We start from the raw sequence: 56114 nt of genomic DNA, 5'->3' as shown, positions 1-56114 counted from the left end.
GTCACTGAAAAGAAGTTCGAAGAGATCGAGAAAGTGGAACTGAGTAGAGCGGCTGTGGCCAGAAAACCATGAGCTCCAGGATAATTCATTTTGCATGATGCGGTTGGCGCACTGCTGCATAACTTCAGGTTGTTCTGAATTCTGTAACAATTTCTGACAGTCTTTCTCGGATGCAGTTAACGTCGACTGACCCACATCAGTAAAGAGTACGGCACCCAGCATCAGGCTAGCGACAACAAAGCCACTGGCAACCCGTTTACGCTGGCGCTGTAATTGCAGACGTAACTGCATTTGGAAACTCCTGACTTGCGGACGTCGTCGTTGTTTGCATGAATATCGTACAATCTACCAGCTTTAAGCCTGCCTTGCCAAGCGATTTGGCTCATTTTTTTAACTGGCAAGCGCGGGTCTCTCTGGTACACTAGTGCACTTTCTAAGCATGCATACACGCAACTTTAAAGCTAACGGGAATCAGCATGACAGACTTTCTTATTGCCCCATCAATCTTATCGGCTAATTTTGCCCGGCTGGGCGATGAAGTGGACGCAGTTTTGAAGGCTGGCGCAGATGTCGTTCACTTTGATGTGATGGATAATCATTTTGTGCCGAATCTGACCATTGGTCCTATGGTTTGTAAGGCTTTGCGTGAGCATGGCGTCACTGCGCCAATCGACGTGCATCTGATGGTGCAGCCGGTTGAACGTATGATTGACGAGTTCGCTGCCGCCGGCGCTTCAATTATTAGCTTTCATCCCGAGGCCGCAACCCATGTTGATCGCTGCCTGCAACAGATTCGTGACCATGGCTGCCAGGCGGGGTTGGTATTTAACCCGGCGACGCCATTGCATTATCTTGACTATGTCATGGACAAGGTCGACGTGATTTTGTTGATGTCGGTGAACCCCGGCTTTGGTGGCCAGAAGTTTATCCCGGCAACCCTGGATAAGCTGCGCGAAGCACGGCAACGCATCGATGCCAGTGGCTTGCCGATCCGCCTGGAAATCGACGGTGGCGTGAAAACAGAGAATATCGCAGAGATCGCAGCTGCGGGCGCCGATATGTTCGTCGCCGGTTCTGCGATTTTTAATCAGCCAGATTACGCGCAAGTGATCAGTGCGATGCGGGCCGAGCTCGCGACAGTCGCAAAGTAGTCACGGGTTCAGTATTGCAAGGAAGGTAACGGACGTATTTATGAGCAAACCTATTGTATTAAGTGGCTGTCAGCCATCAGGACAACTTTCGATTGGTAACTACATTGGCGCGTTGCGGCAGTGGGTGAAAATGCAGGCGACCCACGACTGCCGGTTTATGCTGGTTGACTTGCACGCCATAACGGTGCGACAAGAGCCGCAAGAGCTGCGCGAGGCGACCCTGGATGGCCTGGCGTTGTACATGGCCTGTGGTCTTGACCCTGAGCAGAGCACGATTTTCGTGCAGTCTCACGTCCCGCAGCATGCCCAGCTGGCCTGGATTCTGAATTGCTACACGCAAATGGGCGAGCTGAATCGCATGACCCAGTTCAAGGATAAATCCGACCGTCACGCGCACAATATTAATGCCGGTTTGTTTACCTATCCGGCGTTGATGGCCGCTGATATTTTACTGTATCAGGCCAACGAAGTACCGGTAGGGAACGACCAGAAGCAGCACCTGGAACTGGCGCGCGATGTTGCGACCCGTTTCAACAACATCTATGGCGATGTCTTTACCATTCCGGATCCTTTTATTCCGGAAGTCGGCGCGCGGGTCATGAGCCTGCAAGACCCGACCAAAAAAATGTCAAAGTCAGATGATAATCCGAATAATTTCATCGGTTTGCTGGAAGAGCCTAAGAAAATTAGTAAGAAACTGAAACGCGCGGTCACTGATTCTGACGAACAAGCGCGCATTTTCTTTGACCCGGAAGAGAAACCTGGCGTCTCCAATTTACTTTCTATTTTGTCAGCAGCAACGGGACGCACCATTGCTGAGCTGGTTCCCGACTACGAAGGTAAAATGTACGGTCATCTGAAAACCGATACTGCGGACGCTGTGGTGGCAATGCTTGAGCCTATTCAACAGCGCTATCATGAGTACCGTACAGATATGGACTTCCTGAATCAGGTCATGGCGAAAGGTGCTGACAAAGCAAGCAGCTACGCTGACGAGACCTTGCGTAAGGTTTATGATGTTATCGGTTTTGTGCCCCGTCCTTGAGGGCTAAGAGCGACGTACCATGCTGTTGATGATCGACAATTATGATTCGTTCACCCACAACGTGGTGCGTTACTTTCGCGAACTCGGCGCTGAAGTCAAGGTTGTGCGCAATGATGCCATCACCTTGGCCGACATCGCTGCACTGCCTGTCACTGGCATCGTACTCTCTCCCGGGCCTTGTACGCCCAACGAAGCGGGTGTCTGCCTGCAGGTTATCGAGCAATTGGCAGGTAAAGTGCCCATTCTCGGTGTCTGCCTTGGTCATCAGGCCATCGGTCAGGTCTTTGGGGGCCAGGTCGTAAGAGCCGCGCAGGTGATGCATGGCAAAACCTCACAGCTTGAGCATGGTGGCGAAGGGCTGATGAAAGGGCTACCCGCGACCTTTAGAGTGGCTCGTTATCACTCACTGCTACTGGCCCCAGAAACGATACCTGACTGTCTTGTAATTGACGCCTGGACCACCGGAGCGGCAGGCGAGCGCGAAATCATGGCGCTACATCATCGACAATTGCCAGTTTGGGGGGTGCAATACCATCCGGAAGCAGTCGAAACTGAATACGGACATGCGGTATTACAGAATTTCCTTGATGCCTGCGCATCTTTTCGGCGTTAACTATTCAGCATAAACCACTCCAGTCCGAATACTTATGCAAGCTTCCCGCACGCTTAACCTGATTCGCTGAACGCACTGTTTTTTCTGCTCTTCCGCCACGACAATACAGCTATTTTCTGCAATAATACTGCCACTCAAACTATCCGTAAGAGAATCCGAAAGAGAGGAATTTATGGCAGATCAGATGAAGGTTACCCGCGCGACGTTTAACGACGTGATGGTTCCAAACTACAACCCGGCAAAAATGGTTCCGGTAAAAGGCGAAGGTTCACGCGTCTGGGATCAGGACGGCACTGAGTATGTAGATTTTGCTGGCGGTATTGCGGTGAACTGTCTGGGTCATTGTCATCCGGCTATGGTGAACGCACTGACCGAGCAAGGCAACAAGCTTTGGCACCTCAGTAATGTATTCACCAATGAGCCGGCCATGCGGTTGGCGAAAAAGCTGACCGATGCAACTTTTGCGGAGCGTGTCTATTTTGCGAACTCTGGCGCGGAAGCGAACGAAGCCGCGTTAAAGCTGGCGCGTCGCTGGGCGTTGGATAACCATGGCGCTGGCAAAGACCAGATTGTCGCCTTCGCCAAAGGCTTCCACGGCCGGACATTTTTCACCGTAACCGTCGGTGGACAACCTGCGTACTCTGAAGGATTCGGACCAAAACCAGGTGGCATCGAGCACGTTGAATACAATGACCTGGCGGCACTCGAAGCGCAAATGTCAGAGAAAACCTGTGCCGTGATGATGGAGCCTCTGCAAGGTGAAGGCGGCGTGATCAGCCCTGACCTTGAGTTTGTCAAAGGCGTGCGCGCTTTATGTGATAAGTACAATGCCTTATTGATTTTTGATGAAGTTCAGACCGGCTTTGGCCGCACTGGCAGCCTATATGCCTACCAGCAACTGGGTGTGACACCAGACATTCTGGCTTCAGCAAAATCTCTTGGTGGCGGCTTCCCCATTGGCGCGATGCTGACAACTGCAGCTATTGCTGAGCATCTTAAACCTGGCACGCATGGCAGTACTTACGGCGGTAACCCGCTCGCTTGTGCGGTTGCTGAAGCCGTGTTTGACGTCGTCAACACTGATGAAGTGCTGGCAGGTGTCAAAGCACGCGAAGAGTTATTCAAAACTAAGCTGGCTGAAATCAACGAACGTTACGGCATCTTTAAAGATATCCGTGGCAAAGGCCTGTTAATCGGTGCTGAGCTGAGCGACAAGTACGAAGGTAAAGCGCGTGACTTCCTGAATGCAGGCGCGGATGAGGGTGTGATGGTGCTGGTTGCTGGGCCTAGTGTGATTCGCTTCACACCATCCTTGATCATTCCTGAAGCAGATGTGCTAGAAGGTTTGGCACGTTTTGAAAAAGCCATAGCAAAACTCGTCGGATAAGACGGCGGAGCCTTTATGTTAGTGGTACGTCCAATTACGCCGCAGGATTATGCGGCGCTTTACACTTGCGCGGTTGAGTCCGGCTATGGCTTTACGTCATTGCCGGTCGATGAGAGCTTGCTGCGCCGACGCATTGCCCGCGCGCAGGAAGCCTTTGCCCGTGAGCACGTCAGTGAACCTGGCGAAGAAGGCTATCTGTTCGTGATGGAAGACACAGAAACCGGTGAAATAGCTGGCTGCAGCGGCATTGAAGCTGCGGTCGGATTAACCGATGCCTTTTATCATTATCGCCTGGGAAAGGTCGTCCATCATTCTAAAGAGCTCGATGTCTACAATGCTTTGGAAACGCTGACCCTGTGTAATGACTACACAGGCGTGAGTGAGTTGTGCACGCTCTTTTTGCGCGAACCCTTTCGAAAAAATCAAAACGGGCGCGTGCTGTCACGTTTTCGGATGCTGTTCATGGCTGAGTTCGCCGAGCGTTTTAGTCAGTTCGCCATTGCCGAAATGCGAGGAATTTCTGATGAAAACGGCGCGTCGCCTTTTTGGGGATGGTTGGAGAAGCATTTCTTCAACATGGACTTCAATCAGGCTGACTACCTCACCGGAATAGGTGAGAAAGCCTTTGTCGCTGAATTGATGCCGCAGTTTCCACTCTATGTGAAGATGCTTGAGCCTGAAGCTCAGGCGGTCATCGGCAAGGTCCATGACAATACCCGGCCTGCCCTACGTATGCTTGAAAATGAAGGTTTCCGCTTCCGCGGCTACATTGATATTTTTGATGCCGGACCGACGGTTGAAGTGGAAGTGGCCAATATTAAAAGCGTTCGCGCCAGTCAACGGAAACCGGTCCGCATTGCTGACGTTCCGTCTGACAACACAGCTGACGTGATTTTGTGTAGCACGCGCGTGGCAGATTTCCGCGCCGGACGTGCCACCATACAAGAACATCCCGATCATATTGTTATCTCCCCCGAAACGGCTGACCAGTTGCGCCTGCAAGACGGGGATCATGCGCGCTTTGTCGCGTTGTAAGTGGACTCAAACTACGAGGAACACACTATGTCAGAACAAAATTTATTTATCGACGGCGAATGGCTCGTTGGCGAAGGTGACGAATTTAAGTCAATTAACCCAGCGCGCGATGAAGTCGTATGGGCCGGCCGCTGTGCTTCAGCAGAGCAAGTTGACGCTGCGGTCATGGCCGCGCGGGAAGCGTTCATCGACTGGACCGATCGTGAATTCGACGAGCGCCTGGCGATTTGCAAAAAGTTCTCTGAATTATTAGCAGAGAACAAACAGGAATTTGCTGAAATTATTGCCGAAGAGACTGGCAAACCAGTCTGGGAAACCTTGACCGAAGTCGCTGCCATGATCGGCAAAGTTGCGATTTCTGAGCGCGCTTACCATGAGCGTACAGGTACCGTTGAAAACCCAATGCCAGCTGGCAAAGCCTTTATTCGCCATAAAGCGCACGGTGTCGTTGCTGTTTATGGACCTTATAACTTCCCAGGCCATCTACCAAACGGTCACATTGTGCCGTCACTTCTGGCCGGGAATACCGTTGTATTTAAGCCCAGCGAGATGACACCTAAGGTTGCAGAATATACGGTGAAGTTATGGCAACAAGCGGGGTTACCGAAAGGTGTTCTTAACTTGGTGCAAGGATTGGTCGAGACCGGTAAGGCCCTCTCTGCGCATCCGCAGATCGATGGCTTGTTCTTTACGGGTTCTTCAGGCACCGGCCACGTGCTGCACAAGCAATTTGCCGGACGCCCGGACAAAATTCTAGCGTTAGAGATGGGGGGCAACAACCCACTTATCGTGAAAGATGTTGAAGATATCGATGGCGCTGTGCACGACATCGTCCAGTCTGCGTTTATCACTTCAGGCCAGCGTTGCACCTGTGCTCGCCGCTTGTTTATTGAGCGCAGCGATAATGGTGATGCCATTCTTGAACGCTTACTCGAAGTGACTAAGCAAATTGAAGTCGGTGACTATGCCGCAGAGCCGCAGCCGTTTATGGGGGCGATGATTTCTGCCAAAGCCGCCAATGAGATGGTCAAAGCGCAAAACGATCTAGCCGCTGCTGGCGGTAGCGTTTTGGTGCGTATGCAGCAAGAAGATCATCAACTGGGTTTTGTCACTCCGGGTATTATCGACGTGACTAACGTCGAAGACATGCCAGATATTGAGCATTTTGGTCCGTTGTTGAAAGTGTACCGCTACACGGATTTTGACGAGGCGATTAAAGAAGCGAACAACACCAGCTTTGGCTTATCTGCCGGTATTTTATGTGATGAAGAAGACACCTATCGCTACTTCTTTAAGCGCATCCGTGCAGGCATCGTCAACTGGAACAAACCCATCACCGGCGCAAGCAGTGCTGCACCATTTGGTGGTATTGGTGCCAGTGGTAATCACCGCGCAAGTGCTTATTATGCGGCAGATTATTGTGCGTACCCGGTTGCGTCTGTCGAAGCCGAGAAGGTCAACATGCCAGAGAAATTACTGCCTGGTCTGCATTTCGATAAGCAAGAGGGTTAAGTCATGGCAGCAGCAATGAAATCAACTGTTGAATGGCAACAGGGCATGGTCTTTAAGGCCACCTCAGGCACCGGTCACGACGTCCTCCTCGATGGCGATAAAGCCGTGGCTGGTTCTCCCATGGAGTTGGTGCTTGCTGCGGCCGGAGCCTGTTCATCCGTAGACGTGGTGAGTATTCTGGAAAAAGCACGGCAGCAGGTCACTGGCTGTCGCTGCGAAGTCAACGGTGAACGCGCTGATGCAGTGCCGGCCGTGTTTACGAAGATCCACCTGCATTTTGTGGTGACGGGTAAAGATGTTGCAGAAAAGCACGTCGAGCGCGCCGTTCAACTGTCGGCCGAAAAGTATTGTTCGGTAGCGAAGATGCTGGAAGCCGCTGTCGAAATGTCACACAGTTACAGTATCGAGCAGGCCGACTAAGTGAACTATCGCCATAGTTATCATGCCGGTAATTTTGCTGATGTAATGAAACACGCTCTGCAATGGGCGTGTTTGTCGTATCTGCAGCAAAAGGAAAAGCCGTTCTGGTTATTGGACACCCATGCCGGAATTGGTATGTACGATTTGCAGGGCGAGCAGGCGCAGAAAACCGCGGAATGGGAACTCGGCATCAAACGCCTGTTGCAGGCGGCGGACGTACCTGAAGCTCTTAGCGGTTATGTGCAGGCGGTGCGTGACCTGAATCTGCCCGAGGACAGCTGCCGCTGGTATCCGGGCTCGCCCTATCTGGCGGCGTTGCAGCTACGTGAGCAGGACCAGCTGACCTTGTGCGAACTTCACCCTGAAGACGCACAGCTTCTGGCCGAAAATGTTGTACAGGATTTTCCCCGGAGCCAACGCATAACCGTTGCTGGCGGTCGGAATGGCTTTGCTGCATTAAAAGCGCTGACCCCGCCACCTATCAAGCGGGGCATGGTCTTGATCGACCCACCGTTTGAACAACCGGACGAGTTTGCGCAGGTGCTTAATGCGCTGGCTGACGGCACCAAACGCTGGGCGAACGGAACTTATGTGGTGTGGTATCCGATTAAGGATCCCGTGGTGGCCAGTGAGTTTCAACAGGCGGTTGCTGACTTGCCGCAGGTCAGCAAAGCTATGGCTGTTGATTTATTGATTCGCGGCGCGCAAGACTCGAGCCGCTTAAACGGTTGCGGCATGCTGTTTATTAATCCGCCTTATGGCGTGGTGCAACAGTTACCGACCATCATGAACTTTCTGACCCCTTTACTCAAACAAGAGCGCGGTGCCGAATGGCAAAGTCACTGGCTGGTGGGTGAAGAAGACTAGTTCTTCAAAGTTAACTCTTCAACCAGCCTGGCTTGCCGCCGTGTAATTTGGCGAACATCATTTCTTCAATCAGCGGTGCCAGTATCAACTCCATCGCAAATACCATCTTGCCGCCCGGTACCACCAGGGTATTCATGCGCGACATAAATGAACCATCGATCATTTGCAGATAGTAGGGGAAATTGACGTTACGCATGCCGCGAAAACGGATCACGACGAAGCTCTCGTCTAGCGACGGAATGTCTTTGGCGCTGAACGGGTTCGAGGTATCTACGGTCGGCACCCGTTGGAAGTTAATATGGGTACGCGAAAATTGCGGCACGATGTGATGGATGTAATCTTCCATGCTGCGCACTATGCTTTGCGTTACCGCTTCGCGACTATGGCCTCGCTCGGCAGTGTCGCGGAGCAGCTTCTGGATCCATTCCAAGTTGACGATGGGAACCATGCCGATCAGCAAATCTACGTACTTAGCGACGTCATGGTCGGCCGTTTTTACGCCACCATGAAGGCCTTCGTAAAACAGCAGGTCGGTATCATCCTGCACCGGCTCCCAGGGCGTGAAGGTGCCTGGCATCTGGTGATAAGGCACGGCGTCATCAAAATTGTGTAGATACCGCCGCACTTCGCCTTTGCCACTTTCGCCATATTCGCGAAATAACGCCTCTAACCGGTTAAAATCATTCGCTTCTGGCCCGAAGTAACTGATATGACGGCCTTGTTCCTGTGCTTTACGGATGGCAACGTCCATTTCCGGGCGCGAGTACAGGTGGAAGCTGTCACCCTCAACACAGGCCGCAGTGAGATCCTGCGAACGGAAAATATGCCGCAATGCCTGACTGGTGGTGGTGGTGCCTGCTCCTGATGAGCCGGTAACCGCAATAATTGGATGTTTGACCGACATGCTGACTCCGTTAAAGTTGAATGAATGTTATACGGGGTCAGCTAACAGCGGTCAAGTTAAGCTCGAATTGCTGGCTCCACCGGGCCATTAATAATGCGGTGGCACATCGGCCGCAGGGTCGTTGTTGTCGTTATCGTCACTGCGCTCCTGCAGCTGTTGCAGGCGCTGCCCAAGCAGTTGCAATTTATGCTGCATAAGTTGCAGTTGTTCAGATTGTACGGTGACCAATTGATTGAGAGTTTCAATCGTGTCATCTTGAAACGCTAACCGACTTTCTAAATCGGCAACGCGCGTTTGCAGTTCACTCTCATGCTGTTCAGCCATAGGCAAATGCACCTGTTTATGTGTAGTATAGTGATCGCGACAAATTAGACCTTGTTAGACGCAAGAATTCAATCATGGAGTAAGTGAATGAGCTATTTAAAAAAGACTTTAGCGCTTAGCCTTGTTGCTATCGCGATTAGCGGTTGTACTCAGCAAAAGCAGGAAGCCTATCCTGTTTCTGAAAAAGCACCAACTGAAGAGCAGGCAAAAATGGCTTATGCTCTGGGTGCCTCAGTGGGTACTTTTGTGAACAGCAACCTGGATGAGCAAGAGAAAATGGAGTTCGTGCTTGACCGTAACCAGGTTATTGCCGGGTTTGTTGATTCACTGAAAGCTGAATCGAAGTTAACCGAAGAAGAACAACAGCAATTACTCACGGACATGCAAAAGCAATTCACCGAGAAAAAAGCAGCCAATTTGGGTGCTGAAGCGCAAGCAACGGGTGAAGCTTACCGAGCTGAAAATGCCGAGAAAGAAGGCGTTATGGTGACCGAATCAGGCCTGCAGTACGAAGTGCTGACCGAAGGCGCTGAGGGTGGTAAGCAGCCTGCAGCTGACGATATCGTTGAAGTTCACTACGAGGGAACCCTTGTTGACGGAACCGTCTTTGACAGCTCTGTCGAGCGCGGTGAACCAGCAGTATTCCCACTCAACCGAGTGATCCCAGGCTGGACCGAAGGTGTGCAGTTAATGAGCGTAGGTGACAAGTACCGCTTCGTTATCCCACCTGAATTAGCTTACGGTGATCGTGAAGTCGGTGGCGGCACAATTCCACCGAAATCAACGCTCATCTTCGAAGTTGAGCTGCTTGACGTAAAAGACAAGCCAGCAACGGAAGCAGCGCCTGAAGCAGCTGCAGACGTTGAAGCGCAGGGCTAAGCCTTAAGCTTCCTTAATCTCCCTTAAGAAAGCATAGAAAAGCGCCGTTCACCGGCGCTTTTTTTTGGAAGGCAAGGCAGAGGTCAAAACAACTACTCAACAAATTGTTGAGGGCGCTAGAAGTACCGTAAGGATTCTCGCAGGGGATGATTGATGTTTAAAAGAGTATATTTGGCTTTTAAAGGCTCAAGGTTATGGTTGGCAGCAATAGATTCAGCCAAGCGAAGAGATTACGATGAGTCGAAAAAGGGGTAGAGTTTTGTGGAGCTGGATTCCAAATACGTCTGTGGGCAATATAGCACTTGATGAACCTTTAGAAAGTGTTAAAAGTAAGCAGGAGTTATTAGCTGGCGATGAGGATTCCATAACTGGATGGGCGTCATACTTTATTCCAGAGCAAGATATCTATATAGATGTTGAAGATGGAAAAGTCGTTTCTATTACTTCATATAAAAAATTCTATTACAAGGGTAAGAATTGTATAGGTTTAAATATCTTAGAGCTGGGAGAACTTCTTGGGGTGCTACCAGATGAAATTGGTATTCCATTAGAATTTGAAGATGGAGAAATAAAAACTCCGAGGGAATATTCTGAACTGGGTTTACAACTCTGGACTACTAATAATCACGTAATTTCAATCACTTGTTTAACTTACAAAGATAACTAGCCTTTGTATCCAAAGCCTTTCTCGTGAGGGGCTTGGTAGCCTTCATAATTCTGTATCAGCTAAGAAGGACTGCCGGAGTACGTGAACTACACCAGTGGGGCAATCTTGCTGGCGGATGAGCGCGGAAGCATCATCGCCGAGATGACAAGCTCCGGTGCCCTGCTGCAAGCGCATCAGTACGATGCCTACGGCAACCCAAAGAACAGCAGCGATGCACGCTTTCGTTTTACCGGGCAAATCCTCATCCCCGGCACCGAGCTGTACTACTACAAAGCACGGGTTTACCATCCGCGGCTGGGCCGGTAATCCCCCATAAAAACATGTTAGTAAGCACTTTCTTTGTGAAGCTGGTTGTATATGGCGCACCCGACTAAAGTCGAACCTGTGGCCTCCGCCTCAGGACGAAAAGTTCTCGGTCAGAATAGAAACCTGATTTTTGAGGTGGAAGAAAAACCACCTGCGGCGCTCGTTTAGACTCTGCAATAGAGTTCATGCTGGGAAGCTGATTTGCCTTACTCTTGTTCAAAGGAATCCCACAATGTTGTAATGTTGTTTATATGATGCTAGGTTCAAGTTTCTTATTTTTAGCATTACATGGAAGTTGCTCTATGAAACTACTTGTTGGAAATCTTTTAGCCTTAAGCCTTTTCTTTATTCCTTTACCTTCATATGCGCAAACCTCTCAGGAAATCTGTTGGACCACATATACAGAGGTATCGAGGCCGAACGGAACACTCCCAGATGGCACGCCAAGATACGAAACTGTTCTTGTTGAAGGGCGGACATGTTATGACATGGCAAATCTCGATGGTGGTTGGCCAGGGGTAGGCGGCAACGAGCAGGATTATGAGTTTGGTGGAGGTGGTGCAGGCGCTGGAGGATTTCAATTGGGAGCGCTAGGTTACTGTAATGTAACATGCGCAATGAAATAATGAGTTTGATCATACGTGTTCTTGGAAGTGCTGTTGGTCTGGTTATGCTTCTGATGGGAGGCTGGCTTATTTATAGGCCTCTTTTCGGTAATATGCTTGAAAGCCTCAATGCAGTCGCTTTTATTTTACTGGGCTGTTTATTTATTTATTACGGTATTACCGGGAGAGGTAATATATTTCGAAAGTAATAGGGGTAACTATAAACCCGTGGCAGTGGATGCTTAGTTGCGACAGAGTCAAGTTCCAGATTTTCACTGGGTGCGACCATCGCTCCGACGCCTTAACATGCCTGGCTCTAGACCTTCGAGCATACTGACATTTTAAAAAGGCAATCGCACGCGGTTTAATAATGAGTACTATAGAGTCGATGCAGACAGCAACCAATTGACCGGGCACCGTGTCGGTGCCAGTGGTAGCTATGCATCGATATGGAGTTATGACAATGCAGGTAATCAGCTGCAAAAAGAGACCCACACTTGGACCTATGGCGGTGATAATCGCGTACGCCGGCTGACACGCTCATCAGGGTTTTACTACGAAAACTGGTATGACACTAACGGGCAGCGGGTTGCCAAGAGCTCGACGACGACTGATTGGCACTTTTTGTATGGCCAAAGCGGTGAACTGCTGAGTGAAACCAAGAACGGGCCACATGTGAAAAGTTATATTTGGCTTGAAGGCGAGCTGGTTGCGCTTGTTTATAATGATGACTTGTACTTTGTCCACAACGACCATTTAGGTCGCCCGCATAAGGTAACCGATGATGCGAAAGTGGTGGTTTGGGAGGCCGATTTGCAAAGCTTTGACCGCAGTGTTGTGAGCTCTAGCATAGGTACGCTGAATATCGGCTTCCCAGGTCAAATCAGGCCTTTGGTAATTTCAACGACGGTTCTAGAGCTGAGGCTTTAGGTATTCCATCTGATGTTGCGGATAAGGCTGCGGGTGTAATGTTAATGAATAACATCATAGAAGACGAAATCAGGTGCAAATGCACGAAACGGATTGCTGAGATATTTCGAGTTGATAAAGGAAGCTTAGGCGACGATACAGATTTAACAAAACTGTGTGAGGCCCAATCGGCAAGGTTTTGGAAACGTAACGTGGCTGATAAGGTGCTAGATGATATAAGAGATGCTGCGGGTAAAGAGTCGCTCAAACTGCTAAATAGTGGTGAATTCGAGGTGAGAACTTTTGCTGACTATGTCCGGTTTATGCAGATATGTTACGAAGAAAATCCGAGACTTGTTCAAATAGTGATAGGTGAGGTTTGACGTGCCTGCAGAAGCCGTTTCGATGACATCTCCCGGAAATTATTCTTTGTTCTTGGGAGACAACAACTGCCAAGATTATGTAGATAGAGTGATCGATAACTATAAGAAGCTGAGTGACTAAAAATGAAAATCGCGGTTGTTCTTGTTCTTGTTCTTGTTCTTGTTCTTGTGGCTATTGTATCCGTCATGGGGCTCCCATATATCTATCGATTACTTGATCTGTATACGGCAAATCAAGAGAAGTTTCTGCCAATTGCTCAAGCCAACCTCACTGAAGATTTATATAAACTTGATTTTTCACCCCCGCGCTCGGGGTATTTTGAGGTTGGATTGCTATCCAAGGATGGGGTTTCGGTCGAAACTTTGCAGACACTATCGATGAATGGTCATTTAAAAATAGAGCGTGGTCGAGATGTATTATGGGAGATGGATATAGATAAACCTCTTCATTTTCGGTCTCCTAATAATCCCGAAATAGTTAATAAGGCAATTCTATTTCAGTTTCCCGTTAACACGCTGATCAATAGTACACCGTTGAAGATAAGCTACCAGCCTGAAAGTGACGAACCTAACACAAAGTTCCCTATAATTTATGTTTCGATTAGCGCAGCGTACTAGTATAGGGGCTGAATATCGGCTTTACTCCAGGCATCTTGCCTTCCACCCTTCGGGTCATCGCAAGCGATGTTCAAACATGTTCCGGACATGTTTGTCCAGGCCAGTACTGGGGCAGCGAGAGCGCCACATGGCAGAACTGGCATCGAGATTATGATCCGAGCCACGGGGCGCTATATCCAGTCAGACCCGATTGGGTTGAGCGGTGGGATGAATACGTATGCCTACGCATCGTCAAACCCGATTATAAGAACTGACTATTATGGATTGGCTGACTGTAATCAGCAAAAAGATTGTATGCAAGAAGCACTAAATACGTACTCTATGGAAAAGTCTGTAAATGCGATAGTCGGATTCGGAGTAGGTTCATCGATGTTTGGTTCTTCGGCTCAAGCTTTGAATAAGACAGCTAAAAAACCAAGAGGTGGAATTGCTGGAGGTGGTCCTAGCGGTCGTTATACGAGCTATTCCCGGCGGTTTTTTGAAAATGGCTGGGGTCGTACGCTAGGAAGAACAGCGATAAGCTCAGTAGCCAAGCTAACTGGAATTGTTGGCGCTGGGGTAGGTGCATGGTTCCAGCATTACAATGCATTTCAAGCTTATATGGAGTGCGTCGATGGCAATTGATTTTGACGCACGCAAAGCCGCGTTAGATATTCTAACGAAATTGGACATGGGTAGTATCAAGCTCCAAGAGCTGGAGAATGAGTGGCCTCGCTCTCAAGACCCAGCGTTGAATGGGATTAAGCGCTGGCTTTGGACACTTTATAGTGATGAAGATGACGTACTTACAGTACGGCAATTGTCTGATTGCGATCAAAGGACCTTAGCCAACTGTAAGTTGTTTCTAGCATCAAACTACGAGTTTCCGATGAAAGAATTAACTGCTATCTCCAAAGCAAAGGAAAAGCTACGATGGGGCGTGGAGTGGAACGTAGAGTGTACTCTTCCCGACTACGACAGTTGGCCTTTCCCTAGAGAAATAAAAGACAACTAGGCTGGGTCGAGCACTTTATGAAAACTGGTCTTACAATAGCGGGTACCTAGGAACTCAATGACCACTTAGGTCGCCCGCATAAAGTAACCGATGACACGAAAGCAGTCGTTTGGGAGGCAGACTTGCAAAGCTTTGACCGTAGTGTTGTGAACTTTAGCATTCCAACGAGTATGTTCAACCAGTATGGGAATCCCGTAACGCCAAATGAGCTTGCGGACATGATGGAAAAGCAAGATTACGATGGTAAACAACCTGTAAAGCTTCACTCTTGCGAGACGGGTTCAAAAGGGACGAGCACATTTTCACAAAAGTTAGCAGACCTGTTAAATCAACCTGTTACGGCTCCCGCAGTTCCTTATCTGGTAAATACAAATGGATGGCAAGGACTGCAAAGTGATGGTGAGTGGGTGACATTTAGGCCTCAGAATGGAGGAAATTAATTGAAACTATTATTGCTTGTTTTGGCGCTATGCTTGGTCTCTATGTCACACGCCTTGCCAGCGCAGACTCATCTTGAAGGTGTGGAGGTGCGCGTCGAAGCTTTGGGTGAAGGCTATCGAGCGATGTGCTCAATTGTGGAAATTGAAACACCAACTTTTAAGCGAGACGGAAAGTTGCTAAGCAATGTAATTTCAAGCGTTTCCATATACTCGACGGTCCAAGATAGCCTTGTTTCGGTATCTAAGTTAAGCGTTGAATTGTGGGAGCAGCGCTATCTTTCCGTCGGTTGTTTACCGTTAAATCAGGATTATCGTGTTGAGATCGATATCGCCTACCACCCTGAGGGACAGCTTGAGCTCTGTCCTAAGCGTTTACAAATAAGTGATTTGAGGAGTTTTATAAATGCCAAGGATGAAAAGGAGATGTAACGGGCTTTTCAAAAAGAGACCAACACTTGGACCTATGGCGGTGACAACCGTGTGCACCGACTGGCACTTTTTGTATGGTCAAAGTGGCGAACGGCTCTGACGATACGGTAGCGCTTAGCTACGATGCTGCGGGGAGTTACAGCATCGTGTTTGCTAAAAGTTGCAGAAAGGGAACCAAAAAAGCTTGGCGGTCACGCTCTTGCCGCTAGAGTAAACGGTGCTGTTCCAGGGCGTGCAAGAGGCGATCTTCAAACTCCATCCGCAATTCCAGTGCTTCTGCGAGGCCAGATAAGTGACGGTCAAAGTCGTCGAAGTGCGTATCATCGACACTGTTGCCATATTGGTCGTGGAAGGCGAGGGCGACTTCTGTAGTTTCGCTGATCAGAGGGAAAAGCTCAGCGGCAAGCTCTTCCGTTTCAGCGGGCTTATCGCCACAGTTTGCGATGATCTGGTCGTAAATCTCGAAGTGACCCGCGGAAACGTAATCCACCAGCAGTCCGCAAAAGTTACGCACATCTTCCGCCGCCGGGAGCGCTGACGTTTCTTTGTCATAGGGTGGCAAGCCAGCAAGCTTGAAATATTCGATGAGCAGAAGTTGGCGTTCCTGTAGCCAGGTATCGATCGCCTGGTGGGCTCCGCCCCAACGTTGTTTGGCTTGTTCTTGTCGCTTCAGCATGCTTACCTCTCCTTCTATGCGTAGTGTCAATCTTCCGATGATGCTAAGCTTAGGTCAATAGTTTTTACCATATAGATAAAATGCCATTATGACAAAACCTTATCAACGTCCTTCTGCTGACGAGCCGGCCTGGTGGTTTATTTGTGCCGGTGGTGAGATTGTTCTTGATGACGATCACCAGCCTCCTCATGGCCGCGCTGAAGAGTTACCGCTGCCTACCCTGGATGAGTACCAAATTATCTGGTTGGGAGAAGTGCGCGAGCGTAGTTGCTACCTGGTGTTGGCCGACTATGGCGATGATGCCTTTGCCGCCCTTGGCGAGTTCCAGTCGCTGCGGCCCTTGATCGAAAAGCACGATGAAGAAATGTTTTCGATGGCGTCACGGGCAAAGCAGATTACGGAGTTTGTTTCCACGCACCGGTTTTGTGGTCGCTGTGGCGCCCGCATGCAAGCGGTTGACTGGGAACTGGCAATGCAATGCCACACCTGTAAGCATCGCTGCTACCCGCGTATTTCGCCGTGCATTATCGTCGCCATTCGCAATGGTAAGAAAATTCTTCTGGCTCGCGGTGAACGGCACCGACCCGGACTCTATTCGGTCCTGGCGGGCTTTGTTGAGTCAGGCGAAACCCTTGAACAGACGCTGGCTCGGGAGGTCATGGAAGAGGCAGGCATCAAAGTCAAAAACGTTCAGTATGTCTGTAGTCAGCCATGGCCATTCCCTAATTCTCTCATGATGGGCTTTACCGCAGAGTGGGAAAGTGGCGACCTGCACTTTGATCCTTTTGAGCTGGAAGACGGTGCCTGGTATGGATTTGATGAATTACCGGATATCCCCCTGCCAGGTACCATCGCGAATCGCTTGATCGAAACCGTAAAAGCGCAAATAGAGCAAGAATCTGAGACCTGAGACTGATAGAATAGCGTCGCAATTTTTGACCGGCCAATCTTTAAAGTTAAACATGGGTAGTACAAGCGAATGAGTACTTTGCAGAATGATCTCTATTTACGTGCATTGTTGCGAGAGCCGACAGAGCGCACCCCGATTTGGATGATGCGCCAGGCAGGCAGGTATTTGCCTGAGTATCGCGAGATCCGTAAAGAAGCTGGCGATTTTATGACGCTATGCAAGAATCCGGAGCTGGCATGTGAGGTCACTATGCAGCCGCTGCGTCGATTCCCACTGGATGCCGCCATTTTGTTTTCAGACATTCTGACCATCCCAGATGCGATGGGGCTGGGCCTCTATTTTGAAACCGGCGAAGGTCCAAAATTTGAGCGTCCCGTTCGCGATTTAGCCGCGATCAATAAATTAGCGGTGCCGGATCCTGAGCAAGAGCTCGGTTATGTAATGAATGCCGTGCGTACAATTCGTCGCGAGCTGAAAGGTTCAGTGCCACTGATTGGTTTTTCTGGCAGCCCGTGGACGCTGGCGACCTACATGGTCGAAGGTGGCAGCACCAAGAACTTCAGTGAAGTAAAAAAGTTGATGTTTGCTGAGCCACAGGCAATGCATAAGTTGCTGGATACGTTGGCGCAGTCGGTCACAAGTTATTTGAATGCGCAGATTGCTGCGGGTGCGCAAGCCGTTATGGTTTTCGATACCTGGGGCGGGGTACTCAGCCCACGCGATTACCGCGAATTCTCGCTGCGTTACATGCAACAGATTGTGGATGGGCTGACACGGGAAAACGAAGGGCGTCGTGTACCTGTCACCTTGTTTACCAAAAATGCTGGCCCCTGGTTGGACGAAATGGCCAAAACCGGTGCAGATGCTTTGGGCGTCGATTGGACCACAGATCTTGCCGATGCGCGCAAATTAGTGCAGGACAAAGTCGCCTTACAGGGCAATATGGACCCTAGCATGCTATACGCGTCGCCAGCACGAATTGAAGAAGAAGTGGCAAGCATTCTGGCAAGTTATGGCCACGGCCACGGTCATGTATTTAACCTTGGCCACGGCATTCACCCGCAAGTCGATCCAGACCACGCAAAAGCGTTTATTGAAGCCGTGCATAAGCTCAGCCCTGCCTATCACCGCTAATTTGCGGTAAACCTCAACGAATCGGCGGTAAGCGGGGCTGCCGCCGGGTCGTGTCACTGTACAATACCGCCATAGTGTTAGAATTCCTTCACAGCACGTCGGGGAGTAGATGGCGGTGGCAAAATTTTTTAATCCGGTTTCCTTAATCGTCGCACTGTTAGCATTAGCGGCGGCTTATTTCATTTTCATTCATGAACCAGTCATTGAAGAGCAGCGAGCGCAAGACGCCGTTCCTGTTAAAGTGACTGCGGCTGAGATTAAACCTTTTCGCGATATCATTGCAGCTATTGGTACCGCTCAGGCGAATGAGTCGGTAGTGATCACTGCGCAAACCCAGGAAAAAGTGGTCGCGGTTCATTTCAGCGATGGCCAGACCGTATCAGCGGGTGATTTACTGGTTGAACTTGATGCGCGCGAAGAACAAGCCCGCGTGCAGGAGCTGAAGTTCCGCCTGGCAGAAGCGAAACGCCAATACCAACGGTTACAGGACCTGGCCCGCCAGAACGCCGCCTCACAGCAGCAGCTTGAAACTCAGGATGTTGTGGTTAAAGAAATTGTGGCATTACTTGAAGTTGCTGAAACCCAGCTGGCGCAAAAACGCATCGTCGCGCCATTTGACGGCCGTTTAGGTATTCGTCAGATTAGCGTGGGCTCGCTGGTGGCACCAGGACAAGAAATCACCACCCTTGATGACATTACCCCGATCAAACTGGATTTCAGTGTACCAGAACTGGTGTTCGCCAGCCTGGCAATTGACCAGACGATTACTGCGCTAAGCGGTGCTTACCCGGGACGCGAGTTTCAGGGCATCATCCGCAGTATTGATTCGCGGGTAGATCCGCTCACGCGCTCAATTTTAGTGCGCGCCGAAGTTCCTAATGAGAACCTTTTGTTGCGTCCGGGGATGTTGCTGCGGGTCGAATTATTGCGCAGTGTTGATAGCGTTATGCTGCTGCCTGAGCGCGCCGTGGTACCCATGGATACCCGGCATTTTGTGTATGTCGTTGACGAAGATAACATCGCCAGAGAGCGCCAAATTACCATCGGTCGTCGTCAGCCGGGTGTTGTGGAAATTCTTGATGGCCTTGAGCCTGGCGAACAGATTGTAACTGAAGGCATCGTGCGCATGCGCGATGGCATCGAAGTTACCATTAAGGAGAGCTAATCATGTTGCTCTCCGATGTCTCCGTAAAGCGTCCGGTATTTGCAACCGTCGTCAACCTGTTACTGATCGTCTTCGGTATTGTGTGTTTTACCATGCTGCCGTTGCGCGAATATCCCGATATTGATCCGCCAGTGGTGTCCATTGATACCAGCTACCCCGGCGCATCTGCAGAGATCGTTGAAACCCAGATCACCCAGCCTATCGAAGACCGGATCAGCGGTATCGAAGGCATCAAAAATATAAGCTCCAGCAGCCGCAACGGTCGCTCCCGCATCACCATTGATTTTAACCTGAGTCGTGATGTCGACTCTGCCGCCAACGATGTGCGTGATCGGGTGTCGCGGGTGGTGGATAACTTGCCCGAGCAGGTCGACCCACCCGAGGTGTCGAAGGCCAACTCCGATGAAACCACCGTGGTGTGGTACAACCTGCGCAGCGAAAACCTCAGTATTCTGGAACTGACCGACTATGCCGATCGCTATATCGTCGAGCGGTTGTCAGTGGTCGATGGCGTGGCCCGGGTTAACCTCGGTGGTGAGCGCCGGTACGCCATGCGGGTCTGGCTTGATCGCGATGCAATGGCGGCCCGGGGCATTACCGTGGCCGATATCGAAAGTCGCTTACGTTCCGAGAACGTCGAGTTACCTGCCGGTGAAGTCGAATCCGTTGATCGGGAGTTTACCGTCCGCGTGGCGCGCACGTATCTCAACCCCGACGATTTCAGATTACTCGCTATAAAACGCGGTGACAGTGGGCAACTGGTGCGACTCGGTGAAGTTGCGCGGATCGAGATGGGCTCGGAAGACGACAAAACCGAATTCCGCGGTAACGGCATCAATATGATTGGTATTGGTGTCATTAAACAATCAAAAGCGAACACGCTCGAAGTGGTGGAGAGTGTCCGGAGTGAGATCGAAACCATCCAGCAGACCTTGCCGGAATCGATGATCATTGTGCCGAGTTACGATTCGTCCATCTTCATTAAAGGTTCGATCGACGAAGTCTACAACACCCTCGGTATCGCCATGGGACTGGTGGTGGTGGTGATCTACTTGTTCCTTGGCAACATTCGCGCCACCCTGATCCCGGCGCTGACAGTGCCGGTGGCGATCATTGCCTCCTACATCGCGCTCTTTGCCATGGGATTCTCGGTGAACCTGCTGACCTTGTTGGCCTTAGTGCTGGCAATTGGTCTGGTGGTGGATGACTCGATCGTGGTGCTGGAGAATATTTACCGGCGCGTGGAAGCGGGTGAACCGCCCTTATTAGCCGCGTATCGGGGTGCACGCGAGGTTGGTTTTGCCGTGGTGGCGACCACCCTGGTGTTAATTGCGGTGTTCGTGCCTCTGGCATTTCTGGATGGGAATATCGGCCAGCTCTTCACCGAATTTGCGCTGGCGATTGCCGCGGCGGTGCTCTGTTCGAGTATTGCTGCGTTAACTTTGTCACCCATGCTGAGCTCGAAGATCCTCCGTCGCCGCGAACGCACCAGTCGTTTTGGGCGCGGCATGGATCGCTTCTTTAACTGGGTTGAAGAAGGTTATGGGCGTGTTCTAAAACGTACCCTGGCCTACCCGTGGCTGGCGGTGGTGCTGGTGATACTTGCGACACTGGTGTCTTACAACATGCTGAAGCTGGTGCCGCAGGAATTTGTGCCACCAGAAGACCGCGGCACCTTCTTTGTCATGGTGCGCAGTGCTGAAGGCGCGAGTTTCGAATCCAACGCCGCGCACATGCGCGAAATCGAAGCCTTGCTCTTACCTTATGTGGATGAAGGCAAGATTGACCGTCTCTTAGTCCGTGCTCCGGGCTGGGGCAACTCAGCAGGTATTGCCATCGTTGGCGCGGTGCCATTCGACGAACGTGAATGGAGTACCTTCGAGCTGATGGACGAAGTCAGTGCCAAGCTCAATCAGGTCAGTGGGGTGCGGGCGTTCGCCTTTATGCGTAGCGGTATCTCCGGTGGCAGCGGGCGACCGGTGCAGTTCGTCCTGCAGGGCAATACCTATGATCAGCTTGCCGCTTATCGCGACATCGTGATTGAGGAAGCGAGCAAAAATCCGAATTTACTCGAGCTTGACAGCGACTTTAAACAAACGCTGCCACAGTTACTGATCCAGATCGATCAGACCCGTGCTGCTGATATGGGCGTATCGGTCGGCGATATTGGCCGTACCCTCGAAACCATGTTGGGCGAGCGGCGGGTGACCACCTATCTGGACCGTGGCGAAGAATACGATGTGATACTGGAAGGTGAACGTGCGGATTATCGTGATCCGACCGCCATCGACCAGATTTACGTGCGCTCTGACAGCAGTGGTGAGTTAATTCCATTAGCGAACCTGGTGACCATTGAAGAGCGGGCCACCTCGGGTCAGCTTAACCGCTACAACCGGATGCGCAGTATCACCATTGAAGCCAACTTAGCCGAAGGCTATTCACTGGGCGATGCCCTGGCTTATTTAGAGAATATTGTGGCGGAAAAACTGCCTGATGATGTGTCGATTGATTACAAAGGTGAGTCGCAGCTGTATCAGGAAAGCGGCAGCTCAGTGATATTTGTTTTCGCGCTGGCGCTCGTCATCGCTTATCTGGTGCTTGCGGCTCAGTTCGAGAGCTTCATTCACCCGCTGGTAATCATGTTGATGGTGCCCATTGCGATTCTGGGGGCGGCTTTTGGTTTGTACTTCACCGATCTCACGCTCAATATCTACAGTCAGATAGGTATCGTCATGCTGATTGGGTTAGCGGCTAAAAACGGTATTCTTATCGTGGAATTCGCGAATCAGCTGCGTGATGCCGGGCATGACTTCGATGAGGCACTGATCCGCGCCTCGCAGCAGCGCTTACGCCCCATCGTGATGACCGCTTTTACCACCTTAATGAGCGCGGTGCCGCTCATCCTGGGCACCGGGCCGGGTGCTGAAAGCCGCATGGTCATTGGTACGGTGATCTTCTGCGGGGTGGCGTTCTCAGCCTTCCTGACGATTTTTGTGATCCCGTCGTTGTACTCGGTGCTGGCACGTAATACCACCTCGCCGATGGCGTTGAGTCATGAGTTAGATGAGCTTCAGCAACGTTTCCCTAAGCACCAGAGCGACAACGATTAGTCGAGGTGCCAGGCCTCTGAGGGCTGCACCTGCAGCCCCTGGAGGACGTTACGGGCAACGCTTGGATGGTTGGTAAAGATACCGTCGACACCCATGGTGTGGAGATCGCGCATATCTTCGGGTTCATCTACTGTAAACACAAACACCTGCAAACCGCGGGTATGGGCATCGGCGACGAATTCCGGGGTGACAAAGTCGACATCAATATGCACGGACCAGGCTTGCAGTTCACTGGCAAACGCTGCGTAACTCAATGGACATGAGGTGGTGAGCGCGCCGATGAGTTGTTGCGGGTGATCTTCCTTAAGCTGGCGTAACCAATGGTGATTAAAGCTCGACACCAGCAGCTGTTCACGGCTGAAGCCAAGCTCTGCGCGGGCAAAGCGCAAATGTCGGGTTAAACCCCTGGCAATATCGGCACCTTTTAATTCAATATTAACGATGCAGCGGCCGGCGATAAACGCCAGCGCCTCATCCAGGGTTGGCACCGGTTGCTGACCGAAAACCTTGAGTTTCCGCACTTGCTCTAAGGTCAGATCCTGCAAGCGGCCGGGATGTGCAGTGAGTCGTGCGAGATACCTGTCGTGGAAGACAATCCACTCATCCTGTAGCGGATAAACATCGAGCTCAATAGCATCGGCGCCCGCGTCCAGGGCGCGACCGAAGGCCGTCAGGGTGTTCTCTGGGGCTTCAAAACTCGCGCCGCGATGAGCAATAATCAGCATAAGCGCTAGTCGTCTCGTTCCCCGAGCACCTGTCCCATGCGGGTGACAGATAGGGGCCCAAGATCGTCGTCAAAATCAATGGTGTCTGCAGGGAAGGTGAGTACCACCGTCGACCCAAGCTTAAAGTGTCCCATTTCTTCACCTTTTTTCAGGCGAATCGCCTGATCACCGCTGGCCGGATACTCCCAGCTATGCACGTGCTTACCGGTGGGTGGGGTCACTGTGCCTGCCCAGACGGTGCCGATACTGGCAACGATGGTGGCGCCGACGAGCACCATCGAGAACTTACCAAACTCACCATCAAAAATCGCAACCACGCGTTCATTACGGGCGAATAAATTAGGCACATTGGCGGCAGTTAAAGGGTTTACCGAGAATAAATCGCCAGGCACATAGATCATTTTACGCAGCACACCATCGCAGGGCATGTGAATGCGGTGGTAGTCTTTCGGTGCTAAATAAATGGTGGCAAATTCACCGTTTTTAAAGGCATGAGCATCACGCGGATCGCCGCCCAGCAGTTCGGTCAGGCTGTAATCGTGTCCTTTGGCCTGAAAGATACGACCGTCTTTGATCGGGCCAAGCTGGCTTACGGCACCGTCAACTGGATGCGCAAACTGGTGCGCTTCAGTGGCGTTGAGCGGGCGCAAGTCGGCTTTCAGATAGCGCGTGAAAAAGTCGTTAAACGTTTTATAGGCTTTCGGACTTTCTTCAACCGCTTCACTCATATCGACGTTGTATTTCCAAATAAACCAACGAATAAAGAGTTGTGTGAAGACGCCCGCACGGGCAGCCGCAAAAGCTCCGACTAAGCGCGACAAAGCATGCTTAGGCGTTAAGTACTGCACTTTAATTTTTACATCATCCCAATTCACTTCTTACTACCTCGTGGCATTGCGCGCGATGGCTTACTGGTGGCCATCGACTCTATAATTTTGTGGAAATTGTACAACCGAAGCGGATGCAGGTCACCTGCTTCGACCGCTTGCTGTAATGCACAGCCCGGATCCTGCGGCTGGTGTTTACAATCTCTGAATTTGCATTGGCCCAGAAACGGTCGGAAATCGATAAAGCACCACGCTACACGAGTTTCATCTAAATGCCAGAGGGCAAACTCACGAATTCCAGGGGAATCGATAAGAAACCCGCCGTCAGGCAACGGGTAACGCGTGGCCACAGTGGTGGTATGCTGCCCCAGACCTGAGTTGCTGGAAATATCGCCTACGTCAGCGTCAATATCCGGTAACAGCGCATTCACCAGGGACGACTTGCCGACACCTGACTGGCCCACCACAATCGAAACCTCGGTTTGCAGTAAACGCTTAATGTCATCCAGGCCGCCGGTGGTTTTGGCGCTGACACTCAGTACCTGATAACCAATAGCTTCGTACATTGCCAGTGCTGCGCCAATCTCTTCCCGTTCTGTCGCGCCGACCTCGTCAAGTAAGTCAGCCTTATTGAGAATAATCACCGGGGTAATGTCAATGTCTTCACAGGCAACCAGATAACGATCAATAATCTGGGTTGAAAAGGCAGGCAGCACGCTCGAAATAATTAAAATCTGATCAATATTGGCCGCAACAGGTTTTACCCCATCGTAGTAATCGGGCCGGCTGAGCAGCGAACGCCGCGGTTGCACGGCTTCAATGACGCCTTGTTCAGTGTTAGCACTTTGCCCTGTAAAGCGGCGCCACACGACCTCGTCACCACAGACAAGACTTTCAATACCGCGGCGAATATTGCAACGGTACTGTTGTTCATCATCACCGGCGACAATGGCGTGCTGACCGAACCGCGCAACGATGATGCCGGATTCCGTACCACCTAAACTTGCATCATCGAGCTGTTGCTCGAGATCGTTTTGCTGCAACCGTTTTTGCTGGTTGGCGCGAACGCGGCGTAACTGTCCTTTATTTAACTTTCGATGTTTCCCCACAAGGCTCCTAACTTGGTTGGCAACGTCAATTGTTGCTAATGATACAATATTCTTTGCAACTCCGCCTGAATTACGGACAATAGGCACTACTTAGATGAGTCAGAGGGAAAAAACATGACCGCGACAGCAGATCGACTGATTTGGATCGACCTGGAAATGACCGGGCTGGAACCCGACCGGGACTTCATTATCGAGATTGCGACTATCGTCACAGATCAACAGCTTAACGTACTTGCAGAGGGGCCGGTGATTGCTGTGCACCAGCCTGAAGTGCGCTTGGAACTGATGGATGACTGGAATGTGCGCACGCACACTGGATCCGGCCTTATCGAGCGAGTTAAAACGAGTGCGCACGACGATGCCGCGGCAGAACGGGAAACCTTAGAGTTTTTGGCGAAGTGGTGCACTCCGCAAAGCTCGCCAATGTGCGGTAATAGTATTTGTCAGGATCGACGCTTTCTGGCCCGTCACATGCCTGAGTTAGAGGCTTTCTTCCACTACCGTAACCTCGATGTCAGCACGGTGAAGCAACTTGCAAAATACTGGGCTCCGGATGTCGCAGCAGGTCTTACGAAACAAGGCGCACATACGGCACTGGCCGATATTCGAGAGTCGATCGACGAATTACAGTACTACCGTGCGCACTTTTTCGACATTCAAGCCGAATAAGCCGAAAAAGCGGTTGCAAAGCCTGCCGAATTCAGTAAAATTCGCCTCCGTTATCGCATTTGATGACAGAAGTTTAAGCGGGAATAGCTCAGTGGTAGAGCACAACCTTGCCAAGGTTGGGGTCGCGAGTTCGAATCTCGTTTCCCGCTCCAAACTTCACCCTCGAATACCTTTCTTGATGCGGGAATAGCTCAGCTGGTAGAGCACAACCTTGCCAAGGTTGGGGTCGCGAGTTCGAATCTCGTTTCCCGCTCCAAATTTTCTTGTTTTAACCCTCGAGTTTATCCGCAATGCGCGCGACACCATGACGAATCGGGTCGACGCAGGGCAGCCCTAACCGTTGTTCAACGTCCCGGCAGTAGGTCATCGCGCCTTCTTCGTCGACCGCAGACGTATTCACCGCAATGGCAATGACTTTGGCTTGAGGGTTGGTCACCCGAGCCAGCATTTCATTGAGCGCGATGGTTTCTTCCAGGCTTGGCAAGGGCCGGTTATCGATAGCCCGCATACTTGAGCGGCCTAACGCATGGCACACCACTAAGGCATCAGGCTGAGAGCCATGCAGGAGTCCCAGACTCACACCAGCAAAGGCTGGATGCGAGAGGGAACCCTGACCCTCGATAATATCCCAGTGCTCCGGGGCATTCGCTGGCGCTAAATCTTCAATGGCGCCGGCAATAAAATCTGCGATCACACAGTCTACCGCGACACCATCGCCGGCGACCAAAATACCGCTTTGTCCTGTCGCGCGGAAGCTCACGTTGCGTTGCCGACGCTGCAGCTCGCGGGTAATCGCTAAACTGGTGTACATTTTCCCGACCGAACAATCCGTGCCAACAGTGAGTAAACGCTTACCCTCACGGCGATAGCCTTTTCCCGTGCGCAGTCGCTGGCGCGGGTGGCGGATGTCGAATAACTCACAGCCTCTGGCCTGGGCCGCGCTTACGAGTTCAGGAATGTCCTGCAGCCGGTCGTGAAGGCCACTGATAATATCCATACCAGCAGCGATTGCCTCGTGAATCACTGGCAACCAGGCTTCATCAATATAACCACCGCTATTGGCAAAACCCAAAACCAAACTTTGCGCGCCAGCAGCCTTAGCTTCTGCAATCGTCAATGCCGGACAACCGGTCGTCACCGTACAGCCCGGCAGACGCAATTCACCGATACATTTTTCCGGACTCCAATCCGCTGCGCTACGAGCCATTTTAATGCTAAGTGGATCCTTGGCATCACCAATAAATAGTAGGTAAGGGGCTTTTAACGGCGTCATCTGGATTCCTTGGATAGGTGGTTAATGTCCGCCTTAGGATAGGAATTTGGCCGTAAAACAACAGTGAATAATAGAAGGTGCGCTATAACCTGAAGTTATGACTGCTGATCGAGTAACGCACTTTGTACGAAGGGCAAAAATGCCTGGCTAAGTTTCGATAGCGGTTTAGCGGCCAGATGGAGTGCCCGTATAGGTACCTGAAGTGGAGGTTCGAGGGACGCTGTGGCGACGCGTTGGTCCGGGTTACCCTGAGCCGAAATCGCATCGATAGTACAGCAGCCCAAGCCTTGTGCAACCATGCGCGCGGCAATGTAATAGGTATCGACCTGAATGATCGATGCAGTATCAACCCCGGCCTGATTAAGCTGTTGCCAGAGCAACTGGCCGATAGGGCCACTGTCCCAGATGGCAATCAAGGGTAGTGTGGAGAGTTCAGCGTAGGTTAACGACTGCGGTTGCCTGGCGAAGGTCTCACACGGGTAAAGCACTTTTATTTCAGTGCTGCCGAGTTCGATAGCTTCAACGTTTGGATAACCTGGCGAGGCATAAAGCAATGCGAGCTCACAGTCGCGCTCAACCAGGGCCTGCATGGCTTCATCATTATGGATCGTTTGCAGACGAAAACGCACCTTAGGATAGTGCTGATTAAAGCGGGCAATGGCGACCGGGATAACGTTAAAGCCCAAGGCTGGTGTAATGGCTAAATCGATCAGGCCCTCATCATGGCGCTGAATATTTTGCGCAAGAGCCTTAACGCTGTGCAACTGCCGATAAACCTGTTCCACCGCGGGAAACAACGCCAGCGCTTCGTCGGTGGGAAGCAACTTACCTTTTTCACGTTTGAACAGGGCAAAACCAAGTTGTTGTTCAGCATGCCCTAAAGCTTTGGATACCGCGGGCTGAGAGATATGCAACAGTTGCGCCGCCGCCGTTACGGAACCGGTCGTATAAATTGCGTGAAAAACTTCAATGTGGCGTAAGCGCATAATATGGTGGTGAGAACCATCCAGTCGGCAAGCTAAGATACCGTCATTCTTGCATCGTTTTTAATCGTGAACAAGAACCACTAAGCCATGCTCGCGTACCGACAGGTACTCAACTTTCCCTGACCCAGAGTGTACGGCAGCGACCAATAGTTCGTCGCCATGGCGCATTACCGAAGACGTAAGTAACCACTCACTGTGTACTGGGCCTTTTATGGATTGGGGCGCTTCGTTACTGTTTAGGTGACGCTTCAGCTCCTGTACCGTTGGCAGGCGCCAGTTTACTTCAGTGTCGAGTTGGCCGATGGCGACCTTGGCTTGATTCCACTGCCACCGTTGCGCTGCGCCGGTACATTCGTTAGCCATTAAGGTCTGACCGAGCAGACATGGGTACCATGTCAGCTTCGGCGGAGTCGCTGTGAGTAATGCGCTAAACATCAATGCAATCAGCATCAGACAACGACCTCAGAACTCTTTTAGCATGGCCCAGAAGATCCAGATCCAGCCGATAATAAAGCAAGCGCCGCCAATTGGCGTGACTGGACCAAAGAACTTGGCTCCGGTTACTGCCAGCAGATAGAGGCTACCTGAGAATAGAATAATACCGGCCAGCAGCAGCCAGCCACCGGTGCGCAGCCCGGTGGCCTGCGGATACGGAAGTAACAGCGCCGCAACTAGCAACAACCCTAGCGCATGATAAATCTGGTACTGTACACCGGTTTGGAATACCGCGAGCATTTCGGGACTCAGTTTGCCTTTTAAACCATGTGCCCCGAATGCACCAAGAATTACCCCAAGTGCCATATTGATTGCGCCTAACATTGCGAATAACTTCATACTATCCTTACTCTGAATTCTGATGAGTGTAATCCTAATGTACCGCAAAAGGAGTGAAAATGCGTGTAGAAACAGCGGCAGAAGCCCTAAGTATTCTCGCCGATAACGACATTATATGGTGTCAGTCGATGGCAGCCACCCCGTATAAATTGCTTGAAGGTCTCGCTGAAATCGCCCCTTCCCGCAAAAATATGACCCTGCTGCAGTTGCACACTGAACACAGTGAGATGTTAGGCGATGCCGCATTGTCTGGTCACTTAAGGCAGCGCGCATTCTTTGTCGGAAAGTCCACGCGTGAAGCGGTCAGTGAAGGGCTTGCAGATTATGTGCCGATCTTTTTATCAGAGATCCCAAAACTGTTCCGTTCCGGTGAGCAGCATCTTGATGCGGTATTGATACAGGTATCGGCACCCGACGCTCACGGTAATTGTAGCTTGGGGATTTCTGTTGAAGCGACGCGCGCGGCGCTGCAGGTGGCAAAAAAAGTGATCGCTTGGGTCAATCCAAAGATGCCGCGTACCCATGGCGATTCTTTTGTGCACATGTCACGCATTGATCGCTACTTTGAGCTTGCCCAGGATCTGCCCTTACACCAGCGTCCTCAGCAAAGTAAGACCACCTTACGTATCGGTGAGCGGGTGGCCGAATTGATTAATGATGGAGACTGTCTGCAAATGGGGATTGGTGCGATCCCCGACGCGACTCTGGGCTGCCTGACCCATCACCGGGACTTGGGGATCCATACTGAGATGTTCTCTGATGGGGTACTGCCGCTGGTAACAAGTGGTGTGATCAACAACTCCCGTAAACGCAAGCATCGCGGCCGTATCGTCACGACCTTTGCCATGGGCAGTCAGGAACTGTACGACTTTGTTGACGATAACCCACAAGTGGCCTTCCTTGATGTCGAATACACCAACGATACCGCTGTGATCCGTCAGAATAAGCAGGTGATGGCCATCAACAGTGCACTGCAGGTGGATCTGACCGGTCAGGTGTGTGCCGATTCAATTGGAACCAAAGTCTATTCGGGGGTTGGCGGGCAAATGGACTTTGTCCGTGGAGCAAGCCTTTCAGAGGGCGGACGTTCGGTGATTGCCTTGCCGGCGACAGCTGCCGGGGGCCAGATTTCCCGTATTTCCGCCATGCTTGCGCCTGGAGCTGGTGTTGTCACTACTCGTGCTCACGTGCACTATGTGGTAACTGAATACGGCGTCGCCAATCTGCGCGCGCGCAGCCTCACCGAGCGCGCTGAAGCACTGATTCATATTGCCGCTCCGCAATTTCGCGAGCAGCTCGCTCGTGACGCGCGCGATGATTGGGGACTACGGGTAAAGATTTAACCCGTAGCAGCAATCACAACTACTCATGTGGGGGTACTCCTGATGCAACGGGCTGGCCCCCCCTTCCTTGATATCGATCAATTTCATTCTATGCTCTAGTCTTAGAATGATATCAGCTAGCTTTAGCTGAAAGTCCATCAAGGAGGACGCCCTATGCATTCTAAACTCTCTACTCATCCAAAGTGGTCCCTGTCACCGTTAGCTCTTTTCAGTGGTCTGGCCGCGTTGCTGTTTTCTATTCAGCCGGCAGTTGCCGATGACCACGGTAAGGACGCCTATGCAAAACAATGTCAGGCCTGTCACCAGCCTACGGGAATGGGATTAGCCGGAGCTTTCCCACCGTTAGCGAATAATCCCAATGTTGATGGCCACCCTGATTACGTCATTGCGACGATTTTGCAAGGCAAATCTGGCCCGCTGGAAGTGAATGGGCAAACCTACAATGCAGTGATGCCACCGATGCAGCATCTCACCAACGATAGCATTGCAGCGATTACGAATTACGTGCTTAGCAGCTGGGGGAACTCGGGTGCTAAGGTCGACGAGCAGGACGTTGAAGACAGCAGGGTGGAGTTGGGTCTAAAAGATCGGGCGGCCGGTAAGCCGCATGCTGATGAAACCGCTGCCGAGGTCAGTTATAAGGGCGCGCCCTCGCAGGTCGAAGGCGGTAAACAAGTGGTCTCGCTTGGCGCTCCCGCCATGAGCGAAGACGAATTTGCAGTGGCACAGAAAATCTACTTTCAACGCTGTGCCGGTTGTCACGGGGTACTGCGTAAAGGGGCAACAGGTCTGCCGCTAACCCCTGACATTACCCAGCAAAAAGGTACCGAGTACCTGAAAGCTCTTATTAACTATGGCTCGCCGGGCGGTATGCCAAATTGGGGCACCTCTGGTGAGTTAACCACCGACGAGATCGACATTCTTGCGCGTTTTATTCAGCACGAACCGCCAACCCCACCGGAATGGGGTATGCCGGAAATGATGAACAGTTGGGTGGTTCATGTTGCTCCGGAAGACCGACCAAGCGAACCGCAACATAATTACGACGTCGACAACATGTTTGCGGTGACGTTGCGTGATGCCGGGCAGGTTGCCATTATCGATGGTGCCAGCAAGGAAGTACTGAATTATGTTGAGACTGGCTACGCAGTTCATATTTCACGTGCGTCCAGTTCGGGTCGTTATTTCACTACCATAGGTCGTGACGGAAAAATCGATTTGATTGATCTGTATATGTTTCCACCGCAGGTGGTGGCGGAAATCAAAATCGGCCTGGAGGCAAGATCAGTAGAGAACTCTCGCTTTAAGGGCTATGAAGACAAGGTCGCCATCGCTGGCGCTTACTGGCCGCCGCACTACGTGCTGATGGATGGCCAGACGCTGGAACCGCACAAGATTGTGTCTACGCGAGGTATGACGGTGGACACTCAGGAGTACCATCCTGAGCCACGTGTCGCGGCGATTGTTGGTTCACATAAACACCCTGAGTTCATCGTCAATGTAAAAGAGACCGGTCAGATCAAACTGGTGAACTATGCTGACATCGAGAATTTGCAGGTGACTACCATTTCAGCAGCGCCTTTTCTGCATGACGGTGGCTGGGACAGTTCCGGCCGGTATTTCCTGACTGCTGCGAACGAAAATGACACTATTGCCGTGGTCGATGCGTTGGAGCGTAAACTGGAAGCCTTAATTCCAGTGGAGCGGATCCCGCACCCGGGTCGGGGCGCAAATTTCGAAGATCCTGAACATGGTCCGGTCTGGGCGACAAGTGCTTTGGGTAACGCCAATATCACACTAATTGGCACCGACCCCGAAGGCCACCCAGACAATGCCTTTAAGGTTGTCCGCATTCTTGAAGGTCAGGGCGGCGGCTCACTCTTTATCAAGACCCATCCACTTTCAAGCAACCTATGGGTGGACACGCCATTGAACCCGGATGAGGCGAAAGCACAGTCGGTAGCAGTGTTTGATATCAACAACCTGGGGGCTGGCTACGAGGTATTGCCTATTGCAGAGTGGGCAGACTTAGGTCCAGGTCCTAAGCGTATCGTCCAGCCTGAATACAATATGGCCGGCGATGAAGTGTGGTTCTCGGTCTGGAGTGGCATGGAAGAAGAATCAGCGATCGTTATCGTGGATGATAAAACGCGCAAGCTTAAACATGTCATTAAAGGCGAGAAAATCGTTACGCCAACCGGTAAGTTCAATAATTACAATACCCGCAACGAGGTGTATTGATGGGACAATTCCACAGCAGGCTTGGGTGCGTCTGTAGCGTGGTGATTTGCGCGGTGGCTCTACCAGCCGCCGCGCAGCAAATCAGCAGCGAAGCTACTGAAGAAATTCGTCCAGATGAAATTATAACCGTCGTTGCTCATAGACAAGCTCGCGCTGTGAGCGAGGTTGCCGGTACTGTTTCTGTAATCAGTGACGCGGAGCTGGAACGTGATCTGGTCTTTAATGCGAGCGATTTAATTCGCTATGAAATGGGAGTGGAGTTAGATGACAGTTCTAATCGCTTTGGTTACAGCGGTTTCCGTATTCGTGGTGTTGGTGGCAACCGCACCGCCGTTGTCGTCGATCAAGTAGCTATTGCTGATCGTTTTGCCGTCGGTAGCTTTTCTGATACCGGCCGTGGCTTACTGGATTTGGGGCTGGCCAACCGCGTGGAGATCTTGCGTGGTCCGGCATCGACACTTTACGGCAGTGATGCTCTGGGCGGCGTTGTCGCTGTGCATACCTTGGTGGCGGAGGATGTCCTCACCACACCTCAACACGGGACCCGGGTGCGGCTTGGCTTTGGTTCCGATGCCGATCGTGCTTACGGACGGGTGGCAACGGCATTGAGCTCAGGTCAGCACAGCTTTTTGCTTGCGGGTGCTGCGAGTTCGCGCGCTGAAAGTGAAGCACAGGGCCTAACGGAGGCTGAACGTGATCCGCAGGATATCGAGCAAACAGGTGCCTTGCTGAAATGGCAGTACGCCAGCACCTACGGTGAACTGCAACTGAGCTTTGATGCGCTGCGCGAAGAGCGTGAAACTCAAGTGCGGCATAGCTTAGGTAGCGGACGACAAGCTTCAACCACCGCCCTTCGTGGTGACGACGAGCGCTATGAGTGGCGTTCGATTCTGAGTTTTAACAGTAGCGCGACGCAATTCTATGATCGTGGCGAATGGCGCGTTTTTTTTCAGCAATCGCAAACCCGGCAGGATTCCTACGAGGAGCGCGGGCGTCTGGCTCAACCCTTGTCGATTTATCGCGGTTTCCGTTACGATTACTCTAATTATGGCTTGGCAGCGGACTTAGAGTACGACACCGTTTTTGCCGGCTTGCAGCAGCGTATCGGGTATGGCTTTGAGTGGTCTCAGGCGGAGGTATGGGACGAGCGTGACGCCTGGCAGTTCAACCAAAGTACGCAGGAGTCGACCAAGACTTTGCTGGGCGAGACCTTCCCGTTGCGTGACTTCCCACGCAGCGAAATTTCCGAACTGGGGCTATACCTGCACGACGAAATTCGCCTCTGGCAGGGCGGGCCGACGCTAAGTCCGGGGGTACGTTATGAGTATTATGATCTGGCCACTCAGCAAGACTCATTGTTCCAAAGCCGTTATCCGGATACCGAGGTGACGGACCTGACGCATACCGCGTGGTTGCCCAAACTCGGTTTGCTCTGGCCTGTCAGCACCAACGCAGAGTGGTTTGCTCAGTACGCCCGGGGCTACCGCGCACCGCCGTTTGCCGATGTAAATGTTGGTCTGTATTACCCACAATTTCGTGTTCTTGCCATAGCCAATCCAGATCTTAAGCCAGAACGTGGGTATACTTTTGAGACAGGCCTGCGCTGGCGCTCTATTGACACGCAGCTAAGCGCTACCCTGTATCATAATCGTTTCAGTGACTTCATTGATAGCCGAGCTGCACAAGGCTTCGACCCGCAGCGACAGCTATTAATTTTTCAGTCGGTGAACCGCGATCAGGTCATTATTGAGGGCGTTGAGTTGAGATGGCAGCAACAGTGGCACCCCAACTGGGCTTCCGAGTTCTGGCTCGATTACAGTGACGGCGAAGATCGCGCGACCGGACAGAGCCTGCCGAGCCTGAGCCCTCCCTCATTGCTCGCCGACGTGACCTATCAGGCGTCATCAGGAGACTGGGAAACACGGCTTATTCTGCGAGCGCAAAAAGGGCAAAAGCAACTCTATGATGCAGATAATGCCCCTCTCTTTGCCGCACCGGGCTACGCCACCATGGATTGGTTAGTGCAATGGTTTCCCAGCCACCAACTGCAGCTGGGCGCCGGTGTCTTTAACCTGACGGATCGTCGCTACTGGAGTACTGCGCAGGTCGGTAATTACCCCCAAGATGACCCGATTTTACCGCTTATGGCGGCGCCGGGTCGGCATGTTCGCGCGACATTGAACTATCGCTTCTAGTAAATAATTAAAAAATTTATTGACAACCGTGCCGTTCGCCTCTATATCGTCAGTGTCGCAAAGAGGCGAACGAATTTCCCTGTAGTTGTTGGTCTGGAGGAAGGCACAAATGGCAACGATCAACCGTGATCAAATCACTAAGAAGGCGTTTAACGACTTCAAAAACTATCCGTACGGATTTGCCCGTTCTGGTGACTTTTCAATTCGTGAAAGTGACGTGCTGAGCAAGCATGGTAGCTTAATTGCTGCACTGATCAATGGCGAAGTTGAGCCTATGTCAGCAGAAGAGCAATCGCTACTGGCAGTCGCGCGTGGCGAAAAAGCAGCCGAGTCAGACATCGAAAAAGCCTGGTCGAAATATCAGGCACGCATCAATCGACCCAAGGTCGGCAGTATGTATGGGCGCAGCCGTTACGCCGACGAATCCTTTGAAGTGTCGAGCAGCGACGATGAAGACTTGGTCGTCGAGGATTAATAAAAAAGCCGCGGGCGAGGCATCTCGCGCGCGGCTGTTTGCAGTGCAAATGTTTACTGTTCGCGAGCGATCGCCCGGTGAGCAATATCAGTGCGGTAATACACATCTTCCCAGTTGATTTTACTGACTCCGGCATAAGCCTTTTGTTGCGCCAGTTGCACGCTATCGGCAATTGCCGTGACGCATAATACACGGCCACCAGAGGTCACAATTGAGCCGTCGTCCAGCGCTTTAGTGCCGGCATGAAAGACTTTTGTGTCGTTGGTGTCAGCATCATCTAAGCCTTCAATCGTCTTACCTTTTGCATAGCTGTCTGGATAACCGCCGGCGGCCATGACCACACCAACAGTGGCGCGTGGATCAAAATCAATGACCTCCTGATCCAGCTGTTGTTTGCAGGCGGCCAGGCAGAGTTCGACCAGGTCGGATTGCAGGCGCATCATGATCGGCTGTGTCTCAGGATCACCGAAACGGCAGTTGTATTCGAGAACTTTTGCTGTGCCATCGGGTGCAATCATCAAGCCAGCGTAAAGAAAGCCGCTGTAGGGATGCCCCTCTGCAGCCATGCCCTCAACCGTCGGCGCGATAACATGGTCCATCACCCAGTTGTGAACATCAGGCGTGACCACAGGTGCTGGCGAATAGGCGCCCATGCCACCGGTGTTTGGTCCTTTATCACCATTGTCGCGGGCTTTATGGTCCTGGCTGCTGGCAAATGCCAGTGCGGTTTTGCCATCGACCATGACGATAAAGCTGGCCTCTTCACCCACCAGAAACTCTTCGATAACGACCCGGCTCCCGGCCTCACCAAAGCGATTGCCTGCCAGCATGTCGTCAATAGCGGCAAAGGCTTGCGCTTCGGTCTCGGCGATAATGACACCTTTACCGGCGGCCAAGCCATCAGCCTTAATTACGATGGGCGTGCCTTGCTGTTCTACGTAAGCTTTGGCCTCGTCGATAGCGGTAAAAGTTCCATAAGCTGCTGTTGGAATAGAGTGGCGCGCAAGAAAGTCTTTGCTAAATGCTTTTGAGCCTTCCAGTTGCGCTGCGCCCTGTGTCGGGCCAAAGATTTTCAAGCCGGCTTCAGTGAAGCGGTCAACAACCCCGGCAACCAAAGGTGCTTCGGGACCGACGATGGTCAGGCCGACGTTCTTATCTTGAGCGAACGTCAGTAGTCCATCGATGTCATCTGCAGCCAGATCGATATTCTCCAGCTTTAATTCAGTGGCGGTGCCGGCGTTACCGGGTGCCACAAACACAGTCTCTACTAACGGCGACTGCGCCGCTTTCCATGCCAAAGCATGTTCACGGCCACCGCCGCCTATCACAAGTACATTCATGTCGTTTAGGACTCTCTTGTTTTGCTTATCAAGATGATTCAGGTTTCTTAAATTTAAGGGTAAAGCGGTCGCTCTCACCGATGTCTATGTAACGTTGCAGGTCTTCCTCGCCCAATCCTAAAGTGGGTGGCAAGGTCCAGACACCGCGTGGATAATCAGCTGTATCCAACGGATTGGCATTGACGTCACTGGAATCGACAAATACAAATCCAGCTGCTTTTGCTGCTTCAATCGCGACACTTTCTTTCATATAACCCGAGCTTTCCATGTGCGCATCAGGCCGATCTGCCGGTAACCGGTGGTCGACAACACCAAGGATGCCGCCTGGCTTCAGGGCTGTATAAAAGCTCTCAAAAGCGCTTTGCACGGCTTCTATGCCACCGTTCATGTACCAGTTATGCAGGTTGCGGAAAGTTAGTACGCGGTCCGCGCTCCCTGGTGGTGCAATTTCACTGTCGCCGCTTGGCGCAAACTCTGTCATGACCACTGCGCTGAAGGCGGGATCATTGGCAACACGCTCCGCAAACTGTTCGCGTGAGTTGACGTAATAGTCGCGGGTTTCTGATTGTGCGAAATGGGCGGCGTAGAGCTTACCGTTTTCCTTCAGGTAAGGTGCCAGTATTTCCGTGTACCAGCCGCCGCCGGGCCAGATCTCAACCACGGTCATGTCAGGTTGTACATTGAAAAAGCGTAGGGTTTCGATTGGGTTGCGGTAAACATCACGTTCAAGGTTACTGGTGTCACGGGCAGGATTCTCGTTCACCGCCTGCTCGAGTGTCATGCCATCTGAAGCGGCTTCAGAAGTGGGCCCGCTATCAGAACAGGCTGCCAGCATAAACAGGCTGGCAGTCATGCTTACTAATGCAAAGAAGTTCTTCATATCGTTATCCTTTCTATGTCATAAGGTCTTTATAATCCTAGACGTAGGATAGCTTCTCGGCAATCTATTAATGACGAAAGTGGCGCATACCAGTAAACACCATGGCAATTCCGTGCTCATCGGCGGCTTTGATGATCTCTTCATCACGAATAGAGCCACCTGGCTGAATGATAGCCTTAATGCCTGCAGCAGCGGCTGCATCGATACCGTCCCGGAATGGAAAGAAGGCGTCGGACGCCATGACACTGCCAGCGACCTCAAGATTTTCATCCGCAGCTTTGATACCAGCGATTTTGGCACTGTAGACGCGGCTCATCTGGCCAGCTCCGACACCTATGGTCATGCCGTCTTTGGCGTAGACGATGGCATTTGATTTCACGAATTTGGCGACCTTCCAACAAAACAACAGATCTTTGAGCTGATCCGCGGTCGGTTGTGCCTTACTGACCACTTTCAGGTCGGCTTCGCTCACTGCGCCCAAGTCATTGTCCTGCACCAGTAACCCGCCATTTACGCGTTTAAAATCCAGCGCCGGACTGCGTTCAGCAGGCCACTGTCCGGACGACAGCAGGCGCACGTTTGCTTTACTGGCAACGATTTGCTGCGCGTCTTCGCTAACACTTGGCGCGATAATCACTTCGACAAACTGGCGCTCGATAATGGCCTGTGCTGTGGCCTTATCCAGCTCACGGTTAAACGCGATAATGCCACCAAAGGCTGAGGTTGGGTCAGTTTTAAAAGCTCGATCATAAGCGTCTGTACAGGTTTCGCCAATGGCAACACCGCACGGGTTAGCATGCTTTACGATGACACAAGCTGGGTCCTGAAACGACTTCACACATTCCAGCGCAGCGTCGGTGTCGGCAATATTATTGAAAGACAGCTCTTTACCCTGCAGTTGCACTGCGGTGGCCACAGAAGCTTCGTGAGGCTGCGCTTCAGCATAAAAGGCGGCCTGTTGATGGCTGTTCTCGCCGTAACGCAAATCTTGCTTCTTTTCGTACTGGGCGTTGAAGGTGCGGGGAAACTTACTGTCCTGCTTGGGCAAGCGTGCACCAAAATGATTCGCAATCATGCCATCGTACTGAGCGGTATGTTCAAAGGCACGGATAGCCAGATCAAAACGGGTGTCGAAGGTCAGACTATTATCATGGGCATCCATCTCGAGAATGACCCGTTCGTAATCTCTGGCGTTCACGACAATAGTCACGTCCTGATGGTTTTTCGCTGCAGCGCGAACCATCGTTGGCCCACCAATATCGATGTTCTCGACGGCGTCCTGATGCGAGCAGTTTGGCTTAGCAACCGTCTGGGCAAACGGGTAGAGGTTAACCACGACCATGTCGATAGCAGCGATATCCTGCTCTTTCATGACCTCATCGTCTTTACCGCGACGGCCGAGAATACCACCATGAATTTTTGGATGAAGGGTTTTCACCCGGCCGTCCATGATTTCCGGCTGGCCAGTGTGCTCAGAAACATCGGTGACGTCGATATTATGTTGACGCAATAATTTGGCGGTGCCGCCGGTAGATAAAATTTGCACGCCGCGTTTGCGTAAGGCTTCGGCAAATTCGACAATACCTGTTTTATCAGAAACACTGAGAAGAGCGCGTTGAATTGGTCGGAATTCCATCATGGTCACCATTAAGAGTCACTAACTGTTTAGTCGGAAAGTTTCTATTCTGCAAATAAAAAAGAGCACACAAGGCGCTCTTTTTCAGGGGCACTTAGTTCATGCCGTATTTTTTCAGTTTCTTACGCAGCGTACCACGGTTGATACCTAACATGGTTGCGGCGCGAGTTTGATTACCGCGAGTGTACGTCATGACCTCTTCCAATAGCGGCGCTTCCAGCTCAGCGAGCACCAACTCGTACAATTCCTCAGGGTCGTGTCCGTCAAGTTGCTTAAGGAACGAGTTCATTGCTTGTTTTACTGAGTCACGCAGCGGTTTTGGCTGGGCGTTGTTACCAATCGTCGTGAAAGGTGAAACTCGGTCACGATTTCCATTTTGATCAAACATAGGTGCGCTCTATCTCTTCTTAGTTTACTGAGTTAAAAAACGTCGCCAAAGCGTCGAGTTGCTCGTTCGCTGACTCGATCGCCACAAACTGGCGGCGAAATACTGCTGCTGGTTGTTGCTGCTGTAAGTACCAACCAACGTGTTTACGGGCGATGCGAACACCGCTAAATTCGCCGTAGTGTTCATGTAGTCGTTGTACATGACGAATGACCACTTCGGTGATTTCAGCATTGTCCGGTTTCGCCAATTCCTGCCCGGTCTCCAGAAAATGGGCAATCTCTCTGAACAACCACGGATTACCCTGTGCGCCACGGCCTATCATCACCGCATCGGCGCCCGTGTAGTCCAGAACCTGCCGGGCTTTGGCAGGTGAAACAATGTCGCCATTAGCGACCACCGGTAGCGACACCGCCTGCTTCACGGCGCGGATAGTGTCGTACTCTGCTTCACCTTTATACATACAAGCGCGGGTGCGACCGTGAACAGCTAACGATTGAATGCCGGCTTGCTCAGCAAGCTGTGCGATTTCAATCGCGTTACGGTGGTCTGGATCCCAGCCTGTACGGATTTTCAATGTGACGGGAATCTCCACCGCAGCCACAACTGCGTGCAAAATTTCTTGCACCAGCTCTGGATACTGCATCAGTGCCGACCCTGCCATTTTCTTATTTACCTTTTTCGCCGGGCAACCCATATTGATGTCGATGATTTGTGCGCCGTTTGCAACATTATGTTGCGCGGCTGCCGCCATCAACTCAGGTTCACACCCAGCGATTTGAACAGCAATAATACCCGGCTCGTTCGCATGCCCCATGCGCTTCTGCGATTTCTCGGTCTGCCAGACACGCGGATTACTCGAGAGCATTTCGGATACAGTCAGGCCCGCCCCCAACTCCTTACATAGTTGTCGGAAGGGTAGGTCTGTAACGCCTGCCATAGGCGCCAAGATAACTGGATTATCTAACTGATATGGTCCGATCCGCATCGGTTAAAAACTGCTCAACTCAAGGGTCGGAAATTTTAGGGAATTTGGCGGCGAAAGAAAAGGCTGTAATTTGTACAAAAGCCGCCTTTTTTGCACTTTTTACTCTTGACAATTGTGTGACATTCTACTGTTTACGCAGGGCGTGGAGCATGACCCACTCATCTTGCAGGCGCGGCTCGCTAAAGCTGAAGGTCGGCTCATAGGCCGCTTGTACCTGTTCGATCTGACGTTCCAGTATGCCGGACATGATCAGTTCACCTTGCGGACCGACATAGGCCTGAATGACATCTGCCAGTTCCTGCAGTGGACCGGCAAGGACATTTGCCATCACCACGTCTGCCGGCAATTCAGGCTGCTGGCTAGGCAGGTAAACTTCAAGCTTATCAGCTACACCGTTGCGCTCGGCATTCTCGCGGCTGGCAATCAGTGCCTGTTGGTCAATATCGATACCAATGGCGCGTTTCGCACCAAGCAGAAGGGCAGCGATAGCCAAAATGCCAGAGCCACAACCGAAGTCGACCACGGTTTTACCCGTTAAGTCCTGACCGTCAAGCCAGGTCAGACATAATGCGGTCGTCGGATGGGTACCGGTACCAAAGGCCATACCTGGGTCAAGCATGATGTTGACCGCGTCTGGTTCTGGAATCTCCCGCCAGCTGGGGCAGACCCACAACCGTTCGCCAAAGCGGATCGGATGAAAGTTGTCCATCCACTCACGCTCCCAGTCTTTGTCTTCGAGCTGATCGGTTTTGTAATTAAAGCTGTCGTTGAAATAGCGCGACTTCTGCAAATTAGCCAGTACGGGTTTGAGATCTGTGGCAGCTGGGAAAAGCCCGGTCACCAGCGTCTCCTGCCAGTACAGCACTTCGCCAAGGGGCGGTTCAAAAATGGGGTTGTCTTGCGCATCCCGATAGGTAACCGCCAGTGCGCCGTTGCCTTGCAGCATGTCCCCGACTAAGGGGGCATGCTGCTCAGGCGCAGAGACCGTGAGTTGAATCCAGGGCATGGGCGTTAGTGACCACCCATACCAAGTTTCTTCTCCAGATAGTGGATGTTCGTTCCACCATGCTGGAAGTTCTCATCCGCCATAATGTCTTTCTGCAGCGGCACGTTGGTTTTGATACCTTCAATGATAAGTTCGCTCAACGCATTACGCATGCGCGCAATGGCAACGTCCCGATTCTCACCATAAGTGATGAGTTTGCCGATCATCGAATCATAATTTGGCGGCACCCGGTAGTCAGCATAGACATGTGAGTCCCAGCGCACCCCTAAACCGCCCGGAGGATGGAAACGGTTGATCAAGCCAGGTGAGGGTACAAAAGTGTCGGGGTCTTCAGCATTGATACGGCATTCTACCGCATGACCACGAATGACCACGTCTTCTTGTGAGAATGACATCGGGCGACCCGCTGCGATCCGCAATTGTTCTTTGATCAAGTCAATACCGGTGACCATTTCGGTGACCGGATGTTCGACCTGAATCCGGGTATTCATTTCGATGAAATAGAACTCACCGTTTTCATACAGGAACTCAAAGGTACCGGCACCGCGGTAACCGATTTCGATACAGGCTCTGGCACAGCGTTCGCCGATAAACTTGCGCATCTCCGGGGTGATGCCCGGCGCTGGTGCTTCCTCAACAACTTTCTGGTGACGACGCTGCATGGAGCAGTCGCGTTCCCCGAGGTAAACGGCATTGCCCTGACCGTCAGCCAATACCTGAATTTCGATATGGCGAGGGTTTTCCAGGAACTTCTCCATGTACACCATGGAATTGCCGAATGCGGCACCGGCTTCAGCTTTGGTGGTGCTGATAGCGCGCACCAGTTCGTCTTCTTTACGAACGACGCGCATACCACGCCCACCACCACCGCCGGCGGCTTTCACGATCACCGGATAACCAATGCGCTTAGCGACTTTCATGTTGGTCGCTTCATCGTCACCTAAGGGACCGCCTGAGCCAGGTACACAAGGTACACCGGCTTTTTTCATCGCTTCAATGGCGGAAACTTTGTCGCCCATCAAGCGAATGACATCCGCCGTTGGACCGACAAAAATAAAGCCTGAATTCTCGACCTGCTCTGCAAAATCAGCGTTCTCGGCTAAAAAGCCATAACCGGGGTGGATAGCCGCGGCATCGGTGATCTCAGCAGCGCTGATGATACGAGGAATGTTTAAATAACTTTCGTTGGCAGGGGCATTCCCGATACAAATCGATTCGTCAGCCAGCAATACATGCTTGAGGTTACGATCAATAGTGGAGTGCACCGCCACGGTTTTAATACCGAGCTCTTTACACGCACGCAATATGCGCAATGCAATTTCGCCACGGTTTGCAATGACAACCTTATCTAACATGATGATATCCCGAATTGATGCATTTACTCGATCACGAATAATGGCTGATCGAATTCTACTGGTTCGCCGTTTTCAACCAGGATCTGCTTGACCACGCCGCCTTTATCAGCTTCGATTTGGTTCATCATCTTCATTGCTTCAACGATGCAAAGGGTTTCACCCGCTTTCACCTGCTGGCCAACGGAGACGAAGTCGCTGGCGCCAGGCGCCGGTGCTGCGTAAAACGTACCTACCATTGGAGAGCGCACGATGTGGCCGGTAATTTCAGGCTCAGCAGCTTCGGCAGCAGGCGCTGCTGGAGCTGGTGCGGCAGGCGCCGGTGCAGCATGCTGTGGCATTGGTGCAGCATAGTGCATCGGTGCCGCCATTTGTTGGCTGCCGCCACGATGAATTCGTACTGATTCCTCGCCTTCTGTAATTTCTAATTCGGCGATGCCTGATTCTTCGACCAGTTCGATCAGCTTTTTAATTTTACGAATATCCATGATCTGTTATGACCCCATACTAAATTAAGTTAGTTAGATTGACGCTGTTGTAAGTTTGAGACTGCGGCTTGTAAGGCAAGTTCATAACCTTGCGCACCAAAACCACAGATAACGCCAACAGCTAATTCGGCAAGATAAGAGTGACGGCGGAACGCCTCGCGTGCATGAATATTAGACAGATGCACTTCAATAAACGGGAGGTTCACGCCAGCTAATGCATCGCGCAGCGCAATACTGGTATGGGTAAAAGCTGCGGGATTAATAATAATAAAATCAACTTTGCTGCCTGCAGCTTCGTGGATCCATTCCAGCAATTCATGCTCGGCGTTGGACTGTCTGCAATCAAGCGTAACACCCACCGCTTCTGCGTGGTGGCGCAGTCGGCCTTCAATGTGTGAAAGGGTCTCTGAACCATAAAGCTCTGGTTCACGCTGACCAAGCAGGTTCAGGTTAGGCCCGTTTAACAGCAATATTCTGTAGGTATCTTTTGTATTTTCTGCCATTTTTGCTGCGATCTGTTGCGAAGTTGTCTGGTTGTTGAAAAAGTAGGAGATCTTCTGCGGATCAGCAACTTTTTTCTACTGGTAACTTGGCATTATAGTGAATCTAAGTGAAAACGCAGCAAAATACTGGTCTTATCACCGAAGATCACGGCAACTCTTGAGCTTTCTCAAGCTCTTGCAGATGGTTCAGGAAGTCTTGCGCATCTAAATAGCCGGCAATCCGTGCTCCTTGTAACAGTTCACCATTGCGAAAGAACAGTATTGTGGGCAGGCCAAGTACCCGGTAACGCTGCAAAATTGCGTTATTATCTGCTGAGTTCGCTGTCACATCGGCTTGCAGCAAGATGGCATCGGCGAGTGCGTTCTGCACCTGGGGATTACTAAAGGTATAGCGCTCGAATTCTTTACAGGCGACACACCAGTCGGCATAAAGGTCGAGCATCACCAGCTGGTCTTCGCTGGCGCTGCTCACCTGTTGCTCAATAGTTGCGGCTGAGTCGACGCTGATAAAGGGTAACCGCTGGTGCTCCCCTTGCGGCCACCAGAGCACCAGCAGCCAGGCGGCAAGCACCAGCCACAGTGAACTTAGGGTAATACCAGCCAAGCCGTCACTGTCGCGCACTGTGCTCACGATCAGAAAGAGCGCACTCAGAGAAATGAACACGACCCATAGCCAGTCAGCAAGGTGCAGTGGCAGAAGACGTTCAATGAAGAGTACCGCCACCGCAAGCAAAATGATGCCAAAGGCGCGTTTGATGATGGTCATCCAGGCCCCCGCTTTAGGCAAGAGTTTGCCACCTGTGGTGCCGAACAGAATCAAGGGGATCCCCATGCCGATACTTAGCGCATACAGGACACTGGCGCCGACGACATAATCACCCGTTTGGGCAATAAACAGCAGTGCTCCCGAGAGCGGCGCTGTGGTACACGGTGACGCGATTAAGCCGGACAGCGCGCCCATCACAAAGACACTGCGATGCGCTCCACCGCGCTGACGTTGGCTGATTTGGTTCAGATAGTTTTGCCAGCTGCCGGGCAGTTGCAGGGTGTACACACCGAGCATGCTAAGCGCCAAGGCGACAAAAAGCACCGCCAGTACAATGAGTACCAGTGGATGCTGCAGCATTGCCTGAAAGCGCAGGCCAGCGAAGGCAACCACCACCCCAAGCAAAGAATAGGTAACCGCCATACCCTGTACATAGGCGAAGGATAAAGTGAACGCCCGGCGAGTAGAAAGCCGCTTTTGTGGACCCATAATGATGGTCGACAGAATCGGATACATGGGCAGGACACAAGGCGTGAACGCAAGTCCAAGTCCGGCAAGCAGGAACAGGCCCAGCAGCCAAAGCAGGGGTTGCTCATTTAACTCATTGAATAGTCCGGAGGTGCTAAATTCCTGGCTATTGGCAGCCACTTGTTCAACGTTAATCGCGACAGCATCAGCGGTTTGCGAGGTCGCATCAGGAATCGCGCGTTCAACCGAGTCGGTGACTGCTGACAAGGGCAAGGTTTTACTGGTCGGCGGATAGCACAGGCCAGCATCAGCGCAGCCCTGATAAGTAACAGTGAAGGACTCCGCAGAGGTATTGGCCAATACCAGTGGTAGTGTGAGTTGCTGTCGGTAAATGATCGACTCACCGAAAAATTCATCATAATGAGACTCGCCCGCTGGATAGTCGACCGGCTGTGCCAGGGGCACCTGCTGATCAAAGCCAAAGCGGTGTTGATACAGGTAGTAGCCGTCAGCAATAGTAAATTGCAGGATCAGGCGCTTACCATCCTGGCGAAAATCAAATTGAAAGGCCTCATCAACGGGCAAAAACTGGGATTGGGCAAAAGGGTCTGAGCTATCGTTGGCAAAGTCCTGTGCAGCGGCGCTCTTTGGCGCGGCCGTCAAACTCAAAGCAAGCAGCGTGAATAACGCGAAAGCAGAAAAACGAGCGGTAGAAATAAGCGCTATCCAGCTGTGCGACATCAGGTTATTACCTCTTTTAACCAACTTAAGTACGCTTCGCTACCTGCAGTGACAGGTAACGCAATAAGTTCTGCAACATCATAAGGATGTGCTGCTTCGACCATAGCAATGAGCGCCTCGAGGTGCTGCTGCGATGTTTTTATCGCTAACATCACTTCTTCATCACTGTGTAAATGATCGTCCCACCAGTAGATTGACGTAGAAGGAGCGCCAATATTAACACAGGCTGCCAGGCGTGCCCGCAAAACCTTTTCTGCAATAGCTTTCGCCGTGCCCTTATCGGGACAGCTGCATAAGACAACTTGAAAGGATGTAGTCATAACGATTCCTTTATTCTTTTTTGCTTGGAAATCGGAAAAAAATTTTGTCTCAAGCCTTGTGTTCCGACTTGTGCCCCCCCATAACTGTGGCACGAACTTTTTAACAGCCCTTGGGATGAATCACAAGGGTAAGTTATCCATCCACAACCTAGGTGTAGGAGTTATCACAGATGAAACTTCGTCCTTTACATGATCGTGTGATCATTAAACGTTCAGAAGCAGAAACCAAGTCAGCAGGCGGTATCGTACTGACCGGCTCAGCTGCGGAAAAATCAACCCGTGGTGAAGTCGTTGCAGTAGGTAACGGTCGTATTCTGGACAACGGTGACGTGAAAGCGCTTGACGTAAAAGTCGGCGACAGCGTGTTGTTCAATGAAGGCTATGGCGTCAAAACCCAGAAAATTGATGGCGAAGAGTACCTGATCATGAGCGAGGCAGATATTCTCGCGATCGTTGAAGGTTAAGCTTCCCCTGGAAACAATTTCGAAAGAGGATAACGAATATGTCAGCTAAAGAAGTCAAATTTGGTAATACTGCCCGCCAACGTATGCTGAAAGGCGTGAACGTACTCGCCGACGCGGTCAAAGTCACATTGGGTCCAAAAGGCCGTAACGTTGTTTTAGAAAAATCCTTTGGCGCCCCTGTCATCACCAAAGATGGTGTGTCAGTAGCGAAAGAAATCGAGCTGGAAGACAAGTTCGAGAATATGGGCGCGCAGATGGTCAAAGAAGTTGCGTCTAAAGCGAATGACGAAGCGGGCGATGGTACGACCACCGCGACTGTACTTGCGCAATCCATTGTCAACGAAGGCTTGAAAGCTGTCGCTGCGGGTATGAACCCGATGGATCTGAAACGTGGTATCGATAAAGCCGTTATCAGCGCTGTTGAAGAGCTGAAAAAGCTGTCTCAGCCTTGCGACAACAACAAAGCTATCGCTCAGGTCGGTACTATTTCTGCAAACGCAGATAGCACCATCGGCGAAATCATTGCTAACGCAATGGAAAAAGTGGGTAACGAAGGCGTTATCACTGTTGAAGAAGGCCAGGCTTTACACGACGAACTCGATGTCGTTGAAGGTATGCAGTTCGACCGTGGCTACCTGTCGCCATACTTCATCAACAACCAGGAAAACGGCACTGTCGAACTCGATAGCCCCTATATCCTGTTAGTTGATAAGAAAATTTCAAACATCCGTGAGCTGTTGCCTACCCTTGAAGGCGTGGCGAAATCTGGCAAGCCGTTGTTGATCATCGCTGAAGATGTTGAAGGTGAAGCCTTAGCAACATTGGTTGTGAACAACATGCGCGGCATCGTTAAAGTGTCAGCTGTTAAAGCTCCTGGTTTCGGTGATCGTCGCAAAGCTATGTTACAAGACATCGCTGTGTTGACCGGCGGTACTGTGATTTCAGAAGAAATCGGCATGGAACTGGAAAAAGCACAGTTAGAAGACCTAGGTACCGCGAAGCGTGTTGTTATCAACAAAGATAACACCACCATTGTTGACGGTAACGGCGACGAAGCTGCCATCGAAGGCCGCGTGACTCAGATCAAACAGCAAATCGAAGAAACATCTTCAGATTACGACAAAGAGAAACTGCAAGAACGTCTGGCTAAATTAGCTGGCGGTGTTGCCGTCATCAAAGTCGGTGCTGCCACTGAGATGGAAATGAAAGAGAAGAAAGCGCGCGTTGAAGATGCTCTGCATGCGACTCGTGCAGCCGTTGAAGAAGGCGTGGTTCCTGGCGGTGGTGTTGCCCTGGTACGTGCAGCGAGCATGCTGGCTGACTTACGCGGTGACAACGAAGATCAGAACGTCGGTATCAAGCTGGCATTGCGGGCAATGGAATCACCATTACGTCAAATCGCAATGAACGCTGGTGCTGAAGGTTCAGTGGTTGCCAACAACGTGAAAAACGGTGAAGGCAACTACGGTTACAATGCCGGTAACGACACCTACGGCGACATGCTGGAAATGGGGATTCTGGATCCAACCAAAGTCACCCGTTCAGCGCTGCAGTTCGCAGCATCTGTTGCAGCTCTGATGATCACCACCGAAGCGATGGTTGCAGAGTTACCAAAAGATGAAGCCCCAGCCCCTGACATGGGTGGCATGGGCGGAATGGGCGGCATGATGTAGCCCGCGCTTGATCTAGCGTTAACACGAAAACCTCGGCAGTTTTAAATTGCCGAGGTTTTTTATTGTCTGAACTTTGGGTGCTAGTGCTGACTTGAAAGGGGGTGTTGAATCTCGCCAAAATAGTGTTAAAAGCACTAATAAGCATAGTTTTTGTCCCGACCCAAAGAGTAAGCCTGTCATTAAATTATTGATTTAACATGATTAAATATTGTTGGCACTAGAATTGCTTTAGTTTTTGCAACCACTATTCGTGTAACCAAGAACCAAGGATTAATCATGAAAACTCTTATCGCAGCTGCGTTACTTCTTTCAACCACCAGTGCTTATGCACATAACTCATGCAACGCTGAAGTTGAGGGCGGACTTAAAATACAACAAGATTCGATTCAGTTTTTTGACCAAAAAGAAGCCTTGTTATATGAAATAAAGAACGACAAAAGCCTCTGGATAGATGGTAGTGCGGTACAACTTAACCCAGCTCAACAGGCAGTCGTTACCGAATATTCAGCGCGGATTCATAACGTTGTTCCAGAAGTGAAAATGGTCGTTATTGAAGGTTTAAATTTAGCATCTGATGGCTTCAATATGGCGTTTAATGAGTTGCTAGGGGAAGGGAATACGGCCGCGGACGATTTGAATGAAAAACTAGCGACGATTCGCGCCGAAGTTGATGCCAAGTTTGCTAGCGACCAAGTTATTTACGTAAACCATAACGGCATCGAAGGCGATAACTTTTTGGGTAAAGAATTTGAGCAAGAACTTCAAGCTGCAGTCGAAGACACGGTGCAAAAAGCAATCGGTAGTATCCTCGTTGCAGTGGGCAAAGAAATGATATTTTCCGGTGGTGATAGCCAGGCATTTGAGAAACGTATGGAATCTTTTGGTGCTAAAGTTGAACAGGAAATGGAGTCGCGCGCTGAGCTGATTGAGGCAAAAGCTGATCAATTGTGTCAGTCATTTGCTCAAATCGACAATCTTGAAGAAGCATTAAAAGAACAAGTACAAGATGTGAGTCGCTTTGACTTATTTTCAGTCACAGTCAAGCAAGATTCGCATCACGATGACCAAGCATAAGTCGCGACGGATAGCTTTCTTTATTCATATTGTCACAACTAAAGCGTTGCGTGCATCTTATAGTAGAAGCAGGAATTAGGAGGTGCATGATGAAAAACTTTAATCGAATCACAACTGCATTAGTTGCGACTCTGCTGACGACGTCAGCTTTTGCTGCCGAAGTGAAAGTGAAGTGGGAAGGCGTTGATGATTACCGTGATATTGAAGCGGTGAGTGACATTCAGGAACGCTTTGAGAAACGAGTGATGGAGCGCCTGACAGCGCACTGGCAGGACCTTGGTGAGAAGCTGCCAGAGGATCATAAGTTGGCGATTACCATGACCGACTTGGATCTTGCTGGTCGCATCGAACCGACTTATGGTGTCGGCGGTAGTGGGCATGTAAGGGTTCTTGACAGCTTGTCGTTCCCCACCATGAGTTTTTCGTATAGCTACACTGATGCCAATGGTGAGGTGATTTCCTCGAATGAGGATGTGCGCCTTAAGGACTTAGGTGATGGTTCATCGACCCTGCGTAGCATACACGGTACCAGTAACGATAACCTGTATCGCGAAAAACGCCTGATGACCGAGTGGGTGCAACGGCAGTTTGATGTTCGCTAATTAAACCAGGGTCAGTTCCAGTGGTGTTTTGCTTGGCTCGCCTGCGATTTCACGGACCAGCCGCGGCACCAGGAAACCTGGTAACAATGCACGCAGTTGCGCTGCAATTGCGCAGGCATGGGCGTCAGTCACGGCAAAGTGGCTGGCGCCTTTTACTTTGTCGAGTTGGTGCAGATAGTACGGCAGCACGCGCGCAGCAAATAAGCGTTCACTCAGTTCTGCCAGAGTTGCGGCATCATCATTGATGTCGCGCAACAACACACTCTGATTGAGCACGGTAATGCCAGCATTCACCCAGGCCTGTAAACGTTCCTGCAGCTGCGGGGCGATTTCCCTCGGGTGGTTGGCATGAATCACCAAAATCGCTTGCAGGCGACTAGCGGCCAGTCGTTGCGCCAACGCATCAGTTAAGCGTTCGGGCAGCACTACGGGTAAGCGTGAATGGATACGTATGCGTAGCAACTGCGGTAGCTGCTCCAGCTCGTCCAGCAATCGGGTGAACTGCTCATCCGTTGCCAGCAGTGGGTCACCGCCGCTGACGATGACTTCATTAATGGCAGCGTCCTGACGAATGTAGTTAATGAGTTCCGCCCGTTGCTGTGGACCGAAATGATGATCGGCATAGGGAAAATGACGGCGAAAGCAATAGCGACAATTAATTGCGCAGCCGCCACGCAAGATGACCAGAACACGCGAACGATACTTGTGCAGCAGACCTGGCTGTGAACTCTGCTGCTCAGCCAGAGGGTCGGTGGTAAAACCGGCAGCCTCTTTATATTCATCCTGGTGTGGCATGACCTGCCGCAGCAAAGGGTCATCGCAATCTCCCGGCGTCATTAAGCTCACGAAATGGCGGGTAACTTGCAACGGAAAGAGTTCCCGTGCCGGGCTATGTGCAGCCACCCAATCCGCAGGCAGGCTTAGTGTTTCCGCAAGTTGTCTGGGGTCGCGAATCGACTGGGCAAGCGCCTGTTGCCAGGCCGGGCGAACCGCAATGGAAGCTGTGTCAGTCACAAAGCACTCTTAAAATTCGTTAGTTAGACGTATTATTTTACCTGAAAATAAAGTTGTTATGGTTTATTATTGCGCGCGAAATCGCTAAACCTGTTGGATGAAGAGGAAACTATGGCGAACTACAGCACGAACGAATTCAAGGCTGGATTGAAGATTATGCAAGATGGCGAGCCTTGTGCCATCGTGGAAAACGAAATGGTTAAGCCCGGCAAAGGTCAGGCATTTAACCGAGTGAGAATCCGCAAGTTGATTAGCGGCAAAGTTGTCGAGAAGACGTTCAAATCTGGTGACAGCGTTGAAGGTGCCGATGTTATCGATGTCGATCTTGCCTACCTTTATAATGATGGTGAGTTCTGGCATTTCATGAACAATGAAACCTTCGAGCAAATCGCTGCAGACGAAAAAGCTGTCGGCGATGCAGTGAAATGGTTGGTGGAGCAGGACGTTTGTACGCTAACGTTATGGAACGGCAACCCGATTTCAGTCGCACCACCTAATTTTGTCGAGCTGGAAATCACAGAAACAGATCCCGGCTTAAAAGGTGACACTGCTGGTACTGGAGGTAAACCTGCGACTCTGACTACTGGCGCAGTTGTGCGCGTACCATTGTTTGTGCAGATCGGTGAAGTGATAAAAGTCGATACACGCAGCGGTGAGTACGTTTCGCGCGTACAGAAATAGTAGCGTTAAGCTAAGTGATGCAGCGCTCAAACGCCTGGCAGCCTTCGGCAACGTTGGCAGTGCTGCGTGAACGCGCTGCATTATTAGCACGAATTCGAACCTTTTTCGCGCACCGTGAGGTTCTTGAAGTCGATACTCCCGTATTGGCTCATTATGGTGTCACCGACGTGCATTTAACGAATCTGCGCACGCACATCAGCGGTGAGCCGACACCTTACTTTCTGCAAACCTCGCCTGAATACGCCATGAAGCGGCTGCTCGCCGCAGGTAGTGGTAGCATCTATCAGTTAGGAAAAGTTTTTCGCGACGACGAAACAAGTTCACGGCATAACCCTGAATTTACCTTACTCGAATGGTACCGGGTTGGTTTCACCGCTGCACAACTCATGGATGAAATTTCACAGTTGTTGCAGGAGACGGTCGCGGCACCGCCCGCGCAAAAGGTGGGCTATCAGGAACTTATGATACAGCAGCTGGGTGTGGACCCGCTCGCTGACGATGCGGTTCCGCGCCTGCAGCAGGCGCTATCGGAACGGCCCGAGTTAACTGATCTGGTGAGCAAAGAACAGGATCGCGACACCTTATTGGATATCGCGATGGCGATGGTGATTGAGCCGGCGCTGGACCCTGCAATGCCAACCTTTGTCACTGACTACCCTGCTTCACAAGCCGCGCTGGCGCAGTTGAATGCAGAAGATCCGCGTACCGCCCATCGTTTTGAACTGTTTTATGGTGGTCTTGAACTGGCGAATGGGTATCAGGAACTGACCGATGCTGCAGAACAACAACAACGCTTTCAGCAGGATCGGCTGCGACGTCAGCACTTGCAACGTGATGACGCAGTGGCAGACCCACGGCTGCTGGCTGCGTTAGAACAGGGGCTACCTGACTGCGCAGGTGTTGCGCTGGGATTCGACCGCCTGTTAATGATTCATCTCGGTAGCCCCAGGATCAGCACGGTACTGCCGTTCGCGATCGATCGCGCTTAAGAAGATTTTTCCCCGCCACTTGCTGAAACTAGCGTGATGTTATAATATAACATTAATCCGAAACAGCAGCTGAAGACACTTCGTTATGACACAGCGATCACTAGACAGAACAGGTATGTGGGTAACCGCCGTGTGCGCGTTGCATTGCTTGTTGCTGCCTGTGATTCTGCCAATGCTGTCGTTGATTGGTCTTTCATTCATTGGTGAAGAGCTGCTCGAACGTGTGATTCTGGGCACCAGCATCGTGTTAGGTCTGGTGGCTTTGCTGATGGGCATGCGGCAACATCTGCGGGTGTACCCACTGTTGCTGTTAGTGGCCGGTGGTTTTATCTATTGGCATAAAGACAGCCTTGGTGAAGTGGGTGAGCCTGCCATTATTCTGCTCGGCGCCTCCTTAATCGTGCTGGCACATTGGGTGAACTTAAAGCTCACCCGCCAGGCTTCAAGTCTTCGCGCTAACGCTTTTCAATAATAACGCCCGCTTCAACGTGATGGGTGTAGGGAAACTGGTCGAACAAAGCGCATTTCACGACCTTGTGCGTAGACGATAAGCTCTCCAGGTTTTCCACCAACGTCTCTGGGTTGCATGAGATGTAAATAATCCTCTCATAGTTTCGCACCAGCTCAACAGTATCGGCATCAAGTCCGGCGCGTGGTGGGTCAACCAGTACCGTACGGCAGTCAAAACTCTCCAGTTCTGCTTCTTTCGCGCGCCGCGAGTCTTTTTCACCTTTCATAACGGCACTAAAATCTTCTGCAGACATGCGCACTACGGTGACATTGTCGATCGCATTCAGTTCACAGTTGTAGCGCGCTGAGGCCACCGAAACTTTACTGATTTCGGTCGCCAGGACACGGTTAAAGTTGCGCGCCAGAGGTAAGCTGAAGTTACCGTTACCACAATACAGTTCCAGCAGGTCATGATCCGTTGCTTGGGTTGCTGCCAGCGCCCATTCCACCATTGCCACATTTACTGCGGCATTTGGCTGCGTAAAGCTATTCTCGATTTGTTGGAATTGATAGTCTCTGCCGGCGATGGTCAGCTCTTCCACCACCCAGTCCTGTTCGATACAGATCTTTTGCTTGCGCGCACGACCAATCAGATGCACTTGTGCAAGGCCTTGCAGAGTCCGCCGTAGCAGTTGTGCTGCTTGTTCCCACTCCTCGTCAAGCTGACGATGGTAAAGCAGAGAAATTAACGCCTGTCCGCTGGTGGTGGTAAGAAACTCAACCTGAAATAGCTTAGTGCGAAGCACAGGCTGGCCTTTGATTTGTGTTATCAGTTCGGCCATCAGCGCATTGATAAGCTTGCTGCCGGCGGGAAAACTGTCCATGCGGATTTTTTCGCGGGTTTCTGGATCGAACATGATGTAGTAAAGGTCATCGCCCTCATGCCAGACGCGAAACTCTGCACGCATCCGGTAATGCAAAGCCGGCGACGCAAACACATCCAGCTCAGCGTCAGTATAAGGAGCCAACATACCTTGCAAGCGTTCTTGCTTGTCAGCTAACTGCTGCTGATAGTCTTCTGGCTGTACGGCTAAATGTGTCATGAAGATTCCTTGCGATTACGATGGCTTTAAGTGAGGCCGAATTGTAAACACTGGCGTGTAAAAGTCTAGTTTGCTGCTCACATCCTGTCTTTACAAAAAGCTTGCATCTGAGCATTGCTTAACCAGCTCAATTGTTTCATATTGTTAAAGCGCGCACGATAAAAAGTAGTAAAAGCGCGCTGAACGACAAGATTTCTAACAAGAATAATAAGGTGAACAACATGTCTAAGCATTTTGTAAAGCGCGGTAGTTTTGCCGTAGCAGCTCTCGCCCTTGCGGTAAGTAGCGCTGTTGCCCATGCAGGTAACGACAAAGAGCGTGTCATTATCCAATTTAAACCTGGCAGTCAGGCTAATGTAGAGAAAGCTGTTACTCGCGCTGGCGGTAACAAGCACGTCGATCTTGCTAAGTTCGACGCAATGGCAGTGAGTGTTCCTGCCGCGGCATTGAATGGCCTGCGGAACAATCCGAATATCGTTCTGGTTGAAGAAGATAGCCCTCGCCAATTGTTAAGCTCGCAATACGAGCCAGGCACACCTTACGGTATTGCTCAGGTGCAAGCAGACTTAGTTTCTGATGCAGGTGCCGGGAGTCGAAAAGTTTGTATTATCGACTCAGGCTACGATCTAGGTCACCCGGATCTACAAACATCAGGTGTTACCGGCCGTTTCGATAGTGGCTCGGGTAACTGGTATACCGACGAGAATGGCCATGGTACTCACGTTGCCGGAACCATTGCCGCACTTGCCAATGGTGATGGTGTGATAGGTGTGCTGCCAAACGCTAACCTGAACTTACATATTGTTAAAGTTTTCAGTGCCAGTGGTTGGAGCTATTCATCCTCTCTTATTGCCGCAGCAGATCAATGTGCAACTGAAGGTGCCCAAGTGATCAATATGAGCCTGGGTGGTTCGCGGGCGAACCGCACGGAAGAACGTGCTTTCCGTCAATTAAACGATGCCGGTGTGCTGAGCATTGCTGCTGCTGGTAACGATGGCAATACGCGTCACTCCTATCCTGCGTCTTACGATGCCGTTGTTTCTGTTGCTGCAATTGACAGCACTGAAACCATTGCTGCGTTCTCACAACAAACCGACCAGGTCGAACTGGCGGGTCCAGGTGTTGCTGTACTTTCTTCTGTGCCTCGTGGTACCGGTGAAAAGGTAGCGGTAACTGTGGCGGGTGCTGGTTATGATGCAAATGGTATGGATGGTTCGGCGCGTACCGAAGCTACCGGCAACCTGACGGACTGTGGAATTGGCGATCAAGCCTGTGCAGGTGCATCAGGTGCGGTGTGCTTAATTGAACGTGGTGCGATTTCCTTCACTGAGAAAGTACAAGCCTGTGAAGCAGGCGGTGGTGTCGGTGCTATTGTGTATAACAATGAACCTGGTCCACTGTTAGGTACGCTTGGTGAGTACAGTGCCTCGATCCCGGCGGTCGGTATTTCAGATACAGACGGCGCGGCGCTACTTTCACAGTTGGGCGCGAGCACAACAGTAAGCGTGGTGGATAGTGATTGGGCATTCTTTGATGGCACTTCGATGGCGACACCGCACGTTGCAGGTGTTGCAGCATTAGTATGGTCGCATCACACCAGCTGCACCAACAATGATATTCGTGCGGCCTTGCAGGCATCAGCGAAAGACCTCGGTGCTGCTGGACGCGATAACGCCTACGGCTTCGGTTTAGTGCAAACCAAAGCTGCCGTCGATTACCTGACCGCTAACGGTTGTGGTGGAAGCGGTGGTGATACCGGTGGTGACACTGGCGGTGATAAACCGGGTAAAGGTGGTGGTAAAGGCGGTCCAAAGAAATAAGCCAACCTAAGAACTAACAACCGGTTAAAAAGCTCGCTTTGTGCGGGCTTTTTTTATGCGCATTGAACAACAAACCAGCAGTCGGCATAAAAACATGCAAAAACTTGATTTAGGCGCTTGACGTGGCGACTTAAATCTCTAAAATGCGCTCCACGCTTGAGGCAGGCAACGAAGCCGCCGAAAGTAGCAGTTTAGAGTCTTAAAAAATTTA

60 protein-coding genes and 2 tRNA genes (1 of these 62 running past the window's edge) are annotated in these 56114 nt (G+C 51.2%); 38 read left to right on the top strand and 24 right to left on the bottom strand.

What is annotated here, in order from left to right:
* Positions 1-291, bottom strand: the 5' portion of a protein-coding gene (locus tag J6J28_RS08830) for a hypothetical protein (protein WP_301721172.1). The gene continues 54 nt to the left of window position 1, outside the view; only the first 291 of its 345 coding nucleotides appear in the window; its start codon is at positions 289-291; its stop codon lies beyond the left edge, outside the window.
* A 185-nt stretch (positions 292-476) separates the two neighbouring features.
* Between J6J28_RS08830 and rpe the strand changes: the two genes are divergently transcribed.
* From rpe to J6J28_RS08790, 8 genes are all read left to right on the top strand, one after another.
* Positions 477-1151 carry a ribulose-phosphate 3-epimerase gene (gene rpe / locus J6J28_RS08825; RefSeq protein WP_301721171.1) on the top strand — a complete coding sequence of 225 codons (675 nt, stop codon included), beginning with the start codon at positions 477-479 and terminating at the stop codon, positions 1149-1151.
* 40 nt (positions 1152-1191) lie between these two features.
* Entirely contained in the window at positions 1192-2196 is a 1005-nt protein-coding gene (gene trpS / locus J6J28_RS08820; RefSeq protein ID WP_301721170.1) for a tryptophan--tRNA ligase, read from the top strand.
* Between the two features lie 19 nt (positions 2197-2215).
* The gene (locus J6J28_RS08815; protein ID WP_301721169.1) at positions 2216-2809 is read left to right on the top strand and encodes an anthranilate synthase component II; all 594 of its coding nucleotides are present in this window, start codon (positions 2216-2218) and stop codon (positions 2807-2809) included.
* Positions 2810-2993: 184 nt separating this feature from the next.
* Positions 2994-4196, top strand: coding sequence for an aspartate aminotransferase family protein (locus J6J28_RS08810; protein ID WP_301721364.1), 1203 nt, complete (start codon positions 2994-2996; stop codon positions 4194-4196).
* Positions 4197-4211: 15 nt separating this feature from the next.
* Positions 4212-5231: an arginine N-succinyltransferase gene (gene astA / locus J6J28_RS08805; protein WP_301721168.1), complete on the top strand. Its 1020-nt coding sequence runs from the start codon at positions 4212-4214 to the stop codon at positions 5229-5231.
* A 27-nt stretch (positions 5232-5258) separates the two neighbouring features.
* Positions 5259-6743, top strand: coding sequence for a succinylglutamate-semialdehyde dehydrogenase (astD, locus tag J6J28_RS08800; RefSeq protein ID WP_301721167.1), 1485 nt, complete (start codon positions 5259-5261; stop codon positions 6741-6743).
* A 15-nt stretch (positions 6744-6758) separates the two neighbouring features.
* The gene (locus tag J6J28_RS08795; RefSeq protein WP_301721363.1) at positions 6759-7163 is read left to right on the top strand and encodes an OsmC family protein; all 405 of its coding nucleotides are present in this window, start codon (positions 6759-6761) and stop codon (positions 7161-7163) included.
* Complete coding sequence (locus J6J28_RS08790) at positions 7164-8030, top strand: 23S rRNA (adenine(2030)-N(6))-methyltransferase RlmJ (RefSeq protein ID WP_301721166.1); 867 nt, start codon at positions 7164-7166, stop codon at positions 8028-8030.
* Between the two features lie 10 nt (positions 8031-8040).
* On the opposite strand, the gene J6J28_RS08785 is transcribed toward J6J28_RS08790, so the two are convergent.
* Both J6J28_RS08785 and J6J28_RS08780 read right to left on the bottom strand, forming a co-directional pair.
* The gene (locus tag J6J28_RS08785) at positions 8041-8934 is read right to left on the bottom strand and encodes a phosphoribulokinase (RefSeq protein ID WP_301721165.1); all 894 of its coding nucleotides are present in this window, start codon (positions 8932-8934) and stop codon (positions 8041-8043) included.
* Positions 8935-9021: 87 nt separating this feature from the next.
* Entirely contained in the window at positions 9022-9258 is a 237-nt protein-coding gene (locus J6J28_RS08780) for a SlyX family protein (protein WP_301721164.1), read from the bottom strand.
* Positions 9259-9345: 87 nt separating this feature from the next.
* On the opposite strand from J6J28_RS08780, the gene fkpA reads away from it, so the two are divergent.
* The 11 genes from fkpA to J6J28_RS08725 all read left to right on the top strand — a co-directional run bounded on the left by fkpA (position 9346) and on the right by J6J28_RS08725 (position 15488).
* Positions 9346-10137: an FKBP-type peptidyl-prolyl cis-trans isomerase gene (gene fkpA / locus J6J28_RS08775; RefSeq protein WP_301721163.1), complete on the top strand. Its 792-nt coding sequence runs from the start codon at positions 9346-9348 to the stop codon at positions 10135-10137.
* Between the two features lie 235 nt (positions 10138-10372).
* Entirely contained in the window at positions 10373-10804 is a 432-nt protein-coding gene (locus J6J28_RS08770; protein ID WP_301721162.1) for a hypothetical protein, read from the top strand.
* An 81-nt stretch (positions 10805-10885) separates the two neighbouring features.
* Complete coding sequence (locus J6J28_RS08765) at positions 10886-11110, top strand: RHS repeat-associated core domain-containing protein (protein ID WP_301721160.1); 225 nt, start codon at positions 10886-10888, stop codon at positions 11108-11110.
* A 302-nt stretch (positions 11111-11412) separates the two neighbouring features.
* Positions 11413-11736 carry a hypothetical protein gene (locus J6J28_RS08760; RefSeq protein ID WP_301721159.1) on the top strand — a complete coding sequence of 108 codons (324 nt, stop codon included), beginning with the start codon at positions 11413-11415 and terminating at the stop codon, positions 11734-11736.
* A 384-nt stretch (positions 11737-12120) separates the two neighbouring features.
* Positions 12121-12645, top strand: a complete 525-nt coding sequence (locus J6J28_RS08755; protein ID WP_301721158.1) for an RHS repeat domain-containing protein — start codon at positions 12121-12123, stop codon at positions 12643-12645.
* Between the two features lie 44 nt (positions 12646-12689).
* Entirely contained in the window at positions 12690-13007 is a 318-nt protein-coding gene (locus J6J28_RS08750; RefSeq protein ID WP_301721156.1) for a hypothetical protein, read from the top strand.
* Between the two features lie 123 nt (positions 13008-13130).
* Entirely contained in the window at positions 13131-13625 is a 495-nt protein-coding gene (locus tag J6J28_RS08745) for a hypothetical protein (protein ID WP_301721154.1), read from the top strand.
* A gap of 66 nt (positions 13626-13691) precedes the next feature.
* Complete coding sequence (locus tag J6J28_RS08740) at positions 13692-14249, top strand: RHS repeat-associated core domain-containing protein (RefSeq protein WP_301721152.1); 558 nt, start codon at positions 13692-13694, stop codon at positions 14247-14249.
* On the top strand, positions 14239-14619 hold the full coding sequence (locus tag J6J28_RS08735; protein ID WP_301721151.1) for a hypothetical protein: 381 nt from the start codon (positions 14239-14241) through the stop codon (positions 14617-14619). The genes J6J28_RS08740 and J6J28_RS08735 overlap by 11 nt, the downstream gene beginning before the upstream one ends.
* A 122-nt stretch (positions 14620-14741) precedes the next feature.
* Complete coding sequence (locus J6J28_RS08730; RefSeq protein WP_301721149.1) at positions 14742-15059, top strand: hypothetical protein; 318 nt, start codon at positions 14742-14744, stop codon at positions 15057-15059.
* Positions 15060-15488, top strand: a complete 429-nt coding sequence (locus J6J28_RS08725) for a hypothetical protein (RefSeq protein ID WP_301721148.1) — start codon at positions 15060-15062, stop codon at positions 15486-15488.
* A gap of 205 nt (positions 15489-15693) precedes the next feature.
* On the opposite strand, the gene rsd is transcribed toward J6J28_RS08725, so the two are convergent.
* Positions 15694-16164, bottom strand: a complete 471-nt coding sequence (gene rsd, locus J6J28_RS08720; RefSeq protein WP_301721147.1) for a sigma D regulator — start codon at positions 16162-16164, stop codon at positions 15694-15696.
* Between the two features lie 88 nt (positions 16165-16252).
* Here rsd and nudC point away from each other — a divergent pair, with 88 nt between their 5' ends.
* The 4 genes from nudC to J6J28_RS08700 all read left to right on the top strand — a co-directional run bounded on the left by nudC (position 16253) and on the right by J6J28_RS08700 (position 22483).
* On the top strand, positions 16253-17074 hold the full coding sequence (gene nudC / locus J6J28_RS08715) for an NAD(+) diphosphatase (RefSeq protein WP_301721146.1): 822 nt from the start codon (positions 16253-16255) through the stop codon (positions 17072-17074).
* 69 nt (positions 17075-17143) lie between these two features.
* Positions 17144-18208: a uroporphyrinogen decarboxylase gene (gene hemE / locus J6J28_RS08710; protein WP_301721145.1), complete on the top strand. Its 1065-nt coding sequence runs from the start codon at positions 17144-17146 to the stop codon at positions 18206-18208.
* A gap of 109 nt (positions 18209-18317) precedes the next feature.
* Entirely contained in the window at positions 18318-19373 is a 1056-nt protein-coding gene (locus tag J6J28_RS08705; RefSeq protein WP_301721144.1) for an efflux RND transporter periplasmic adaptor subunit, read from the top strand.
* 2 nt (positions 19374-19375) lie between these two features.
* Positions 19376-22483: an efflux RND transporter permease subunit gene (locus J6J28_RS08700; protein WP_301721143.1), complete on the top strand. Its 3108-nt coding sequence runs from the start codon at positions 19376-19378 to the stop codon at positions 22481-22483.
* Here the strand turns inward: J6J28_RS08700 and J6J28_RS08695 are convergent.
* From J6J28_RS08695 to rsgA, 3 genes are read right to left on the bottom strand one after another with little or no spacing between them, the layout of a single operon-like run.
* Positions 22480-23208, bottom strand: coding sequence for a glycerophosphodiester phosphodiesterase (locus J6J28_RS08695; RefSeq protein ID WP_301721142.1), 729 nt, complete (start codon positions 23206-23208; stop codon positions 22480-22482). The genes J6J28_RS08700 and J6J28_RS08695 overlap by 4 nt on opposite strands.
* Positions 23209-23213: 5 nt before the next feature.
* Entirely contained in the window at positions 23214-24083 is an 870-nt protein-coding gene (gene asd, locus J6J28_RS08690) for an archaetidylserine decarboxylase (RefSeq protein WP_301721141.1), read from the bottom strand.
* Entirely contained in the window at positions 24080-25144 is a 1065-nt protein-coding gene (gene rsgA, locus J6J28_RS08685) for a small ribosomal subunit biogenesis GTPase RsgA (protein ID WP_301721137.1), read from the bottom strand. Before rsgA ends, asd begins: the two co-directional genes overlap by 4 nt.
* Positions 25145-25258: 114 nt before the next feature.
* On the opposite strand from rsgA, the gene orn reads away from it, so the two are divergent.
* The 3 genes from orn to J6J28_RS08670 all read left to right on the top strand — a co-directional run bounded on the left by orn (position 25259) and on the right by J6J28_RS08670 (position 26069).
* On the top strand, positions 25259-25813 hold the full coding sequence (gene orn / locus J6J28_RS08680; RefSeq protein ID WP_301721134.1) for an oligoribonuclease: 555 nt from the start codon (positions 25259-25261) through the stop codon (positions 25811-25813).
* A gap of 77 nt (positions 25814-25890) precedes the next feature.
* Positions 25891-25965 (top strand) — tRNA-Gly (locus J6J28_RS08675).
* A 28-nt stretch (positions 25966-25993) separates the two neighbouring features.
* Positions 25994-26069, top strand: a tRNA-Gly gene (locus tag J6J28_RS08670).
* A 12-nt stretch (positions 26070-26081) separates the two neighbouring features.
* Here J6J28_RS08670 and dgcN read toward each other — a convergent pair.
* The 4 genes from dgcN to J6J28_RS08650 form a co-directional block, all read right to left on the bottom strand.
* A complete protein-coding gene (gene dgcN, locus J6J28_RS08665; RefSeq protein ID WP_301721132.1) occupies positions 26082-27086 on the bottom strand; it encodes an N-acetyltransferase DgcN in 1005 nt (334 codons plus the stop codon).
* A 95-nt stretch (positions 27087-27181) separates the two neighbouring features.
* Positions 27182-28072: a LysR family transcriptional regulator gene (locus J6J28_RS08660; RefSeq protein WP_301721131.1), complete on the bottom strand. Its 891-nt coding sequence runs from the start codon at positions 28070-28072 to the stop codon at positions 27182-27184.
* A gap of 60 nt (positions 28073-28132) precedes the next feature.
* A complete protein-coding gene (locus J6J28_RS08655; protein ID WP_301721129.1) occupies positions 28133-28522 on the bottom strand; it encodes an Lcl C-terminal domain-containing protein in 390 nt (129 codons plus the stop codon).
* Between the two features lie 12 nt (positions 28523-28534).
* Entirely contained in the window at positions 28535-28906 is a 372-nt protein-coding gene (locus J6J28_RS08650; RefSeq protein ID WP_301721128.1) for a DUF423 domain-containing protein, read from the bottom strand.
* A 59-nt stretch (positions 28907-28965) separates the two neighbouring features.
* On the opposite strand from J6J28_RS08650, the gene J6J28_RS08645 reads away from it, so the two are divergent.
* From J6J28_RS08645 to J6J28_RS08630, 4 genes are all read left to right on the top strand, one after another.
* Positions 28966-30249, top strand: a complete 1284-nt coding sequence (locus J6J28_RS08645; RefSeq protein WP_301721127.1) for an acetyl-CoA hydrolase/transferase family protein — start codon at positions 28966-28968, stop codon at positions 30247-30249.
* Positions 30250-30402: 153 nt separating this feature from the next.
* Entirely contained in the window at positions 30403-32490 is a 2088-nt protein-coding gene (locus J6J28_RS08640) for a cytochrome D1 domain-containing protein (protein ID WP_301721126.1), read from the top strand.
* Positions 32491-32543: 53 nt separating this feature from the next.
* Positions 32544-34685, top strand: coding sequence for a TonB-dependent receptor domain-containing protein (locus tag J6J28_RS08635; RefSeq protein ID WP_301721125.1), 2142 nt, complete (start codon positions 32544-32546; stop codon positions 34683-34685).
* A gap of 109 nt (positions 34686-34794) precedes the next feature.
* Entirely contained in the window at positions 34795-35160 is a 366-nt protein-coding gene (locus J6J28_RS08630) for a MaoP family protein (RefSeq protein ID WP_301721124.1), read from the top strand.
* Positions 35161-35213: 53 nt separating this feature from the next.
* Here the strand turns inward: J6J28_RS08630 and purD are convergent, their stop codons facing one another.
* The 11 genes from purD to cutA form a co-directional block, all read right to left on the bottom strand.
* On the bottom strand, positions 35214-36500 hold the full coding sequence (gene purD / locus J6J28_RS08625; RefSeq protein WP_301721122.1) for a phosphoribosylamine--glycine ligase: 1287 nt from the start codon (positions 36498-36500) through the stop codon (positions 35214-35216).
* A 28-nt stretch (positions 36501-36528) separates the two neighbouring features.
* The gene (locus J6J28_RS08620) at positions 36529-37380 is read right to left on the bottom strand and encodes a class I SAM-dependent methyltransferase (RefSeq protein WP_301721121.1); all 852 of its coding nucleotides are present in this window, start codon (positions 37378-37380) and stop codon (positions 36529-36531) included.
* Between the two features lie 67 nt (positions 37381-37447).
* Entirely contained in the window at positions 37448-39019 is a 1572-nt protein-coding gene (purH, locus tag J6J28_RS08615) for a bifunctional phosphoribosylaminoimidazolecarboxamide formyltransferase/IMP cyclohydrolase (RefSeq protein ID WP_301721361.1), read from the bottom strand.
* Between the two features lie 91 nt (positions 39020-39110).
* Positions 39111-39404, bottom strand: a complete 294-nt coding sequence (gene fis / locus J6J28_RS08610; protein ID WP_301721120.1) for a DNA-binding transcriptional regulator Fis — start codon at positions 39402-39404, stop codon at positions 39111-39113.
* Between the two features lie 19 nt (positions 39405-39423).
* Positions 39424-40389: a tRNA dihydrouridine synthase DusB gene (gene dusB / locus J6J28_RS08605; RefSeq protein ID WP_301721119.1), complete on the bottom strand. Its 966-nt coding sequence runs from the start codon at positions 40387-40389 to the stop codon at positions 39424-39426.
* A gap of 124 nt (positions 40390-40513) precedes the next feature.
* On the bottom strand, positions 40514-41395 hold the full coding sequence (gene prmA / locus J6J28_RS08600) for a 50S ribosomal protein L11 methyltransferase (RefSeq protein ID WP_301721117.1): 882 nt from the start codon (positions 41393-41395) through the stop codon (positions 40514-40516).
* A gap of 5 nt (positions 41396-41400) precedes the next feature.
* The gene (accC, locus tag J6J28_RS08595) at positions 41401-42750 is read right to left on the bottom strand and encodes an acetyl-CoA carboxylase biotin carboxylase subunit (protein WP_301721115.1); all 1350 of its coding nucleotides are present in this window, start codon (positions 42748-42750) and stop codon (positions 41401-41403) included.
* 23 nt (positions 42751-42773) lie between these two features.
* Positions 42774-43235: an acetyl-CoA carboxylase biotin carboxyl carrier protein gene (gene accB, locus J6J28_RS08590; RefSeq protein WP_301721114.1), complete on the bottom strand. Its 462-nt coding sequence runs from the start codon at positions 43233-43235 to the stop codon at positions 42774-42776.
* Positions 43236-43264: 29 nt separating this feature from the next.
* Entirely contained in the window at positions 43265-43738 is a 474-nt protein-coding gene (gene aroQ, locus J6J28_RS08585; RefSeq protein WP_301721113.1) for a type II 3-dehydroquinate dehydratase, read from the bottom strand.
* A 145-nt stretch (positions 43739-43883) separates the two neighbouring features.
* Positions 43884-45713: a protein-disulfide reductase DsbD gene (locus J6J28_RS08580; RefSeq protein WP_301721112.1), complete on the bottom strand. Its 1830-nt coding sequence runs from the start codon at positions 45711-45713 to the stop codon at positions 43884-43886.
* The gene (gene cutA / locus J6J28_RS08575) at positions 45713-46033 is read right to left on the bottom strand and encodes a divalent-cation tolerance protein CutA (RefSeq protein ID WP_301721111.1); all 321 of its coding nucleotides are present in this window, start codon (positions 46031-46033) and stop codon (positions 45713-45715) included. The genes J6J28_RS08580 and cutA overlap by 1 nt, the downstream gene beginning before the upstream one ends.
* 170 nt (positions 46034-46203) lie before the next feature.
* Between cutA and J6J28_RS08570 the strand changes: the two genes are divergently transcribed.
* The 4 genes from J6J28_RS08570 (at position 46204) to J6J28_RS08555 (ending at position 49846) form a co-directional block, all read left to right on the top strand.
* Positions 46204-46497, top strand: a complete 294-nt coding sequence (locus J6J28_RS08570; protein WP_301721110.1) for a co-chaperone GroES — start codon at positions 46204-46206, stop codon at positions 46495-46497.
* A gap of 38 nt (positions 46498-46535) precedes the next feature.
* Entirely contained in the window at positions 46536-48170 is a 1635-nt protein-coding gene (groL, locus tag J6J28_RS08565; RefSeq protein ID WP_301721109.1) for a chaperonin GroEL, read from the top strand.
* A 276-nt stretch (positions 48171-48446) separates the two neighbouring features.
* The gene (locus J6J28_RS08560) at positions 48447-49244 is read left to right on the top strand and encodes a DUF2884 family protein (protein WP_301721108.1); all 798 of its coding nucleotides are present in this window, start codon (positions 48447-48449) and stop codon (positions 49242-49244) included.
* A gap of 86 nt (positions 49245-49330) precedes the next feature.
* Positions 49331-49846: a DUF3016 domain-containing protein gene (locus J6J28_RS08555; protein ID WP_301721107.1), complete on the top strand. Its 516-nt coding sequence runs from the start codon at positions 49331-49333 to the stop codon at positions 49844-49846.
* Here J6J28_RS08555 and epmB read toward each other — a convergent pair whose 3' ends face one another.
* A complete protein-coding gene (gene epmB / locus J6J28_RS08550; RefSeq protein WP_301721105.1) occupies positions 49847-50860 on the bottom strand; it encodes an EF-P beta-lysylation protein EpmB in 1014 nt (337 codons plus the stop codon). It abuts the gene before it with no gap.
* A gap of 111 nt (positions 50861-50971) precedes the next feature.
* Between epmB and efp the strand changes: the two genes are divergently transcribed.
* From efp to J6J28_RS08535, 3 genes are all read left to right on the top strand, one after another.
* Positions 50972-51541, top strand: a complete 570-nt coding sequence (efp, locus tag J6J28_RS08545; RefSeq protein ID WP_301721104.1) for an elongation factor P — start codon at positions 50972-50974, stop codon at positions 51539-51541.
* A gap of 17 nt (positions 51542-51558) precedes the next feature.
* Positions 51559-52530 carry an elongation factor P--(R)-beta-lysine ligase gene (epmA, locus tag J6J28_RS08540; protein ID WP_301721102.1) on the top strand — a complete coding sequence of 324 codons (972 nt, stop codon included), beginning with the start codon at positions 51559-51561 and terminating at the stop codon, positions 52528-52530.
* An 85-nt stretch (positions 52531-52615) separates the two neighbouring features.
* Entirely contained in the window at positions 52616-53002 is a 387-nt protein-coding gene (locus J6J28_RS08535) for a MerC domain-containing protein (protein ID WP_301721101.1), read from the top strand.
* Here J6J28_RS08535 and trmA read toward each other — a convergent pair.
* Positions 52986-54083, bottom strand: coding sequence for a tRNA (uridine(54)-C5)-methyltransferase TrmA (gene trmA / locus J6J28_RS08530; protein WP_301721099.1), 1098 nt, complete (start codon positions 54081-54083; stop codon positions 52986-52988). The two genes, J6J28_RS08535 and trmA, sit on opposite strands and share 17 nt — an antisense overlap.
* A gap of 221 nt (positions 54084-54304) precedes the next feature.
* Here trmA and J6J28_RS08525 point away from each other — a divergent pair, with 221 nt between their 5' ends.
* Positions 54305-55903: a S8 family serine peptidase gene (locus J6J28_RS08525; RefSeq protein ID WP_301721098.1), complete on the top strand. Its 1599-nt coding sequence runs from the start codon at positions 54305-54307 to the stop codon at positions 55901-55903.
* Positions 55904-56114: the final 211 nt, after the last annotated feature.

Source organism: Pseudidiomarina terrestris, assembly GCF_030466375.1.
GTDB classification, from domain to species: Bacteria; Pseudomonadota; Gammaproteobacteria; order Enterobacterales; family Alteromonadaceae; genus Pseudidiomarina; species Pseudidiomarina terrestris.
The sequence above is the reverse complement of the archived record's forward strand: the minus strand, read 5'-3'. Positions and strand labels throughout refer to the sequence as shown.

Bases quoted from the DNA above. Each gene is read 5' to 3' on its own strand.
- purD (WP_301721122.1), bottom strand. From the start codon at position 36,500: ATGAATGTACTTGTGATAGGCGGCGGTGGCCGTGAACATGCTTTGGCA.
- trpS (WP_301721170.1), top strand. From the start codon at position 1,192: ATGAGCAAACCTATTGTATTAAGTGGCTGTCAGCCATCAGGACAACTT.
- rsd (WP_301721147.1), bottom strand. From the start codon at position 16,164: ATGCTGAAGCGACAAGAACAAGCCAAACAACGTTGGGGCGGAGCCCAC.
- J6J28_RS08810 (WP_301721364.1), top strand. From the start codon at position 2,994: ATGAAGGTTACCCGCGCGACGTTTAACGACGTGATGGTTCCAAACTAC.
- J6J28_RS08560 (WP_301721108.1), top strand. From the start codon at position 48,447: ATGAAAACTCTTATCGCAGCTGCGTTACTTCTTTCAACCACCAGTGCT.
- J6J28_RS08695 (WP_301721142.1), bottom strand. From the start codon at position 23,208: ATGCTGATTATTGCTCATCGCGGCGCGAGTTTTGAAGCCCCAGAGAAC.
- dgcN (WP_301721132.1), bottom strand. From the start codon at position 27,086: ATGACGCCGTTAAAAGCCCCTTACCTACTATTTATTGGTGATGCCAAG.
- nudC (WP_301721146.1), top strand. From the start codon at position 16,253: ATGACAAAACCTTATCAACGTCCTTCTGCTGACGAGCCGGCCTGGTGG.
- J6J28_RS08760 (WP_301721159.1), top strand. From the start codon at position 11,413: ATGAAACTACTTGTTGGAAATCTTTTAGCCTTAAGCCTTTTCTTTATT.
- groL (WP_301721109.1), top strand. From the start codon at position 46,536: ATGTCAGCTAAAGAAGTCAAATTTGGTAATACTGCCCGCCAACGTATG.
- fis (WP_301721120.1), bottom strand. From the start codon at position 39,404: ATGTTTGATCAAAATGGAAATCGTGACCGAGTTTCACCTTTCACGACG.
- aroQ (WP_301721113.1), bottom strand. From the start codon at position 43,738: ATGGCAGAAAATACAAAAGATACCTACAGAATATTGCTGTTAAACGGG.
- J6J28_RS08645 (WP_301721127.1), top strand. From the start codon at position 28,966: ATGCGTGTAGAAACAGCGGCAGAAGCCCTAAGTATTCTCGCCGATAAC.
- purH (WP_301721361.1), bottom strand. From the start codon at position 39,019: ATGATGGAATTCCGACCAATTCAACGCGCTCTTCTCAGTGTTTCTGAT.
- J6J28_RS08770 (WP_301721162.1), top strand. From the start codon at position 10,373: ATGAGTCGAAAAAGGGGTAGAGTTTTGTGGAGCTGGATTCCAAATACG.
- J6J28_RS08780 (WP_301721164.1), bottom strand. From the start codon at position 9,258: ATGGCTGAACAGCATGAGAGTGAACTGCAAACGCGCGTTGCCGATTTA.
- J6J28_RS08630 (WP_301721124.1), top strand. From the start codon at position 34,795: ATGGCAACGATCAACCGTGATCAAATCACTAAGAAGGCGTTTAACGAC.
- efp (WP_301721104.1), top strand. From the start codon at position 50,972: ATGGCGAACTACAGCACGAACGAATTCAAGGCTGGATTGAAGATTATG.
- astA (WP_301721168.1), top strand. From the start codon at position 4,212: ATGTTAGTGGTACGTCCAATTACGCCGCAGGATTATGCGGCGCTTTAC.
- trmA (WP_301721099.1), bottom strand. From the start codon at position 54,083: ATGACACATTTAGCCGTACAGCCAGAAGACTATCAGCAGCAGTTAGCT.
- dusB (WP_301721119.1), bottom strand. From the start codon at position 40,389: ATGCGGATCGGACCATATCAGTTAGATAATCCAGTTATCTTGGCGCCT.
- J6J28_RS08640 (WP_301721126.1), top strand. From the start codon at position 30,403: ATGCATTCTAAACTCTCTACTCATCCAAAGTGGTCCCTGTCACCGTTA.
- J6J28_RS08570 (WP_301721110.1), top strand. From the start codon at position 46,204: ATGAAACTTCGTCCTTTACATGATCGTGTGATCATTAAACGTTCAGAA.
- astD (WP_301721167.1), top strand. From the start codon at position 5,259: ATGTCAGAACAAAATTTATTTATCGACGGCGAATGGCTCGTTGGCGAA.
- fkpA (WP_301721163.1), top strand. From the start codon at position 9,346: ATGAGCTATTTAAAAAAGACTTTAGCGCTTAGCCTTGTTGCTATCGCG.
- J6J28_RS08650 (WP_301721128.1), bottom strand. From the start codon at position 28,906: ATGAAGTTATTCGCAATGTTAGGCGCAATCAATATGGCACTTGGGGTA.
- J6J28_RS08655 (WP_301721129.1), bottom strand. From the start codon at position 28,522: ATGCTGATTGCATTGATGTTTAGCGCATTACTCACAGCGACTCCGCCG.
- J6J28_RS08705 (WP_301721144.1), top strand. From the start codon at position 18,318: ATGGCGGTGGCAAAATTTTTTAATCCGGTTTCCTTAATCGTCGCACTG.
- hemE (WP_301721145.1), top strand. From the start codon at position 17,144: ATGAGTACTTTGCAGAATGATCTCTATTTACGTGCATTGTTGCGAGAG.
- J6J28_RS08525 (WP_301721098.1), top strand. From the start codon at position 54,305: ATGTCTAAGCATTTTGTAAAGCGCGGTAGTTTTGCCGTAGCAGCTCTC.
- J6J28_RS08740 (WP_301721152.1), top strand. From the start codon at position 13,692: ATGTTCAAACATGTTCCGGACATGTTTGTCCAGGCCAGTACTGGGGCA.
- J6J28_RS08795 (WP_301721363.1), top strand. From the start codon at position 6,759: ATGAAATCAACTGTTGAATGGCAACAGGGCATGGTCTTTAAGGCCACC.
- J6J28_RS08535 (WP_301721101.1), top strand. From the start codon at position 52,616: ATGACACAGCGATCACTAGACAGAACAGGTATGTGGGTAACCGCCGTG.
- J6J28_RS08750 (WP_301721156.1), top strand. From the start codon at position 12,690: ATGAATAACATCATAGAAGACGAAATCAGGTGCAAATGCACGAAACGG.
- J6J28_RS08555 (WP_301721107.1), top strand. From the start codon at position 49,331: ATGATGAAAAACTTTAATCGAATCACAACTGCATTAGTTGCGACTCTG.
- J6J28_RS08815 (WP_301721169.1), top strand. From the start codon at position 2,216: ATGCTGTTGATGATCGACAATTATGATTCGTTCACCCACAACGTGGTG.
- cutA (WP_301721111.1), bottom strand. From the start codon at position 46,033: ATGACTACATCCTTTCAAGTTGTCTTATGCAGCTGTCCCGATAAGGGC.
- J6J28_RS08785 (WP_301721165.1), bottom strand. From the start codon at position 8,934: ATGTCGGTCAAACATCCAATTATTGCGGTTACCGGCTCATCAGGAGCA.
- J6J28_RS08660 (WP_301721131.1), bottom strand. From the start codon at position 28,072: ATGCGCTTACGCCACATTGAAGTTTTTCACGCAATTTATACGACCGGT.
- J6J28_RS08700 (WP_301721143.1), top strand. From the start codon at position 19,376: ATGTTGCTCTCCGATGTCTCCGTAAAGCGTCCGGTATTTGCAACCGTC.
- J6J28_RS08620 (WP_301721121.1), bottom strand. From the start codon at position 37,380: ATGAAGAACTTCTTTGCATTAGTAAGCATGACTGCCAGCCTGTTTATG.
- accC (WP_301721115.1), bottom strand. From the start codon at position 42,750: ATGTTAGATAAGGTTGTCATTGCAAACCGTGGCGAAATTGCATTGCGC.
- orn (WP_301721134.1), top strand. From the start codon at position 25,259: ATGACCGCGACAGCAGATCGACTGATTTGGATCGACCTGGAAATGACC.
- J6J28_RS08745 (WP_301721154.1), top strand. From the start codon at position 13,131: ATGAAAATCGCGGTTGTTCTTGTTCTTGTTCTTGTTCTTGTTCTTGTG.
- J6J28_RS08580 (WP_301721112.1), bottom strand. From the start codon at position 45,713: ATGTCGCACAGCTGGATAGCGCTTATTTCTACCGCTCGTTTTTCTGCT.
- prmA (WP_301721117.1), bottom strand. From the start codon at position 41,395: ATGCCCTGGATTCAACTCACGGTCTCTGCGCCTGAGCAGCATGCCCCC.
- J6J28_RS08735 (WP_301721151.1), top strand. From the start codon at position 14,239: ATGGCAATTGATTTTGACGCACGCAAAGCCGCGTTAGATATTCTAACG.
- epmA (WP_301721102.1), top strand. From the start codon at position 51,559: ATGCAGCGCTCAAACGCCTGGCAGCCTTCGGCAACGTTGGCAGTGCTG.
- rpe (WP_301721171.1), top strand. From the start codon at position 477: ATGACAGACTTTCTTATTGCCCCATCAATCTTATCGGCTAATTTTGCC.
- accB (WP_301721114.1), bottom strand. From the start codon at position 43,235: ATGGATATTCGTAAAATTAAAAAGCTGATCGAACTGGTCGAAGAATCA.